The sequence below is a fragment of the Limnothrix sp. PR1529 genome, assembly GCF_002742025.1.
In the GTDB taxonomy this organism is placed as follows: domain Bacteria; phylum Cyanobacteriota; class Cyanobacteriia; order CACIAM-69d; family CACIAM-69d; genus CACIAM-69d.
The window spans coordinates 57,672-115,342 of sequence record NZ_LIRO01000064.1 but is presented as its reverse complement, the minus strand read 5'-3'; the positions used below and the strand labels follow the sequence as shown (position 1 = coordinate 115,342).

52 protein-coding genes (1 of these 52 only partly in view) are annotated in these 57,671 nt (G+C 56.3%); 29 read left to right on the top strand and 23 right to left on the bottom strand.

What is annotated here, in order from left to right:
- Positions 1-657 precede the first annotated feature (657 nt).
- Both AMR42_RS10525 and gloA read left to right on the top strand, forming a co-directional pair.
- A complete protein-coding gene (locus AMR42_RS10525; RefSeq protein ID WP_158234442.1) occupies positions 658-2,691 on the top strand; it encodes a peptidoglycan DD-metalloendopeptidase family protein in 2,034 nt (677 codons plus the stop codon).
- A 293-nt stretch (positions 2,692-2,984) separates the two neighbouring features.
- On the top strand, positions 2,985-3,413 hold the full coding sequence (gene gloA / locus AMR42_RS10520; protein WP_099533404.1) for a lactoylglutathione lyase: 429 nt from the start codon (positions 2,985-2,987) through the stop codon (positions 3,411-3,413).
- Positions 3,414-3,488: 75 nt separating this feature from the next.
- On the opposite strand, the gene AMR42_RS10515 is transcribed toward gloA, so the two are convergent.
- Positions 3,489-3,839 carry a histidine triad nucleotide-binding protein gene (locus tag AMR42_RS10515; RefSeq protein WP_099533403.1) on the bottom strand — a complete coding sequence of 117 codons (351 nt, stop codon included), beginning with the start codon at positions 3,837-3,839 and terminating at the stop codon, positions 3,489-3,491.
- Between the two features lie 728 nt (positions 3,840-4,567).
- Between AMR42_RS10515 and rpaB the strand changes: the two genes are divergently transcribed.
- From rpaB to AMR42_RS10490, 4 genes are all read left to right on the top strand, one after another.
- On the top strand, positions 4,568-5,341 hold the full coding sequence (rpaB, locus tag AMR42_RS10510; RefSeq protein WP_099533402.1) for a response regulator transcription factor RpaB: 774 nt from the start codon (positions 4,568-4,570) through the stop codon (positions 5,339-5,341).
- A 300-nt stretch (positions 5,342-5,641) separates the two neighbouring features.
- Entirely contained in the window at positions 5,642-7,015 is a 1,374-nt protein-coding gene (gene gor / locus AMR42_RS10500) for a glutathione-disulfide reductase (protein WP_099533400.1), read from the top strand.
- A gap of 398 nt (positions 7,016-7,413) precedes the next feature.
- Positions 7,414-8,070, top strand: coding sequence for a DUF3386 domain-containing protein (locus AMR42_RS10495; protein ID WP_099533399.1), 657 nt, complete (start codon positions 7,414-7,416; stop codon positions 8,068-8,070).
- Positions 8,071-8,452: 382 nt separating this feature from the next.
- On the top strand, positions 8,453-10,714 hold the full coding sequence (locus AMR42_RS10490; protein ID WP_099533398.1) for a glycoside hydrolase: 2,262 nt from the start codon (positions 8,453-8,455) through the stop codon (positions 10,712-10,714).
- Between the two features lie 301 nt (positions 10,715-11,015).
- Here AMR42_RS10490 and AMR42_RS10485 read toward each other — a convergent pair whose 3' ends face one another.
- The gene (locus AMR42_RS10485) at positions 11,016-11,315 is read right to left on the bottom strand and encodes a hypothetical protein (RefSeq protein WP_099533397.1); all 300 of its coding nucleotides are present in this window, start codon (positions 11,313-11,315) and stop codon (positions 11,016-11,018) included.
- Between the two features lie 95 nt (positions 11,316-11,410).
- Entirely contained in the window at positions 11,411-12,211 is an 801-nt protein-coding gene (hisF, locus tag AMR42_RS10480) for an imidazole glycerol phosphate synthase subunit HisF (RefSeq protein WP_099533396.1), read from the bottom strand.
- 186 nt (positions 12,212-12,397) lie between these two features.
- Here hisF and AMR42_RS10475 point away from each other — a divergent pair, with 186 nt between their 5' ends.
- The 11 genes from AMR42_RS10475 (at position 12,398) to AMR42_RS10420 (ending at position 19,818) form a co-directional block, all read left to right on the top strand.
- Complete coding sequence (locus AMR42_RS10475; protein WP_099533395.1) at positions 12,398-12,937, top strand: phosphate-starvation-inducible PsiE family protein; 540 nt, start codon at positions 12,398-12,400, stop codon at positions 12,935-12,937.
- Between the two features lie 107 nt (positions 12,938-13,044).
- Positions 13,045-13,248, top strand: a complete 204-nt coding sequence (locus tag AMR42_RS10470) for a DUF2862 domain-containing protein (RefSeq protein ID WP_099533394.1) — start codon at positions 13,045-13,047, stop codon at positions 13,246-13,248.
- 205 nt (positions 13,249-13,453) lie between these two features.
- The gene (locus tag AMR42_RS10465; protein WP_099533393.1) at positions 13,454-13,873 is read left to right on the top strand and encodes a hypothetical protein; all 420 of its coding nucleotides are present in this window, start codon (positions 13,454-13,456) and stop codon (positions 13,871-13,873) included.
- A 61-nt stretch (positions 13,874-13,934) separates the two neighbouring features.
- Complete coding sequence (locus AMR42_RS10460) at positions 13,935-15,041, top strand: ArsA family ATPase (RefSeq protein WP_099533392.1); 1,107 nt, start codon at positions 13,935-13,937, stop codon at positions 15,039-15,041.
- A gap of 78 nt (positions 15,042-15,119) precedes the next feature.
- The gene (locus AMR42_RS10455; RefSeq protein ID WP_099533391.1) at positions 15,120-15,443 is read left to right on the top strand and encodes a nucleotidyltransferase domain-containing protein; all 324 of its coding nucleotides are present in this window, start codon (positions 15,120-15,122) and stop codon (positions 15,441-15,443) included.
- Positions 15,440-15,826, top strand: coding sequence for a HEPN domain-containing protein (locus tag AMR42_RS10450; protein ID WP_099533390.1), 387 nt, complete (start codon positions 15,440-15,442; stop codon positions 15,824-15,826). The genes AMR42_RS10455 and AMR42_RS10450 overlap by 4 nt, the downstream gene beginning before the upstream one ends.
- A 45-nt stretch (positions 15,827-15,871) precedes the next feature.
- The gene (locus AMR42_RS10445; protein WP_234406940.1) at positions 15,872-16,459 is read left to right on the top strand and encodes a Uma2 family endonuclease; all 588 of its coding nucleotides are present in this window, start codon (positions 15,872-15,874) and stop codon (positions 16,457-16,459) included.
- Positions 16,460-16,984: 525 nt separating this feature from the next.
- Complete coding sequence (locus tag AMR42_RS10435) at positions 16,985-17,386, top strand: hypothetical protein (RefSeq protein ID WP_190525940.1); 402 nt, start codon at positions 16,985-16,987, stop codon at positions 17,384-17,386.
- Positions 17,387-17,690: 304 nt separating this feature from the next.
- Positions 17,691-18,692 carry a chlorophyll synthase ChlG gene (gene chlG / locus AMR42_RS10430; RefSeq protein WP_099533387.1) on the top strand — a complete coding sequence of 334 codons (1,002 nt, stop codon included), beginning with the start codon at positions 17,691-17,693 and terminating at the stop codon, positions 18,690-18,692.
- A 148-nt stretch (positions 18,693-18,840) separates the two neighbouring features.
- Positions 18,841-19,101: a chlororespiratory reduction protein 7 gene (locus AMR42_RS10425; RefSeq protein ID WP_099533386.1), complete on the top strand. Its 261-nt coding sequence runs from the start codon at positions 18,841-18,843 to the stop codon at positions 19,099-19,101.
- Positions 19,102-19,176: 75 nt separating this feature from the next.
- Positions 19,177-19,818, top strand: coding sequence for a molybdenum cofactor guanylyltransferase (locus tag AMR42_RS10420; protein ID WP_099533385.1), 642 nt, complete (start codon positions 19,177-19,179; stop codon positions 19,816-19,818).
- A 28-nt stretch (positions 19,819-19,846) separates the two neighbouring features.
- On the opposite strand, the gene AMR42_RS10415 is transcribed toward AMR42_RS10420, so the two are convergent.
- Positions 19,847-20,446 carry a LexA family transcriptional regulator gene (locus AMR42_RS10415; protein WP_099533384.1) on the bottom strand — a complete coding sequence of 200 codons (600 nt, stop codon included), beginning with the start codon at positions 20,444-20,446 and terminating at the stop codon, positions 19,847-19,849.
- Positions 20,443-20,865 carry a hypothetical protein gene (locus tag AMR42_RS19845; protein WP_158234441.1) on the bottom strand — a complete coding sequence of 141 codons (423 nt, stop codon included), beginning with the start codon at positions 20,863-20,865 and terminating at the stop codon, positions 20,443-20,445. Before AMR42_RS19845 ends, AMR42_RS10415 begins: the two co-directional genes overlap by 4 nt.
- A 45-nt stretch (positions 20,866-20,910) precedes the next feature.
- Between AMR42_RS19845 and AMR42_RS10410 the strand changes: the two genes are divergently transcribed.
- Positions 20,911-21,429, top strand: coding sequence for a DUF3122 domain-containing protein (locus AMR42_RS10410; protein ID WP_158234440.1), 519 nt, complete (start codon positions 20,911-20,913; stop codon positions 21,427-21,429).
- Positions 21,430-21,704: 275 nt separating this feature from the next.
- Here AMR42_RS10410 and raiA read toward each other — a convergent pair whose 3' ends face one another.
- Positions 21,705-22,304, bottom strand: coding sequence for a ribosome-associated translation inhibitor RaiA (gene raiA / locus AMR42_RS10405; protein WP_099533382.1), 600 nt, complete (start codon positions 22,302-22,304; stop codon positions 21,705-21,707).
- Positions 22,305-22,509: 205 nt separating this feature from the next.
- On the opposite strand from raiA, the gene lipB reads away from it, so the two are divergent.
- Entirely contained in the window at positions 22,510-23,238 is a 729-nt protein-coding gene (gene lipB, locus AMR42_RS10400; protein WP_099533381.1) for a lipoyl(octanoyl) transferase LipB, read from the top strand.
- Here lipB and hypB read toward each other — a convergent pair.
- The 9 genes from hypB to AMR42_RS10355 form a co-directional block, all read right to left on the bottom strand.
- Positions 23,235-24,248, bottom strand: a complete 1,014-nt coding sequence (gene hypB, locus AMR42_RS10395; RefSeq protein ID WP_099533380.1) for a hydrogenase nickel incorporation protein HypB — start codon at positions 24,246-24,248, stop codon at positions 23,235-23,237. The two genes, lipB and hypB, sit on opposite strands and share 4 nt — an antisense overlap.
- Complete coding sequence (locus AMR42_RS10390; protein WP_099533379.1) at positions 24,239-24,580, bottom strand: hydrogenase maturation nickel metallochaperone HypA; 342 nt, start codon at positions 24,578-24,580, stop codon at positions 24,239-24,241. Before AMR42_RS10390 ends, hypB begins: the two co-directional genes overlap by 10 nt.
- A 108-nt stretch (positions 24,581-24,688) precedes the next feature.
- On the bottom strand, positions 24,689-25,804 hold the full coding sequence (hypE, locus tag AMR42_RS10385) for a hydrogenase expression/formation protein HypE (protein ID WP_099533378.1): 1,116 nt from the start codon (positions 25,802-25,804) through the stop codon (positions 24,689-24,691).
- A gap of 47 nt (positions 25,805-25,851) precedes the next feature.
- Positions 25,852-27,030: a hydrogenase formation protein HypD gene (gene hypD / locus AMR42_RS10380; protein WP_099533377.1), complete on the bottom strand. Its 1,179-nt coding sequence runs from the start codon at positions 27,028-27,030 to the stop codon at positions 25,852-25,854.
- A 167-nt stretch (positions 27,031-27,197) separates the two neighbouring features.
- On the bottom strand, positions 27,198-27,443 hold the full coding sequence (locus tag AMR42_RS10375) for a HypC/HybG/HupF family hydrogenase formation chaperone (protein WP_099533376.1): 246 nt from the start codon (positions 27,441-27,443) through the stop codon (positions 27,198-27,200).
- 110 nt (positions 27,444-27,553) lie between these two features.
- Positions 27,554-31,204, bottom strand: a complete 3,651-nt coding sequence (hypF, locus tag AMR42_RS10370; protein WP_368670734.1) for a carbamoyltransferase HypF — start codon at positions 31,202-31,204, stop codon at positions 27,554-27,556.
- An 862-nt stretch (positions 31,205-32,066) separates the two neighbouring features.
- Entirely contained in the window at positions 32,067-33,194 is a 1,128-nt protein-coding gene (locus tag AMR42_RS10365; protein ID WP_099533374.1) for an aldo/keto reductase, read from the bottom strand.
- A 96-nt stretch (positions 33,195-33,290) separates the two neighbouring features.
- On the bottom strand, positions 33,291-33,581 hold the full coding sequence (gatC, locus tag AMR42_RS10360) for an Asp-tRNA(Asn)/Glu-tRNA(Gln) amidotransferase subunit GatC (RefSeq protein ID WP_099533373.1): 291 nt from the start codon (positions 33,579-33,581) through the stop codon (positions 33,291-33,293).
- A gap of 455 nt (positions 33,582-34,036) precedes the next feature.
- Positions 34,037-34,558, bottom strand: a complete 522-nt coding sequence (locus tag AMR42_RS10355; protein ID WP_099533372.1) for a photosystem I assembly protein Ycf3 — start codon at positions 34,556-34,558, stop codon at positions 34,037-34,039.
- 110 nt (positions 34,559-34,668) lie between these two features.
- Here AMR42_RS10355 and AMR42_RS10350 point away from each other — a divergent pair, with 110 nt between their 5' ends.
- Positions 34,669-35,916 (top strand): pentapeptide repeat-containing protein, encoded by a 1,248-nt coding sequence (locus AMR42_RS10350; protein ID WP_099533371.1) that lies wholly within the window; start codon positions 34,669-34,671, stop codon positions 35,914-35,916.
- Positions 35,917-35,988: 72 nt separating this feature from the next.
- On the opposite strand, the gene AMR42_RS19840 is transcribed toward AMR42_RS10350, so the two are convergent.
- Positions 35,989-36,342: a hypothetical protein gene (locus tag AMR42_RS19840; RefSeq protein WP_143473019.1), complete on the bottom strand. Its 354-nt coding sequence runs from the start codon at positions 36,340-36,342 to the stop codon at positions 35,989-35,991.
- Positions 36,343-37,086: 744 nt separating this feature from the next.
- Between AMR42_RS19840 and AMR42_RS10340 the strand changes: the two genes are divergently transcribed.
- Positions 37,087-39,204 carry a flavin-dependent dehydrogenase gene (locus AMR42_RS10340; protein ID WP_099533370.1) on the top strand — a complete coding sequence of 706 codons (2,118 nt, stop codon included), beginning with the start codon at positions 37,087-37,089 and terminating at the stop codon, positions 39,202-39,204.
- A 159-nt stretch (positions 39,205-39,363) separates the two neighbouring features.
- Complete coding sequence (locus tag AMR42_RS10335; protein ID WP_099533369.1) at positions 39,364-40,443, top strand: ATP-dependent 6-phosphofructokinase; 1,080 nt, start codon at positions 39,364-39,366, stop codon at positions 40,441-40,443.
- Positions 40,444-40,643: 200 nt separating this feature from the next.
- On the opposite strand, the gene AMR42_RS10330 is transcribed toward AMR42_RS10335, so the two are convergent.
- The 3 genes from AMR42_RS10330 to AMR42_RS10320 form a co-directional block, all read right to left on the bottom strand.
- The gene (locus AMR42_RS10330) at positions 40,644-40,991 is read right to left on the bottom strand and encodes a hypothetical protein (RefSeq protein WP_099533368.1); all 348 of its coding nucleotides are present in this window, start codon (positions 40,989-40,991) and stop codon (positions 40,644-40,646) included.
- 290 nt (positions 40,992-41,281) lie between these two features.
- Positions 41,282-42,919, bottom strand: coding sequence for a PQQ-binding-like beta-propeller repeat protein (locus AMR42_RS10325; RefSeq protein ID WP_099533367.1), 1,638 nt, complete (start codon positions 42,917-42,919; stop codon positions 41,282-41,284).
- Between the two features lie 110 nt (positions 42,920-43,029).
- Positions 43,030-45,621, bottom strand: a complete 2,592-nt coding sequence (locus AMR42_RS10320; protein ID WP_158234439.1) for an ATP-binding protein — start codon at positions 45,619-45,621, stop codon at positions 43,030-43,032.
- A 227-nt stretch (positions 45,622-45,848) separates the two neighbouring features.
- Between AMR42_RS10320 and AMR42_RS10315 the strand changes: the two genes are divergently transcribed.
- Positions 45,849-47,339: a folate/biopterin family MFS transporter gene (locus tag AMR42_RS10315; protein ID WP_099533365.1), complete on the top strand. Its 1,491-nt coding sequence runs from the start codon at positions 45,849-45,851 to the stop codon at positions 47,337-47,339.
- Between the two features lie 82 nt (positions 47,340-47,421).
- On the opposite strand, the gene AMR42_RS10310 is transcribed toward AMR42_RS10315, so the two are convergent.
- Together AMR42_RS10310 and AMR42_RS10305 are read right to left on the bottom strand one after the other, a co-directional pair.
- Positions 47,422-48,006, bottom strand: coding sequence for an HAD-IIIA family hydrolase (locus tag AMR42_RS10310; protein WP_099533364.1), 585 nt, complete (start codon positions 48,004-48,006; stop codon positions 47,422-47,424).
- Positions 47,999-48,958: a glycosyltransferase family 9 protein gene (locus AMR42_RS10305; RefSeq protein ID WP_099533363.1), complete on the bottom strand. Its 960-nt coding sequence runs from the start codon at positions 48,956-48,958 to the stop codon at positions 47,999-48,001. Before AMR42_RS10305 ends, AMR42_RS10310 begins: the two co-directional genes overlap by 8 nt.
- Positions 48,959-49,287: 329 nt before the next feature.
- Here AMR42_RS10305 and ispD point away from each other — a divergent pair, with 329 nt between their 5' ends.
- Positions 49,288-49,971 carry a 2-C-methyl-D-erythritol 4-phosphate cytidylyltransferase gene (ispD, locus tag AMR42_RS10300; RefSeq protein WP_099533362.1) on the top strand — a complete coding sequence of 228 codons (684 nt, stop codon included), beginning with the start codon at positions 49,288-49,290 and terminating at the stop codon, positions 49,969-49,971.
- A 124-nt stretch (positions 49,972-50,095) separates the two neighbouring features.
- Positions 50,096-50,383, top strand: a complete 288-nt coding sequence (locus tag AMR42_RS20840) for a peptidoglycan-binding protein (protein WP_199291406.1) — start codon at positions 50,096-50,098, stop codon at positions 50,381-50,383.
- Between the two features lie 220 nt (positions 50,384-50,603).
- Here AMR42_RS20840 and AMR42_RS10290 read toward each other — a convergent pair whose 3' ends face one another.
- Entirely contained in the window at positions 50,604-50,942 is a 339-nt protein-coding gene (locus AMR42_RS10290) for a P-II family nitrogen regulator (RefSeq protein ID WP_099533361.1), read from the bottom strand.
- Between the two features lie 815 nt (positions 50,943-51,757).
- Between AMR42_RS10290 and mrdA (AMR42_RS10280) the strand changes: the two genes are divergently transcribed.
- On the top strand, positions 51,758-53,557 hold the full coding sequence (gene mrdA, locus AMR42_RS10280) for a penicillin-binding protein 2 (protein WP_099533359.1): 1,800 nt from the start codon (positions 51,758-51,760) through the stop codon (positions 53,555-53,557).
- Positions 53,558-53,899: 342 nt separating this feature from the next.
- Here mrdA (AMR42_RS10280) and AMR42_RS20420 read toward each other — a convergent pair whose 3' ends face one another.
- Complete coding sequence (locus AMR42_RS20420; RefSeq protein WP_158234438.1) at positions 53,900-54,037, bottom strand: hypothetical protein; 138 nt, start codon at positions 54,035-54,037, stop codon at positions 53,900-53,902.
- 339 nt (positions 54,038-54,376) lie between these two features.
- On the opposite strand from AMR42_RS20420, the gene mrdA (AMR42_RS10275) reads away from it, so the two are divergent.
- The 3 genes from mrdA (AMR42_RS10275) to AMR42_RS10265 form a co-directional block, all read left to right on the top strand.
- Entirely contained in the window at positions 54,377-56,233 is a 1,857-nt protein-coding gene (gene mrdA, locus AMR42_RS10275; RefSeq protein ID WP_099533358.1) for a penicillin-binding protein 2, read from the top strand.
- Between the two features lie 210 nt (positions 56,234-56,443).
- Complete coding sequence (gene lipA, locus AMR42_RS10270) at positions 56,444-57,370, top strand: lipoyl synthase (RefSeq protein WP_099533357.1); 927 nt, start codon at positions 56,444-56,446, stop codon at positions 57,368-57,370.
- A gap of 73 nt (positions 57,371-57,443) precedes the next feature.
- Positions 57,444-57,671 carry the beginning of a glycerophosphodiester phosphodiesterase family protein gene (locus AMR42_RS10265; protein ID WP_099533356.1) on the top strand. 522 nt of this gene lie beyond the right edge of the window, so 228 of the gene's 750 nt are visible here — the first part of the coding sequence; it begins with the start codon at positions 57,444-57,446; the stop codon falls past the right edge of the window.

Below are 57,671 nucleotides of genomic sequence, written 5' to 3'. Positions count from 1 at the left end.
ATCGGGAGTCTGATTAATAAGAAAATCCTATCGATGAATCGTCCGAATTTTGCAGCGAATTTTACATTTTTTTTAATTCATCAGGCTCTAAAACGACATATTCCCTCCTCGGAAATCTTGACTAGGCAATCCAAGACACAGCGTAGGATTACGGTGATCCTGACCTATCGGCTAAGTCTTGAAAGGCAGGTAATCCGATACTCGTTGCCAATGGTTTGAGTGCCTGAAAGTCTTTTGAGGAAAGGACTTTGGAAAAATGATGATCAAATAAGGGGCGCAATTCTGAACAGCAAAACATCACCGAAAGGCCCAATATTCATCAAGAAAACAAATACCGAAACTGTCACAAATCAGTTGCCAATCTGGTTAAACTTGCCTAAACCACAAAAGCAGGGTAGTCTTGCCTAAGCCTTAACTCGTATTAAGACCCCGGTCTAACCGAGCTTATCGCTGGCCGCCGCGTCGCACCTGAGCGGTGATCTAGCCATCCAAGGCGCTTGGGACGGCAAGGCTGATTCAATCGCAGTCCAATGGGCAATCAACGATTGAGCACCCCACCCACGACCAGAGTCGAGGCGAGTTCTGTGGTTTACCAGCCCAAGGCTTGCTGACTGCTGAGTTGCCAGCGCCCCAATGACCAACAATCCACATCGTGCGATGACCGAACAGTACCAACAAGCTCCCACGGAGACTAGTCGGAAGACCCGCGCCTCGATCGCGACGCTAGGGTTGGCAATCTCAATGGGTGCAACAGGGTTGCTGTTGCCCCGCCAAGGCGACCACGCGATTGCGGCAGAACCCAACCAGGCTCCGTCCCTCAGTAGCCAAACCGTGGCGGCGGCCACCAGCAAGACCCATACGGTTCAAGCCAACGACACGATCGCGACCATCGCCCGCCAATACGATGTTGCGCCGGAAGCCCTAGCGGCGGCGAACCACCTGTCGATTGATGCTGTCCTGAGCGCTGGTCAACAACTCACCATTCCAGCCCGCAGCATTCCCCAACGCACCGTTGTTAGCGCGATCGAGCCAATCACCGCCGAAGTGGAAACGGCGACCTTGAGCGCGCCCACCGTCGAACCGAGTCAGACAACGGCTGAAGCGAATTCCGAGCAATTTTCCGCCTCCCTGGCCCACGGCGAAAGCGAAGCCGACAGCCAGCCCACAGCAATCACCCTTGATCGCAGTCGAATCCCAGCCCTCCCGGAAAACCAGGTTGAAGTGGCTGCGGTTGCCCCTGAAGCGGCGGTTGTGATTGATGCTTCGTCCACTGCGGCCGAGTCGCCTAGCGCCAACAGTCCTGCTGTGACGCAAGTTCCCGTCGCGGAAGCCCCCTCTTCGCCCAACACGATCGACCTCCTGGCGGATGCCGCTGCCATCCGGAGCATCGATCGCTTGCAGGCCCAGAGCGATCGACTGAGCCAAGCACTGCAATCGCTGGCGGCGAACACCGGAAACCTCCTGGGTTCGACCACCGAGGCGATCGAGCTGCTGGCCCTGGAGCCGCAACCAACCACTGAATCAGCTGAATCAGTAGAGCGTCCCACGACCGATCGCACCGAAGAAACCGTTGCACTGCAACCGGCGACTACGGCCGAGCGTGCTTCTGCAGATGCGGTGACCCCCACCACTAACGACCTGGTGGTTAGCATCCCCACCGCCGCCGATTATCGACTCACGGCCGTTGCGGTTCCCACGCAGCGCCTCGATCGCCCGGCTGTGCCCGTGAGTGCCGCAGCCGCCCGCACGGTTGCAACGGAAGAAGCCGGCGGTGGTGCTGTCAATCTTCTGAGCCATGCTGCCACTGCTCAATCGCTGGCCGGCGCTGCCGATGTGCCCACCGCCAGCAGCCGCCTCCAACAGGGGACGGCCAACAGCGACCTAGCCAGCCCGCGCTACAGCCCCTACATCGACGGTCTGCGAGCTGAAATCCAAGCCCTGCAAGCTCGCTACCAAAACCAAACCGGCGAATCGAGCCGCAGCGGTGCAATCAGTCTGTTGGCTCCGGCCGCCGCCACCGCCGTGGCCGCCAGCCAAGCCAGCACCGTGGCCAATCAGGCGGCAACCGTGGCTGTACAGCCGCCCTCTGCGCCCCTGAGCGATCGCCCGTTGGCCCTGAGCCAACCGATGCCGGAAGCGGATCCGCGCCGCAGCCAACTAATTGCAGCCGCCTCTGAACCGCTGAACGCCCGTAATCCCCGCGTGCAAACGCTGCTGAATGCCAGTGTTTCACCGCAACTACCGCCTCTGTCGGATCCTTCGGCTTACCTACCGGGCGCACAACCCCAGGCCATGCGCGGCTACATCTGGCCGAGCCAAGGCATTCTAACCTCTGGCTATGGCTGGCGCTGGGGCCGGATGCACCGAGGCATTGATATTGCAGCCCCTGTGGGTACACCGGTTGTGGCAGCGGCTGACGGTGTGGTGGCAGTTTCCGGTTGGGACAGCGGTGGCTACGGCAACAAGGTGGACATTCGCCACCCGGACGGCAGCTTCACTCGCTACGCCCACAACAGCCGTCTTTTGGTAAGGGCTGGTCAAACCGTCCGCCAAGGTCAATTGATTGCAGAAATGGGTAGCACCGGCCGCAGCACTGGTCCCCACCTGCATTTTGAAATTCGCCCATCGGGCAAAGGCGCAGTGAACCCGATGGCCTTCTTGCCGAGCGGTGGACTACGGGCGGCTCGTTAGATTAACTGACGCTCCAATCCCTGCTTAGGTTCCCCTAAACTAAACCCGTGCTGGACGCGATCGCTGCATCCGGCATGGGTTTTTTAGTTGGCATTTTTATGGGCATTTTTAGTCGCCATTAACTTTGGGTGTTTGGGGTGAGTCTTGCTGGAGGTGCTTTTGGGGAACCGGTTGAAGTTTTCGAGTTTAAACTGAAAAGCATTGTCCCTAATGGGCCATGCATCAGGCTGACCTTGCTAGTGCCTTTGCTTGTTCGTGGCTTTGTTAGATCGAACCGTTTGCGGGAGAGAACCATGCGACTACTTCACACCATGCTGCGGGTGGGCGACTTGCAGCGATCGCTCGATTTCTATTGCAATGTGTTGGGGATGAAACTCTTGCGCCAAAAGGATTATCCCGATGGCAAGTTCACGCTGGCCTTTGTGGGCTATGGGGACGAGTCGGAAACGGCCGTCATTGAGCTAACCCACAACTGGGGCGTGGAGTCCTACGAACTCGGAACGGCCTACGGTCACATTGCTCTGGGGGTAGATGATATCTATGCCACCTGCGAGGAAATCACGACGCGGGGCGGGCGAGTGACCCGCGCTCCCGGCCCCATGAAACATGGCTCGACGGTGATTGCCTTTGTGGAGGATCCAGACGGCTACAAGGTGGAACTCATTCAGCTCAAAAATCAGGATGCTGCCCCATCTCCATCCCTAGCGACGGCGGCTTCTTAAGTGTGGGTGGTGCAGACGGAGCGCGGGGCCCGTTGAAAGTACCCGGGCCCCGCGCGGCAGGCGGTTAAGAATCCATCAACCCGGCGGCCAGGCGAGCGATCGCCCACCCAGCACATGGAAATGCAGATGAAAAACCGTTTGTCCGCCATCTTCGCCGGTGTTGGCCACCACGCGATAGCCCTGATCCAGGCCTTCCTGTTGGGCAACTTTTTGGATCACAAGCATCAAATGCCCCAACAGGACTTGGTCTTCCGCCGTGGCCGCCGCCAGGTTTTCGATCGGCTTTTTAGGAATCACCAACAGGTGGACGGGGGCTTGCGGATTCACATCCCGAAAAGCCAAAGCCAAGTCGTCTTCATACACGATCGCGGCGGGAATTTCGCGGCGGATGATTTTGCCAAAGATGGTGTCGCCACCGACAGTCATGGGAATAGGCTCCTTCGGAACGCAGAAATAATGCAGAAATTGGGAACATGAAAGCGTGGGGGTGTGAGCAGCCCTGGTGCGGGAAACCGCTCGCCGGCCGGGCGATCGAGTAGACTCTAGCACTCTGCCATGGGTTCAATGACGGTTCGATCGCCCCCCCAATTGGGCTGCGTCTCAGAATGGATCGGAAAGCTGATCACGCTGGCGGCCGCCCTGAGCCGAGACGGCCAACCAAGATCATGGATCACGATCAAGGGGGTCAATTAATCAACCGTTACGGTTAATCCTCAGATTTCTTTAAGATTTGCGGCGAAAACGTTACATCTGGTAATATTCAGATGAGCGAGAATCCTTAGCCCATCAAGACCTTGGCCCATTGTTGGTCAATGCAACCAACCGGAATTGATCTCAATCAGTTGTGATCCATTCCCTAAACCGTCGGTTGCTGGTGACTTGTCAATCCATTGGGTTGAAGGGCGATTGCGTTCAGACCGCACCGTATTTGACAGACGTGCATTCACGTTTCTTAATTTTTCTTTGGCGACTGAATGACACCATTCAACCGTCGAAGCCCCTTCTCCGTTGATTGCTGAAGTGTTCATCAATCGGCTGTGATCGGCTGATTTTGCTCGAATTGTTCTGACACAATTCATGAATCAAAATAACCAGCCCAATCGGCAGCCAACGTTGATGAATAACTGCAAGCTTTTTAAATGAAATCAACAAAAATGTTGGCAGAAAATTCCTTGCAGACGATCACAGAATCAGGGCGATCGCGCGGCAAAATCCTGATTGTCGATGATGAATCGGCATTGCGGATGATCCTGACTACGCGCCTTTCGCTGGCGGGGTATGAAGTCGTGTCGGCGGCGGATGGAGAGGAGGCCCTCGAGGTATTTGACCGCGAGGATCCCGATCTGGTGGTGTTGGATGTAATGATGCCGAAAATTGACGGCTATGGCGTTTGCCAAACCCTGCGCCAAAACTCCGATGTGCCGATCATTATGTTGACGGCCTTGGGCGATGTGGGCGATCGAATCACTGGCTTACAAATGGGAGCCGATGATTATTTAGCTAAGCCTTTTTCCCCTAAAGAATTAGAGGCGCGAATTGCCTGTGTGCTGCGCCGGGTGAAGGACAAAACCACGCCGCCCCCGATCGGGAATGGCACGATTCAAATTGGTTCCCTGCGAGTCGATACCCGGAAGCGCCAGGTTTATCGCAGCGATCGGCGGATTCGTCTGACCCATACGGAATTTAGCCTGTTGGAATTGCTGTTTAGCCGCAACGGGGAAGCCGTGCCCCGGGGCGAAATTCTGCAAACTCTCTGGGGTTATGCCCCTCGGATCCAAGCGGACATGCGGGTGGTGGATGTGCATGTGGCGCGGCTGCGATCAAAACTGGAAGACGATCCGCGTAACCCGGAAATTATCTTGACGGTACGCGGCACGGGCTATGCGGCTCCTCGGATGACCGACAGTTCTGAGGCGATCGGGGCTTAAGGATTCGCCCAAAGGGATCTGCCCAAAGGGATCTGCCCAAAAGAATCTGCTCAATCCAGGGCTCATCGATGGTTAATCGGCCGAGGGCGCGGGGTCAGGGCATTTCATGATCGTGCCATTTGCATGATCGTGCTTTGATCGCCTTTTTCGATCGCCTTCTTTAATCTCCTTTCTTGATCGCCTTGCTCCTTCTGGGCTGCTAGCTCGATCGCAATCCAGTGCGCCCGTTTGCGAGGTCGGTTGCTACGATCGAAGGGCGGGGCAAGCTCGATCGCTCCGGCTGGATCAGAAGGCAACATCATGACATTTGACTACGACCTCTTCGTTATTGGTGCAGGCTCCGGCGGGTTGGCCGCTTCCAAGCGAGCCGCCAGCTACGGCGCAAAAGTGGCGATCGCAGAAAGCGACCTCGTGGGCGGCACTTGCGTGATTCGCGGTTGCGTGCCCAAAAAACTCATGGTCTATGCATCCCAGTTTGCCCACTGGTACGAGGATGCCACGGGCTACGGTTGGTCAGCAGTGGAGCCAGAGCACGACTGGTCTAAGCTGATCAACGCGGTGCAGACGGAAGTGATGCGCCTTAACAAACTACACATCAGTTTTCTAGAAAAAGCGGGCGTAGAGCTGATTTCGGGTCTGGGGCGCTTTGTGGATGAGCACCGGATTGAAATCGTTAGCCCCAGCGGCACTCGCGAAGTGACCGCCCGCTACATCCTGATTGCCGTGGGTGGCGAAGCTGTGCGCCCAGATGTGCCCGGCATTGAACATACGATCACCTCGCGGGAGATGTTCCTGCTGAAGGAGCGCCCCCAACGGTTTGTGGTCTTAGGCGGGGGCTATATCGGCGTGGAATTTGCTGGAATCCTCAAGGGCTTAGGCTCTGAGGTGACGCAGGTGTTGCGGGGCGATCGAATTCTGCGCGGCTTTGATAGCGATATTCGGGATCAAATCCAGCAAGCCATGGTCGATCGGGGCATTGCTGTCCATACCCACGCCGATATCGCCACCCTCCAAATTGAAAAAACCGATGCCGGCCTGCGAATGCAGTTCAAAACGTCCGATGGTGCGGCCCATGAATTGATGGCCGATGCCATCCTGAGCGCCACGGGCCGCAAACCCAAACCCCAAATTGAGCCGCTGAATCTGGAGCTTGCCGGGGTGGAAGTGGTGAATGGGGCGATCGCCGTGACTGCCGACCACTGCACCAACCAGCCCCACATCTACGCCGTGGGCGACTGCACCGATCGGGTCAATCTCACCCCCGTGGCGATCGCGGAAGGGCGTGCCTTTGCCGACACGGTATTTGGTCACCAGCCTCGCACCATCAGCCATCGCAACATTCCCTCTGCTGTGTTTTCGCAACCGGAAGCCGCCACCGTGGGCATGACCGAAGAAGAAGCCCGGGCCGTCTATGGCGATCGGGTGAAAATCTACCGTGCCCGCTTCCGCCCAATGATCTATAGCCTGACCGATTGCACCGAAAAGGTGTTGGTCAAACTGGTGGTAGAAGGTGAAGACGAGCGCATTTTAGGCGTGCATATGGTGGGCAAAGATGCGGCGGAAATTATCCAAGGCATGGCTATTCCTGTGGTGATGGGGGCAACGAAGGCCGACTTCGATCGCACCATTGCTATTCATCCTTCCACCGCTGAAGAGTTCGTGACTTTGCGATAGATTGCCCAGAGCGATCGCCCCATTCTTAATCAATGGATCATTGATTAATGGATCATTAACTCATGCGCAACTCATGATTGATGTGCGATGTATCGATGATCGATTCATCCATGGGTTGATCGTGCTTGATGCATTCATGAACAATCAGCAGCTTATGGCCAATTGGTTGGCAGTTGGTTGGCAGTTAATTTGCAGTTAATTTGCAATTGGTTTGCAATTCGTTCATGATCATGATCAAGATCACGATCAACGCAATCATGATCAACCCACGATCAATTCATCATCGATCGGTTAGCAACTCATTGGCGACTGATCAATGATTGGGTAATTGATTCGTGGTTGGTTTTCCCGATCGGTTCCCGATCATCACCTTCCAAACACCCTAACTCTGGATCGCTATGACCCTCGCTCAAGATCGTGCCCAAGAAACTAACGCTCGGGATTTGTTCCGGGCCGCCTACGAAAATCGCTATACCTGGGATGCTAACTTTCCGGGTTACACCGCCGATGTGGAACTGTGCCAAGGGGAAGAAAGCTATCGGGGATCCGTGGCGATCGCGGCTGATTTCAGCGTCAGCGTCACCGGCATTGATCATCCCGAAGTGTTGAAAACGTTGGAACATCAACTGCGCGATATTGTCACCCATCGTCAGCGCAGCAGCTTTGACAAAGCCCACGGCCAAAACGAATTTACCTTGGGAGCCACTGACGAAACGGGCGCGGTGGAGGTGTTGGTTTCTGGGAAATCCATGGGATCCAGCTACAAAGTGCGCGATCGGGAAATTTGCCATGTGGAGCGTCCCGTGGGCCCCATGAAATTCATCATCGACACCCAAGCAACGATGGATACCGGTGAAGGCTATTTGCCCACCTTGACCGATGCCAACTTCTATAAGCTGCCGGAAAACCAACTGGTGAAGCAGGTGCGCTATGAAGACACCCACGAGCGGGTGGGCAATTACGTTTTGATGAGTTCTCAAGCCATTCGAGTCAAGGAAGGAGACCAAGAAATCGTCACAACCATGACGTTCTCCAACTTGAAATTGCAAGGATAAGCTGGATCAAACTCTTTCTTGGCTATCCCTTGTCGATGTCTGTTGCTAGTGATTGTCTAGTTGATGACCAGTTGATTGCTAGTGAATAGTTAATTACTAGTTAATTACTGGCAATTTTCTAACTGCTTGCTAATTACTGGCTAATCACGAATTGGTCATTGGCTAATGATCGGATAGCCAGAATAACCGCTGATCAATCATTTGACCAATCATTAGTTCATGGCGCGGGTGGAATCTTTCCGCCCGCGTTTTGTTGTGCATGACATTGTGAACAACATCAAGCGTGAATCACATCAAGGATGAATCACAAGGGCCCTCAGCCATTGCTCCGGGAATTGACCTCGCGCCTAGAATGGGAGAAAGATTGGTTCGATCGCCCCCTATGCCTTACCCGCTGCACGTTGCCTTTGTTTGGCATCAACATCAGCCCCTCTACAAAAGCCGTGGCAACCTGGCCGAAACAGCCTTGGCAGACGTGCCCCAACAGTCGGAAGAAGCGCAATATCGACTGCCTTGGGTGCGGTTGCATGGCACCAAGGACTATCTCGATTTGATTTTGATGTTGGAACGGTTCCCCCGGTTGCGCCAAACCGTGAACTTGGTTCCTTCTTTGATGTTGCAAATTGAAGATTATGTGGCGGGCCGGGCGATCGACCCCTACTTGGCCTTGGCGCTCACCCCTGCTGAACAACTGCAACCGACACAAAAGCGCTTTGTGCTGGAGCATTTTTTTGATGGCAACCACCGCACCTTGGTGGATCCCCATCCTCGCTATTGCCAATTGTTTGAACAACGCAATGATTTGGGAATTCCTTGGTGTTTAGACCATTGGAAACCCGAGGATTTTGGGGATCTGTTGGCTTGGCATAACCTGGCTTGGATTGATCCGCTGTTTTGGGATGATCCAGAAATTGCCCGTTGGTTAGAACGGGGCAAGGATTTTTCGCTCACCGATCGCCAGGAAATTTGGGCCAAGCAACGGGAAATTTTGGCGCGAATTATTCCCAAACACCGATCGATGCAGGAGTCGGGCCAGTTGGAAGTGACCACCACGCCCTACACCCATCCCATTTTGCCCCTGCTGGCCGACACGGACGCGGGCCGGGTGGCCATTCCCCAAATGCAACTGCCCGCGAGCCGGTTCCAGTGGGCGGAAGATATTCCCCGGCATCTGGAACGGGCCAAAACCATGTACCAAGAGCGGTTTGGCTGCTTGCCTCGGGGGCTGTGGCCTTCGGAGCAGTCCGTGAGTCCGGCAATGTTGCCCGATGTGGCGGCGGCCGGTTTCCAATGGTTAATTTCCGATGAGGCGGTGTTGGGCTGGACGATCGAGCATTTCTTCCACCGCGACGGCTCTGGCAACGTTCTGGAGCCACAGTACCTTTACCAGCCCTATCGCCTAGCCACGGATCAGGGAGATTTGGCGATCGTCTTCCGTGACCACCGCCTTTCGGATCTGATTGGCTTTAGCTATGCGGGCATGGAACCCCAAAACGCTGCCCAAGACTTGATTGGCCATTTGGAAGCGATTACTCGGCAACTGAAACAACGCCAAGGGGACGATCGCACCAGCCTAGAGCAGCCTTGGTTGGTGACCATTGCCCTGGATGGGGAAAACTGCTGGGAATATTACGATCGCGACGGGCTGCCGTTTTTGGATGCGCTCTATAGCCGCCTCAGCCAGCATCCTGAAATTGAGCTGGTAACCGTGGGCGATTATCTCGATCGATTCCCACCCCGCGAAACCCTGCCGGTCGATCGCCTGCACAGTGGCTCTTGGGTGGATGGCTCCTTTTCCACCTGGATTGGCGACCCGGCCAAAAACCGCGCCTGGGATTTGCTGACGGCGGCCCGCGAAACCCTGGCTCGCCATCCGGAAGCCACCGAAACCACCAATCCGGCCGCTTGGGAAGCGCTTTATGCGGCGGAGGGTTCCGATTGGTTTTGGTGGTTTGGGTTTGGCCACTCGTCGAATCAAGATGCCATTTTCGATCGCCTGTTTCGGGAGCACCTGTGCGCCATTTACCAAGCCCTGAACGAATCCATTCCCCCGGAATTGTTGGAGCCGGTGGAAGTCCATGAAGCCACGGGCGATCGCACTCCCCAAAACTTCATTCACCCAATCATTGACGGTTGTGGCGACGATCAAGACTGGAACCAAGCGGGCCGAATTGCGGTGGGTGGCTCCCGGGGCACGATGCACCAATCCAGCCCGATCCAAACCATTTGGTACGGGGTGGATCACCATCACTTCTATATCCGGCTAGATTTCCAAACCGGCAAACAGCCCGATGAAATTCACCTGTGCTGGTTCTATCCCGATCGCCCCGCCCACAACAGTCCCGTGCCCCTGGAGCAATTGCCCGATTTGGCCCCGGCCAACTATCATTACCGGCATCACATTGGCCTGAAGTTGCCCACCAAAACCCTCTGGTTCTCGGAAGCGGCGGAATTTAACACCTGGCGGGCCCGACCCAGCCGCGCCCGCTTCGCTGTGGATAGCTGCTTGGAGTTGGCGGTTCCTTGGGATGATTTGCCCGTGGAGCCTGATTGGGGGCTGCGCCTAGCCCTGTTTGTGGCCCATCGGGGTGAATTTAGCGAAGTGTTACCCGGCGAGGACTTAATTCAAATGGGCGTGCCTTAGGAATATCACCTGGGGCGATTGGGGCGATCGCCTGGTCAGCGCCCCAAATCCGCAAGCAACGGGACTGAAGCTCCACCTCGGGAAGTGCAAAGCCCAAAAAAACCAAAACCCAAAAAACTCGAAACCCAAAAAACAAAACAAAACCGGCTAGACCGGTTGTATTGCCTCAGGTCTAGCCGATTTCGTTTATTTGACTGCAACTGAATTGCGGGTCAGTTTTGATGATCAGTCTTGGATGATCAATCTTGGATGATCAATCACTTTGGGTGCGAAAAAACAGGGAACCGGCAGAACCATCCTGCTATTGCAGAGGCTCCACCAACCGATCCCAATCGGCGAGGATGGCGGATTGGCGCATCCCGGCTAGAGGATCGCTAGCGGTGACGGGCACGTTATAGGTGGCATAGGCATTGCGATCGACCGAGAGCAAGTAGCGCAGCGAACTGTTGCCCAGGAAGTAGACCACCACCAGGGCTGCCGCTGCTGAAGCAACGAGGGTTCCGGCCAGCATCAGCGAAAACTCCTTGTTGCTGAGGGCCTGTTGCATCAGGTGCAATGACCAAGCTACTAGGGCGATCGCCAGCAGCAGAACGACAACCATGGACAGAGTGCAGATCAAGATTTATGAGTGTGTTTTTACGTATTGTAAAGGAAATCTTGACAATCTGCCAGCAATTTATCGTTTCCTAAGGTTTTCTACAGAGTTGCGATCGCCCCAGTGTGACGCACTGGCAAGCCCGCTTGCTGCAAATCGGTCTTAATCTCGTCAATGCTGAGTTGACCGTAATGTAACAAGGAAGCGAGCAGGGCGGCTTCGGCCTTGCCTTCGGTCAGGGCTTCGCGGATATGTTGGCAGTTGCCCGCGCCCCCGGAGGCAATTACCGGCACAGCCACGCGATCGGCGATCGTCCGGGTTAGCTCCAGGTCATAGCCCGCCTGGGTTCCGTCTGCGTCCATGCTGGTTACTAGCAATTCCCCCGCGCCGCGCCGCACCACTTCTTCGGCCCAGGCGATCGCATCCAAGCCCGTGTTTTCCCGGCCGCCGCGCACATAGACATCCCAGGCGCTGGGCACACCATTTTCGCCGGTTCCAGGACGGCGGCGGGCATCGATCGCCACCACAATGCATTGATTGCCAAACCGGGCACTGGCGCGATCAATCAAGTCCGGATCCCGCACCGCCGAAGAGTTGATGCTAATTTTGTCGGCTCCGGCTCGTAACAGTTTTTTAATCGTTTCTAAGTCACTGATCCCGCCGCCCACGGTCAGGGGAATGAACACCTGCTCGGCGGTTTCATAGACCACATCAAAAATAATCCCGCGATCTTCGTGGGTGGCCGTGATGTCCAAAAACACCAGCTCATCGGCCCCGGCGCGATCGTAGGCCCTGGCCAGCTCCACCGGATCGCCCGCGTCTTGCAGATTCACAAAGTTCACGCCCTTAACGACGCGACCAGCTTTGACATCGAGGCAGGGAACGATCCGTTTGGCGAGCATAGGGCGGAGGAGGGAAGGTGGACAGCCGTGAATAGCCACAGATCAAACTACGCGATCGCGATGAACCTTGGCCCCGGTGGTCTGAGCAGATGCGTCAATATAAATAATACAAATAAATCGGAGGTTGATTTATAAGATTCTCATAATCAAAATAAGAACAGCCCGCAGCAAGCTGGAGAAATCGCCATGAACCTGTCCTCAGCCCCCTCCCGTCGATTGCCCCCCGTCCAGTTGTTGACCGCCAGCGATCGGCCCACGGAAACCGGCGGATTTCGATCGCGCTTGGTCTGGATGTTGGAACGGGTGCAAGATGCGATCGCCGTGTCCCTTTGCCTGGGGCTATTTGGCGTGATGGTGGTGCAACTGCGCGTCATTTTCATCTCCCTGCTGGAACCCCCAAACTTTCACCTGATTACGGCAGATATCCTATCGGTGCTGATTTTGGTGGAAATGTTCCGGCTGCTGATCATTTACTTGCAAGAACAGCGCGTGTCGATCGGGGTGGCCGTGGAAGTGGCGATCGTTTCCGTGCTCCGGGAGTCGATCGTGCGGGGGGTGTTGGAAGTGCCCTGGCAGCAACTCTTGGCCACGGGCGTATTTCTGTTGGTTTTGACCCTGATTCTGTTGGCCCGGGTTTGGTTGCCGCCCACCTTTGAGGGCATTGACCCCGAAAAGCGGATCATGGAGCGCTATCGCCATGTCGCCAATGGGGATCTGGTGGATTAGGCCAAAAGCCCCTAACTCGCGATCTCGCCACCCCATCGATCGCGGCGATCGGGTCAAAATGCAGTAGTCTTATTAGCTGTGGATTCAGTTTACTAGAGACGGTTCCAGTGGTGATTGAGCTAGGTCAGCGCGTCAAAGTGCGCCGGATTCGCGATCGCATGTCCACCGCGATGGTTGAAAAAATTAAACAAAATCCGGTCGGTACGGTTAAGGAATACAAAATGGTTGACGGCAGCGGCATCGGCGTTGTCGTTGAGTTTACGGGTGGTTTGGCAACTTGGTTTTTTGAAGACGAACTCGAAGCGGTCTAAGCAACGAGTGAATAAATTACGCCAGTGGGAGTTGTTCCGCTGGCGTTTTTATTTGGGACAAATTATTGGCCCCAAAATGATTGGGTTAACAATTCTGCATTGAAGCCCCTTGGAGCGCGATTGCCAGGCCTGGAGAGCGATCGACCTCGCACCACCCCACAGGAACTTGCTAGGCTGTGGGTAGCGACCTCACCCCGATCGCCCCATGACCACCGAAACTCGCCTCAACACTCTCGAAGCCCAGCTCCAGCAACTGACGATCAACGTCACCACCCTGGCCAGCGTCACCACGCAACAGTCCTTTGATTGGAATCAGCGGTTTAGCCACCTCGCCGAACTGACGGCCGCGAATACGCAGGCGATCGGGGAATTGCGCTTGGCGATCAACGGTCTGCAACAGGCCATGGAAGGGTTAAATAACCGGATCACCCAATTGGAGCAGATCGTAGACGATCGCACCGATACATTTCTGGGCTTATTTGACCAAACCTTTGCCCGCATGGATCAGATGCAAAGTGACATCACCTCCCTAAAAGCAGATGTCACGGGCCTGAAAACAGATGTCACCGGCCTAAAAACAGAAATTCAGCGGGTGATCGAAATTTTGGGCGAGATGCGCCAGTAAATACACGCCGGTCGGCAATCGTTGGCACAATGGGGGGCGACAACGCTAGAGGAGTGCGATCGTGGCTTTCACGCTGACGCTGTTGGGAAAAGGGGGATCGGGGCGATCGACCCTGGCGATCGCGGCGGCGATGGCCCTGGCCAACCAAGGCAAGCGGGTGCTGCTGTTTGGGCAAGATGCGGGGCCCACCCTGGGCATGATGTTGGGAACGGGGGCGATCGGCTCGGATCCCCAGGCGATCGGCTCCAATCTTTGGGCCGTGCAACCGGCCGCCACCACCCTGCTGGAACGGGGCTGGGATGAAATTAAGCGCCTAGAGTCGGAATATTTGCGCCAACCCTTTTTCCGCAATGTCTACGGTGAAGAACTAGCCGTGTTGCCGGGGATGGATCGGGCGCTGACGTTGAACACCCTGCGGCAATACGAAGCGTCGGGCAATTACGACGCGATCGTCTATGACGGCAACAGCGATCGGGTAACCCTGTTAACCATCGGCGCACCGGAGGTTTTGTCCTGGTACGTGCGCCGCTTCCAAAAGGTGGTGGCCGAGTCGGACTTTGCCAAGGCGATTTCGCCCTTTGTGCAGCCGATTTCCATGGCGGTGTTGAGCAGTGGCGGCATGTCTAGCACGCCGTGGGAAGGCCCCTTGGGTGAGTTTCAGGACTTGCTCGATCGGGGACGAAACTTGCTGGCCGATCCGCGTCGTGTGGCGGGCTGGCTGGTGGCCAATGGCGATCCGGTTTCGCAGGCCTTGGCTCAATACCTGTGGGGCAGTGCGCAACAGGCGGGCTTAACCGTAGGCGGGTTGTTTTTGAATCGATCGAGCGATCCAGGGGCGATCGGCTCGGCATTCAATCCCCTGAGTGTGACGGCGATTCCCGAGCAAACCACCACCCCGAGTTGGGATGCGCTGATCCCATTGATGCCGGATTTTGCCACTTTGGCCCAGCAGGCTCCCCGCCCGATCGAAATCGACTTAGCCACCCAACAGGTGAAGCTGTTCCTGCCAGGATTTACCAAGGAGCAAATCCACCTGACCCAATCGGGGCCAGAGGTGACGATCGAAGCGGGCGAACAACGCCGCAATATCTTCTTGCCGCCAGCCCTGGCCGGGCGATCGGTCAAGGGCGCAAAATTCAGCGATCGCTACTTGATCATTTCCTTCTAAGCCACGAGGCGATCGTTAAAAACACCAGCCACAAGGGGCTTCGGCTCCTTGTGCAACTGATCGCATCAATATCACACTATGGAAAAGCAACAACTTGAACCGATTTTACAAGTCCTGAAGCAAGGGCTGATTGAGCGATATCAAGACTTACTCTCATCGATCGTTTTGTATGGTTCCCAAGCGCGTGGAGAAGCTACAGAAAACTCTGATATTGATATCTTGGTAATCTTAAAATCCTTAGTCCATCCCTGTGATGAAATAGATAAAACACTCGACTTTATCACCCAAATTTGCCTGGATTATGATGTGGTCATTTCCTGGCAATTTGTCTCTCTCGAAAAATTTGAGTCCCAGAATTCCCCATTTCTCGCCAACGTCAAGCGAGAAGGGGTTCTGCTATGAAACCCAAGTCTCAACAATTACTAGACAAAGCGCGGGCTAGCTATCAGGCATCACAGCTTTTGGCCCAACAGGGATTCTATGACTTTGCGGGCGCACGAGCATACTACACAATGTTTTATATTGCCGAAGCATTTCTTTGGGAAAAAGACCTTAGCTTTTCAAGTCATGCAGCCGTGATTTCGGCATTTGGGCGAGAGATTGCAAAGCCTGGAATCGTGCCCATCGAGTTTCATCGGTTCTTGATTAATGCCCAAAATAAACGGGCTAATGCAGATTATGAAGTGGACGATGAGCTACAGTTGCGAGCGGCTGATGTTGAGGTTTTGTTAGAGCACAGTTGGCTATTTTTACAATACGCCGAAGAGAATTTGCCTCGTAGCTAGATCGCGTCGATCATGAAGTAGTTGTCATTCCACCCTGGAGGCAATGTGGCCATAACGCTGCCAACCATCACCCCTACGTTGACCCTGGCGGACTTTTTGCGGCGGCCGGAAATTGACGAATCGCCCGCTTGGGAATTTCACGATCGCCTAGCCCACCAAAAACCTATGCCCGGAGTTCAACATAGTCGGCTGCAAATTCGGTTGGCGGTGGCGATTAATGCGATCGCCTCCGGTTGGGAAGCGTTGCCGGAGTTGCGTTGTACCTTTGGCGATCGGTCGATCGTGCCTGATTTGTCGGTGTTGAAAACCGCTGAGTTGCCGATCGACTCCCAAGGAATGGTGATTGCTGAAGGGATTGAGTTTGCCCCGGCTTGGGCAATCGAGATTTTGTCGCCGGCCCAGGGCGAAACCCGTGTGATTCGGAATCTCACCCATTGTCTAGCCCATGGCAGCCAGTTGGGATGGTTGGTGTTGCCGCGCGATCGGGTGGTGGTGGTGTTTTTGCCCGATCGCGCTCCGGTGGAACTGGCCGGGGGCGATCGGTTGCCGGTGTTGCCAGACTTGGATCTCAATTTGACGGGCGATCGGCTCTTTGGCTGGCTGGCCGGTGCTGCGTCAACGGAGCGGGTCTAACCCACTAGAGACGGGCATTGAGTGGGTTGCTTATACTAGCGGTATCCCCTTTCCCTTACGAAACGCCCGTAGGTGCATGGGAGAACGCTTGGCAGGCCATAACAATCCCCATTCATCTCCCATGCACCGCCACCCGTCACGCTTGCAACGACGATTCCCGATCGGTTGGGTGGCGATCGATTTTCGGTGCATGGGAGAACAAATGCAGCGTTTCGTGACCATTGGGCCTTGCTCCCATGCACCCTACGATTTTTCTGCGATAAAGAAGCCGCCGACAAATCGATTGGCTTTTTTAAAGCCATATCCCAAATTCTTCCCAGCCTATCGAGTGCGATCAACGGCTTGCTGGGTCAAATTACGGCTCTGTTGGGCTGAAATGCCCCCGATCGCTCAGCCAACAAACAGCAGCGAAACGGACAAACCCGATCGATTCCCGTAGGGGCGAATCGCCATGCGCCCTCCGATACGCGAGATCTACGAGAGACCCTGGCGGAGGGCGTACCGCCGTACGCCCCTACTTGTTTGTTGTTTTTGCAAGAAAACAGCATGGTGATCTCGAAGGGTGATCAGCGCATGAAAAAGATGACCCGCAAACAACGTGATAGGAACATCCAAAAGCTCTTTCCGCCAATTGCCGACATTAAGCCGATGATGCTGCCGGACACGAGCATAATTGTGAGCAAACTGCTGCCGGTTGTTGCACCGCCAACAACGCCCAAGGTAATGGCTAAAAGCGGCCCAAAGAGCGCCCCTGCTAAAAAGCGCACCAAAAACATGACCCATGGAGCGGTTGGTTTCTGCTCTGGTGGGGGAGCTGCAATACCAGCGGGAGAGGCTGTCGCTTTCGGGGGCGATCGCGTCGGTGACAGGTGCTTAGGCTGGGTCTGTGCTGCCATGCTGTCAGCAAGGGATGGCAGTTCACGGTGAGTTGACAAGGGATTAGAGGAGTCATTGGGTGATGACTCTGAAGAAGATGGTGGGGGAGGTTCGGCCATAGGGCGATCGATCTCATCCAATCCAAATCGCGTGAAGAATTACGTCCGATTACAACACCAAATCAGGCGCTCCTCCGTTCTAGCGCAATTAGTATTAATAAGAATTGGGCGCAGTTTGTGTGGCAACAATCGGCAGTCTTGCTCTTTAATTCCACGCTGACGGCGGGTTGAGTGGGAGAGCAGACGCGATACCATGGCTCCCAACGACAAGCAAGATCCAACCCATCGATCGAACCATGACCACCGAACCCAACACCGAGGCGATCGAAACGCCCACCCCCGCCGAAGATAGCGGCTCCAAGGCCCGGCAAATGCTGGGGATGAAGGGAGCTGCCAGCGGCGAAACCAATATTTGGAAAATTCGCCTGCAATTGATGAAGCCGATCACCTGGATTCCCCTAATTTGGGGCGTGGTCTGCGGGGCGGCTTCCTCGGGGCACTATGAATGGACGCTGGAGAACTTCCTGAAATCGGCGCTCTGTATGTTGATGTCGGGGCCGTTGCTGACGGGCTACACCCAAACAATCAACGACTACTATGATCGGGAAATTGACGCGATCAACGAACCCTATCGCCCGATTCCCTCCGGCGCAATTTCGATTCCGCAGGTGGTGACGCAAATTTTGGTGTTGCTGTTTGGGGGCATCGGCGTGGCCTACATCCTCGATCGCTGGTCGGGTCACGAATTCCCGATCATCACGGCCTTAGCGATCGGCGGTTCGATCGTCTCCTATATCTATTCCGCACCGCCCCTAAAGCTGAAGCAAAACGGCTGGCTGGGTAACTATGCCCTCGGCGCAAGCTATATTGCCCTGCCTTGGTGGGCGGGCCAAGCGCTGTTTGGCACGCTCACGCCGACGGTGGCGGTGGTGACGCTGATCTATAGTTTGGCGGGCTTGGGCATTGCGATCGTTAATGACTTCAAGAGCGTGGAGGGCGATCGCACCTTGGGTCTGAAATCCCTGCCTGTGATGTTCGGCATTGGCACGGCCGCTTGGATTTGTGTGGCCATGATCGACACCTTCCAAATCGGTATTGCGGGCTATTTGGTCAGCCTGCATGAGAATTTGTACGCCTCGATTTTGGGTCTGTTGATCATTCCGCAAATCGTGTTCCAGGATATGTATTTCCTACGCGATCCGCTGAAGAATGATGTGAAATATCAAGCCAGCGCCCAGCCCTTTTTGGTATTGGGAATGTTGGTGGCTGGCCTAGCCATGGGTCACGCTGGAATTTAGATCAGATCACCAATCCAATCCAGCACCAGACAAGGGGCTTAAGCCCCTTGCCCCAAGAGTTTTGGGATGATTGGTAGGGGCGCACCGCCGTGCGCCCTTTGCATTTTGGGACGGTAAAAACGGTTTTTTCGAGCAGGAGAAGCGATCGATGGCTGATGCAATGTTGTATCAAGAAAATGAATATTTTGTCGTGCTCGAAACCAATCAGCCCGAGGTGATTTTGTCCGTGGAGGAGTTGCGCGAAAAACTGACCGGCGTGGTGGAATCCTTGGGCGATCGCCTGCCGCGTGACTTGCAACGGTTGACCACCACGGAAGCGCGGGTGCGATCGCTCATTGAAGAAGCCTGCGAGCTGGACTTGGGCCCCGATCGATTCTTGCAGTGGTATGCCGTCCGCCTGGCAAAGTAAATTGGAGACTCAGGGATGGCCCGGGAGCATTGTGCTCATCACTGAGAACCATGGCCCGCAGGTGGATAAGCACTCATGATTCAGGCAGCAATCTTGGCAGGTGGTCAAAGTCGCCGAATGGGGCGCGACAAGGTGTTGCTGCCTTGGAACGGACAGCCCATGCTCCATCGGGTTTGTGAGGTGGCCATTTCGGTGACGGAACGCCGACCAATTATTTTTTCGCCCTGGCCGGAACGCTACCAAACCCATCCCGCCACGGCTGCCTTGCCGGTGGATTGGTGGCGGGAGTCGGCGGCCGATCGGGGGCCGCTGTTGGCTTTTTCAGAGTTGCTCGATCGCGCGGCCCGAGACCTAACCGACATTAACTGGGTGTGGTTGCTGGCTTGCGATTTGCCCTGTTTGGATGGGCCCGTTTGTCGTTCCTGGCTCGATCGCCGCCACGCCCTCAGTTCCAAGCAAGTGGCGCTGGTTCCACGCACCGATCGCGGTTGGGAGCCCCTGTGTGGGCTATATCGACCCGCGATCGCGCCCCAACTGCGGACTTTTATTGATCAAGGCGGGCGATCGTTTCAGGCCTGGTTAGACCAACTGGCGACGGAACAGCGAGCCATTTATCTACCGCTGACAACGCTGGAGGCGGCTACCTTGCGCAACTGCAACAGCCCTCAGGATCTGCAAGATTTTTTGCGTCACCGGGCCCCGGTCTCAGAAGACTAGGCTCAGATTGCTCTGGGTTAATCAACAATTAGCGGAATTGGTGAATGGCGCTGGCCACAATCCCCAAAATCTTAAACACCATTCCTTCGGTGATTTGCAAAGGGGCATAGATCGGATTTTCGGAATGCAGGAAAATGCGACCATCCAGCACTTGCAGCCGCTTGACCGTTACCTTGTCATCCACCAACGCCAGTACGATTTGTCCCGTCTGGGCGTTGTCTGCCTCAGAGGCATCAATCACCAGCATGTCATCGGGATAGATGCCAATGCCGATCATGGAGTCCCCCGTGACCCGCACCAAAAAAGACTCGCTGGGATGCCGACTGAGATAGGTGTTCAGGTCGATCGCGTCGGGTTCCGTGTCCTCTTGGGGCGCAAAGGCATGTAACCCAGCGGCCGCCGGCATTTCATAGAGGCGCAGGGGTGGCGTGGGGTGGTCTTCAATGCGTTGGAGCCGGCCATCGGCGATGGCTTCCGTTTCCAATTGATCAAGCTGCCATTGGGCCAGGAGTTCCGGCAGGCGATCGACAAAACTGATCGGCAGTCGAACCGCTTTGGTGGGTTCGCCATATTTACCTGTGCCTTTGGGACGACCCGCGCCCGGACGGCGACCGCCTCGACCGGTCATAGTGACTCCTTGGATTGAATATGCTGAATTTTGAAGATGATCGGTAAGCTAAGAAAGCAGCGGTGGGCCATGGGTTTGTTGGCGGTTTTGCCGCCCCAATCGGGTTCAGCACCAGGGCCAAAACTTGCCCGAACATTTACCAGATGGTTTGGCGTTTGCTGATTTGGCGTTTGCTGACTTGACGCTGCTGATTTTAGGTTGCTGAAATCTTGGCTTGGGTTTTCTGGCTTGAATTTCCTGGCTTGGATTTCTTGACCTGGATTTCTTTGCTGGGGTTGCTGAATTGCTATCAACGCATTGATTGCAGTACACGAATTTAGACTAGCACGATCGCCCGAAAGAGTTACTCCACAGAATTGAGAAGAATTATGAGAATTTGGGAAAGCATTATGAATTGCCAAAAGAGTCAAAATATCCAAACAAGCAAGGGAAGCGTTCGATCGCCCCAATTGCCCGAGTGGTGGATGGGTTGGCCTGCGTTAGGCAAGGCCTTGGGGTTGTTGTTGGCGGTTGTGCTTTGGGGTTGGGGGCTAATGCCGGAACCCGCGATGGCAAGCCTGCATCCCTATCCCCTTCCGGGCGATCGGGTCTTGTGTCGATCGTTGCAATCCCTGCGAGATCAGCGCGATCGTAGTTGGCAATTGGTGTTGTTTGGCGAAGCGGCCAACGGACAACCACCCACAACAGGATTTCGGTTGCGGGTGGTTGGGTTTCCCAGTTTGCGGGTCAATCGCGATCGGTCTTTAATCGTCACCAATTCCACAGGGGCCGTTGCCCAGCTTGCGGATCAGTTCCCGATCGATTCATTAGCCCTCAACACCGGAGAATATGAATTTGATTCCGTGGCAGGTCGGTTAAATCAATTAGGTATTTTGCGATTAACCATCCCCGTCGGTGATGCTGATCAGGCAGAAATTCCCGTACCGCCTTTTGTTTTACAAGAGTGGAAAATGCTTCAAAAATCAGGATGTCCCAAGGCTTGAGGCAGTCAAAATTGTGGTGGCATAGGATACTCAACAGACCCTAATCGCAAGTCTGAATTGTCCAAGGATTGTTCAACAAATTGCTGCTGAATCAATTACCCATGAAGGAGTAATCTTCAGTTGGCTAATTCAGCCTCAGCGGGTGTTTAAAAAGCTAGATTTGGTAGGCAGCTTGCTCGATCTACAACAACAAGGGGCTTAAGCCCCTTGTCCCTAAGGGCTATGGTATTTAGCAGATATTTAGCAAGCGCTTCCAGATGCTTTTCAAGCAACCTCTAAGCGGCGGAAGAGTTCTCGGCAAAGCGTTGGGCCTTGCGGGGTTGAATCACGCCGTAACCGCCATGGTTCCGTTCATAAATCACGTTGATTTCACCCGTTTCTGAGTTGCAGAACATGAAGAAATCGTGATCAACCAGCTCCAGTTGCTCCAGGGCCTCCGCGATCGTCATCGGGGCCATTTCAAAGTATTTCGTCCGCACCACATCCGCCGGCAACTCGGGTTCTCGGGGCGGAATAATGGTTCCGACTGGCATTTCGCCCAGCACTTCTGCGGTCTTCACCGGCTCGCGGCGACGTTCTTGATGTTTTTCCTTATACTTGCGAAGTTGACGGGCAATCTTGTCAGCAACCATGTCAATGCTGGCATACAGGTTCTCGCTGCTTTCTTCAGCTCGAACAACTGTGCGGTTCGCGTAAATGGTCACCTCAGCCGTTTGGTTAGAATCAATCCGGGGGTTGCGAGCTACCGACAGGTGCACATCCACTTCAAGAGTTAAGTGTTGAAAATGGCTGACGGCCTTTTCAATTTTTTGCTGAACATAGTCACGCAGTGCATCGGTAATCTCGATGTTTTTACCCTGGATGACAAGCTTCATAGAGCTTCCTCCCCTTCGAGATGGGTGATACTTTCAACGTAGCACTTTGGGATCGGGGGAAGAATTTCCTTTAAAATCTTTTGCATCTGTTGATGATTCTTGACCTTTTCTTCAGTGATTCCCCACAAACCATCACCAAACTCCCCTTGGCAATTCTCAATCTTTATGGTTAGGGCCTTATGGTTAGGGCATTCGGCTAGAGTTTATGGTTTGTGATGCTGCTACTGAAACCAATGGGGAAGGTGCCGGGCCGATCGCCCCCTGTTGGCAACTGAATTTGCAAACCACAGCTTACGAAGTGGCTTGGGGTTGGCAGCGCCAGTGGCAGGCCGATCGAATCGCGGATCCGACGCTGCCCGATGGGTTAATGCTGTTGGAACATCCGCCGGTTTATACCCTGGGGCGTGGGGCCGATCGCGCCTTTGTGCGGTTTGACCCCGCAACCCATCCCGTGCCGTTAGTGCCCATTGAGCGCGGGGGCGAGGTGACCCACCATTGCCCTGGGCAGTTGGTCGGCTATCCGATTTTGAATTTGCGCCGCCACCAACCGGATCTCCATTGGTATCTGCGCCAGTTGGAAGAGGTGTTGATTCGGGCGATCGGGACTTGGGGCTTGGGTGCGGAACGGCTGCCGGGCCTGACGGGGGTGTGGCTAGAGGGGTGCAAGGTAGCGGCGATCGGGATTCAGGTCAGCCGTTGGGTGACCCTGCACGGCTTTGCTCTGAATGTGGATTGTGAGCTGGCGGGCTTTCGGGAGATCGTGCCCTGTGGAATTGCCGATCGCCCCGTGGGCCGCTTGGCGGATTTTGTCCCTGGATTGACGGTGGCCCAGGTGCGATCGGTGGTGGCAGAACAGTTTGCGGCGGTGTTTGGCCTGCGCTTGGAACCCTGCCCCCCAAACCACCGACCGGCGGGCGCATTGATGTTGCCCTAGGGAACCAAATCGGCGGCGGCCACAGGACAGGCTCGATCGCGCTGAGCCAAAAGCCAGTCGTACCAGTCGGCCAACCCTTCGCCGGTCAGAGACGAGAGGGGCAAAATTCGCGCCTTGGGGTTCACCTGCTTCACGGCGGCGATCGCCCGGTCTAGGTCAAAGGGCAAGTAGGGCAGCAAATCGATTTTGCTCAGCAGCACCAAATCGCAGGCCCGAAACAAGTGTGGGTATTTCAGGGGTTTATCTTCACCTTCTGTGACCGAAAAAATCCCGACCCGGGACGCTTCTCCCAAGTCAAACAGCGCAGGACAAACCAGGTTGCCCACATTCTCGATCGCCAAAATGCTGCCCGGTGGCGGTTGCAGTTGCTGGCAGCCTCCTTGCACCATGGCCGCGTCCAGATGGCAACCCGTGCCCGTGTTGACCTGAACCACGGGGCAACCGGTGGCCCGCACCCGCTCCGCATCATTCAAGGTGGCCTGATCCCCCTCAATGACGGCGAAGGAGACCCGATCGGCCAAATCCGTCAGGGTTTTCACCAGCAGCGTTGTTTTGCCGGCCCCGGGCCCGCTCATCAGGTTCAGGGCCCAAATGCCCTGGGTTTGGAACCATTGGCGGTTGGCGGCGGCCAGTTGGCTGTTTTTGTCTAGCAGCCGCGCTTCGAGGTGCAGGGTTTGGGTGACCGGATCCGTTGCCGTCAGAGAGGGGCGATCGGCTAGGTGATGATCCAAACCGGCCTGGGAATGGTCGTGATGGTGAGGATGGGAATGGTGGTGATGGTCATGGTTGGGGCTGGGTGCTGCGGGCCCGTGGCGATGCACCACCACTGAACCATCGGGATGTTGGTGACTGTGCCAATCGGAGCCGATTGGGGAGTGGCCCAAGGCGGGGTCGATCGCTTCGGATCGGGTCAGCTTATTTTGGGGCAGGTTACTTTGGGGCCGCTCACTGTGGGATAGGTTGGTGATCGTGACCGATGCTCCCTCATCACAACCGCAGGTTACGCACATGGGATGATCTCCAAGGTTTTTAAAATCAAGTCTTGGCCCGCCTCGATCGCCCAATCCAAGCTGTTGCAATGGGGGCAAATCCCCACCACATCATCGAGGGGGAAATCCCGGCCGCAATGGTGGCAGCGGGCCCGGCCAGGCACGATTGTGATGTCCAACTCCGCCCCCTCCAGGGCTGTGCCCATGGCGCAGGGGCCAAAACAAAAGGCGATCGCCTCCGTGGAAATGCCCGACAGGGCCCCCACGGCCAAACCCAGTCGGCGGATGGGGGCCCCTTGGGCCTGGGCCAGCGCCAACCGCACCAGTTCCTGAGTAATGCCTAGTTCGTGCATTGCCTTTCTCCTGTGTTCGATCGGCCCGAACCGATTAGCCCCGATTAGCTCAAACCAATTAGCCCAAATCCATCGGCCCTCGCAAAATCGCCCCTAGCAAATTCGGCCCTAGCAAATCCGAGGCAAGGGATCGCCCATCGGCCACTCAATAATTCGTTCAGAACCAAAGCGCGTTTGCAAAATCACCACTGGTGGATCCGCCTTGGTCACATGGCCCACCAAACAGGCCTCCCGCCCTTCCGGCAGCATTTGCATGGCCATCAGGGCCCGAGCTGCAAATTCCCCCGGAACTACCGCCACCAACAGACCTTCGTTGGCCATGTGCAAAGGATCGAGACCCAACACTTCGCAGGCGGCGGCCACGGGCGGCCGCACGGGCAACGCCGCCTCTTCGAGCACCATGCTGACGCGGCTGGTTTGGGCAAATTCATTTAGCACGGCCGCCACACCGCCCCGAGTGGCATCGCGCATGGCCCGCACGGTGGGACAAGCTTCACAGAGGGCCGCTGCCAGATCATGCAGGGGCTGGCAATCGCTGGTGATGTCCGCTTCGAGGGCCAAGTCTCCTCGGGCTAACAAAATAGCCGTGCCATGGTCGCCCATGGGGCCACTGAGCAGAATGGCATCACCCGGTTGTAGGTAGCGCGGCCCGGGCACTTGGTTCGATCGCGCCACACCCACCCCGGCGGTATTGATATAAATTTGGTCACCTTTGCCCCGAGGTACAACCTTTGTGTCGCCGGCCACCACCTTGACGCGGGCCGTGTCGGCGGCCAGTTTCATGCTCTGGGCAATGCGGCGTAGCAGGGCGATCGGGGTGCCCTCTTCAATGATGAACCCACAGGAGAGATAGAGCGGCTGGGCCCCGGTCACGGCCAAATCATTCACCGTGCCATTGATGGCCAGGCTGCCGATGTCGCCGCCGGGAAAAAACAGCGGATCCACCACGAAGGAATCGGTGGTGAAGGCCAACCGATCGCCCCGGGCCATGAACAGGGCTAAGTCTAGCCGCGCACTGTCATCCAGCGCATTGAGGGCATCGCTGTGAAAGGTTTCTAGGAAAATGTCAGTGATCAGGTTATGGGTGGCCCGGCCGCCGCTGCCGTGGGCCAGGGTGATGTAGCCTTCGTCGCTCGATCGGGTGCGGTGCTGGGGCTGTTGAAACTCGAGCACGTTAGATGGGGGGGTGGCGAGGGAATCGGACGGATGATTAGAAGAAGCCATGGCATCAGGAGGTGAGGGCGGAAATCACGGCGATCGGGCCAATGCAGCTATCGGGCCAATTCTGATTGCAGCGGGGGGCGGGCGGACGCTTCGGCAAATCTGCGGGGTGCAGCCATGGGCGATCGGGGGCCCCCGTGACCGTATTTGTAATAGGCAGCGCATGCCCCTTCGGAGGAAACCATGCAAGCGCCTAGGGGATGGTCAGGGGTGCAACCGCGCCCAAAGGCACTACATTCCCAGGGTTTGAGCTTGCCCTGCAAAATGAGGCCGCATTGGCAAACGGGTGAATCCTCACTGGCTTGGCTGGGTAGGCAATAGCGCTGTTCTGCATCAAAGGCCGCAAAGGCCGGAGCGATCGCCAAACCCGATCGGGGCAAGGATCCCAAACCGCGCCACTCAAATTGCTCTCGCACCGTGAACACCTGGGCCAGGGCGGCCAGGGCTGGACTATTGCCCTCGGGCTTCACCAGCCGGTGATATTGGTTTTCCACGGCACAGCGCCCTTCAACCAACTGCAACAGCAACATCCAAATCGATTGGAGCAGGTCGATCGGTTCAAAGCCTCCCACCACCACCGGTTTCTGATAGCGATCGACCACCGCTTGATAGGGATCAGTGCCAATCACGGCGCTCACATGGCCGGGGCCAATGAACCCATCCAAACGCAAGCCGCTGGCCTGGAGTAGAAATTCCAGAGCCGGGACAACGAGCACATGGTTGCAAAAGACGCTGAAGTTGGCTTGCTGGGCGCGGGCGGCCGCCAGGATGGTCATGGCCACGGCGGGAGCGGTGGTTTCAAAGCCCAACCCAAAAAAGACCACGGGCCGATCGGGATGGGTTTGGGCTAAGGTCAGCGCATCGAGGGGCGAATAGACCACGCGCACATCGGCCCCCCGGGCCTTGGCCTGCATCAGGCTGCCCCGCGCCCCGGGCACTCGCAGGGCATCGCCAAAGGTGGCAAAGATCATGCCCGGTTGTTCTGCTAGGGCGATCGCATCGTCAATTCGGCCCCGAGGCATGATGCACACGGGACAACCGGGCCCATGGATCAGCTCCACGGTTTCCGGCAGCAGGGCTTCGAGGCCATGTTTAAAGATGGTGTGGGTCTGGCCGCCGCAGACTTCCATCAGGGCCACGGGGCGATCGAGCCGTTGCGCTAAATGGGCAATTTCCCGCACCCACCCCGCCACCGACGCGGGATCACGAAATTCCGTCACAAACTTCATCGCAAACTCCTGAAACGGCTCTTCAAACGGCTTTTGGGTAATGACTGCTTCAGCAAATGACTTCTTGAAATGACTTCTCGAAATGACTTCTTAAGGCACAGTTTCTGGAACAGGGTTTGAGACAGGCAGACTGGATCGCGCGGGAACTGAATCACGCGGGAACTAAATCACGCGGGCGTTATCAGACGATCGATCCAAGTCAGGGTTTCCGTGGCTGCGGCCACATCTAACTCTTCCAAGGCAAAACCCGCGTGAACCACCACCCAGCGCCCCACCCACTGCTCGATCGGGCGATCGGGCGTGACCAAACAGGCCAAGCTGACCGATCGCCGAACACCGCTCAAATCAACCGTGGCTAGCTGTTGATCTCCACTGACAATGGCCACCACTTGGCCCGGAACCGCTAAACACATCCTGAAACCTCTCAATAACTCCTAAGGGCTGGCGTTGAATGGCTTGTGATTTGAATGGCTCGTGATTCCCGGTGATTCCCATTGGCGACCAGCACGGGATTACCGAGACCCTAAACATGGCCCAACTGGAGCCAAGCGGCGGCGATCGCCGTTTGCCCCAACGCCAAGCCCCCGTCGTTTACGGGAACCTGTTGCGGCAACAGCAACGGATCGTGCAGATTGCTGGCCATCAGGGCGGCTTCCAAACATTGCAACAACAGCCGATTTTGGAAGACTCCACCACCACAGGCGATCGCCCCAAAGTGCAATCCCTGCTGTTTCAAGGTCTGGGCCGCTTGCACCAAAGCCTGGGCCAAGCCGCGATGGAACCGCAGGGCCATCACCGCCTCGGGCAGCCCCAGGGCCCGATCCAAAATCAGGGCTTCCCAAAGGGGTTGGGGATGCAGCCACAGCAGCGATTCCGATCGCAGCTCGATCGGGTAGGCTTGCTGATCTTGATCCCAAGCTTGGCGGGCTAGGTTTTCGAGGGCGATCGCCGCTTGCCCTTCGTAGCTCAAGCAGTCGGGCGCACAGCCCAAAAAGGCCGCCACTGCATCAAACAGCCGTCCGCAGGATGAAGACCAAGGGCTGTTGAAACCCGTTTGGGCCATGCCCGTCAGCAGATTCAGCGGCTTTTGAGCAAACCACTTTTCGGAGTCCACCCGATCGAGCAGGCCCGTGGCGTGGAACTGGGCGTATAGATTGCGCCAAGGCTCCTGAGCAGCGCGGTTGCCCCCCAGTAACCGTGCCGGCCACAGGGCCCCGACTCGGTGATATTGCTCGTAGGTTGTCCACAGCAGCTCGCCGCCCCAAACCGTGCCATCGCTGCCCCAACCGAATCCATCCAGGGCAATGCCCAACACGGGCGGGCGATCGAATCCCCATTGGTTGTCGGCCAAGCAGGCGGCAATGTGGGCATGGTGGTGCTGAATGCGCAACAACGGCACTTCCAAGGCCTTGGCCAAGGATTCACCCACCTTCACGGCTTGGCCATCCGGGTGCAAGTCCACGGCGATCGCGCTGGGGCGGTGGTCAAACAAGTTGCGCAAGTCCGCGATCGCGGTGCTGTAGGCCTGCAGGCAGGCGGGCGAGTCCAAATCTCCAAGGTGAGGCGAGAGGATCGCTTGTCCGTCCCGCGAGAGGCAAATGGTGTTTTTCAGATCGCTGCCCAGGGCCAAGATCGGCGGGCTGTTGGTGAGGCCCGGCGGCAGGTTAATGGAACTGGGAGCGTAGCCGCGCGATCGGCGAATCACCTGCACCGAAGTGGGCAACACCCGCACCACCGAATCATCCACCCGATTCAGGATCGATCGGTTGTGGAGCAAAAAAGCATCGGCGATCGACTGCAACTGCAGATGGGCTTCATGGTTGTCAATGCATTGGGGATTGCCGGCCCGGTTGCCGCTGGTCAGCACAATGGGCCGATCCACCGCGCTCATCAGGAGATGGTGCAGGGGGGAGTAGGGCAACATCACCCCCGCCTCCGTCATGTCAGGAGCCACCGACGGGGCCAAATAATGGGAATCGCGGATCGTGAGCAACACGATCGGGGCAGCCCCCCCTAAGAGGAGCGATCGCTCGTGATCACTGACTACGCAAAACTGCCGCACGGACTCCAAATTGCGGGCCATCACCGCCAAAGGCTTGTGGGGGCGATGTTTGCGGACCCGCAGCCGCTGCACCACGGCTTCCTGGGTGGCATCGCAGGCTAAGTGGATGCCGCCCAAGCCTTTGATGGCCACGATCGCTCCCTGGCGAATGGCTTCTGCCGCCTGGGCAATCGCCTGCTCATCCTTCACAATCGGCCGTTGCTGGCTGGGTCGCTCAAACCAAATGCGCGGCCCGCATTCCGGGCAGGCCGTGGGCTGGGCATGGAAGCGACGATCGCCCGGATTATCGTAATCGCGCTGGCAGTCGGGACAGAGCTGAAACCCGACCATGCTGGTGCGCACCCGATCGTAGGGCAGGGAGCGAATGACCGTCAGCCGCGGCCCGCAATGGGTGCAGTTCACGAAGGGGTAGTGATAGTACCGACTGTCGGGATCGTGCAAATCCCGCAGACAGGCGGCACAGGTAGCCGTGTCCGGCGCAATTTGGGTGCGCACCGGGCCCGACTGGCTCTCCAAAATCCGAAAAGACAAGGGCGATCGCCCCAGGAGTTCCGCCGAGGACAAATCCAGGGCTTGGCTGCGATGGGAAACCGGCAAGGGAGCCGATCGAGACACGATCGGGGTTGGGGGTTGCAGCGGCGTATATAACGCTGGCCCCGGATCCGCATCATCCACCACCACCGGCACGATCGGCCCCAGGGGAGTTGTGGGCGGTTCCGTCGGTTCCAAGGGCCGCAACCGATCGATGGCCGGCTCCAAGAGTTCCGCCAGCTCCTCCGCCAAGGAGTTGGAAAGTTCTGGATCCAGGGTCTGATGTAAGTCTTGAGCTAAATCTTGGCCTAGACCGTGATCCAACCGATTGGCATCTAACTTGGGATCCGACGGGCCATGGTTCAAATCTTGATCGCTGGGCCCCACCCGATCGCCCGATCGCCGATCTGAGATGCCAGGACGGACATCAGGACGGATGCCAGAACGCGCCCCCCAATCGCCCGATGGTTCGCTGGGAGCAGCCGTGGGTGAGCTATCAAACAACTGATCCAAGCGCGATCGAGACAGGGAATCGCTGGCGGGGGCTGCGGCTCCGTTGCCATCAACGGCCGAGCGGGGATCATCCCAATTGCCCCGATCGCCTAAATCCGTCTGATCCGCGCCGGAATGCCCATTCAACTCAGTCCGCACCGGATCGACCTGATCCAACCGCCCAGCGCTCTCAGATTCCGCGCCATGCTCAGGGTCGATCGGGGACGGCCGCTCACCTTCGGGGCCCCTGTCTAACCAGCGCGATCGGCCATGGTTGCCCGCTTCCCCTTGCCCCACGCTTGATCCTTCCCGAGGATCCATCGCCATCACTTCTCCGTAGGTTTTCCCAGCCTGTCGCTCGATCGTGCCGTCATCGGCAACCGCCACGGCACTCCATGGGGCTGGCTGCGCGGTTTCCGCCGTCACCACCGACCCCTCCGCCAGCGACTCCGCCACTGGATCATCGGTATAGCTGGAGCGATGTTCTGGTCGCAAATGCAAAGGGCAGCGGGGGCCCTGGAGTTGGTTCTCGGTTGATTGCCCTTGCTGATTGTGGACCCGGGTGGCCTGGCGATTGCGCTGAATCTGCATCGCCGTTTGTTGCCCCAAGGCGATCGAATGTTCATCCCAAGTGAGATCGTCGGATCCAGACTCAAAGGTCGCTGTGAACCTGGATGGCCCGGTGGGCAAGCTTGTTAGCCGCTCTGTCGCGGATTCGGTTGCTGATTCTGCGGGTAATTGCTCAGGTAATTGCTCAGGGGCTGCCAGCTTGCCCAATGCACCAGATTCCGACGGAGAAACAGCAGGCAGGTTGTCACTCGACGATGGCAGTCCTGGCTCCATCAATTCCGATAGGGCGATCGGGGTTCGGATCAGCGTATCAATGCGGGAAAGGGGCGGTTTTTCCTGATAAAGCCGTTGTAAAAAAACATCAATTTGATCCGGATATCCCGCAATCCGAATCACCACGCCAACTCCATCATTCGCCACCGATCCCATCAGTCCACATTCGATCGCTAGTCGATAAACCGTGGGACGAAAGCCGACTCCTTGGACAACGCCAACGACCCGAATTTCTTCGGCTCTCATCGTCAACGATTGCTCGTCTTGAGTGCTGGCCATGGCATATTCTCCCAAAGGAGCGGCATCAAACATACAGGTTTACTTAGGTTGGTTTCCTTAGCAGGGACTAGGAACCAGGTTCAAAGGCTCAAAATTCCCTATGTCAGATGTAGCGCGTTTGCCATGAAAATAGAGGAATCTTTTTGTTTTTTTAGCTTTTACTATCAGCAATCTTTAGAAACCTCTGTGTTTTTTAAAGATCATCAACAATGGTTCTTGAATCCGGATTCGACCAAAAGCTCACAACAATACTCAGATCCTTTGAATTCTTAAAGAAAAATTTAATGTTTGAATTGATTTTGAAATAGCTACCAAGCCTGGTCTCAGTAGATTTCAAGTGTATTTTCAGTATATTTCAGATCTTTTGTCTATGTATCACAAAGATGATTGTAAAGATGATAAAGAGTGCCTTGTAGATAATTTAGAATAAAATTAAAGATGCTTTAGGAATGATTTGAAAAATGTTTAGAAAAGATCTAAAAAATTTACCTCTTGAATCAATTTAAATCGCAATTTGTTGGAAGGTGATGTGAAAAAATTAGAAAATTGTCTAATTTGCTTCCTGACAGGTTTTACGAGAACATCGAAAAAAGAGAAGTGCCTGCGAGATGATGATTTTCGGAAACTGATTGCTGACACCACAGGACTTTCACTGGTTCATTTATTACTAGGATTACGGCACTACCCGAAAAGAGTTGTACCTCAATCTAAACCTTGACTAGGCAACGAAATCCAAAAAATTGTAGGACTATCTAAAGTTTGATTATGGAGATTACTTTCCACTCCCAGATCTTTCCTAAAAACCTTCATGATGCCAATATATAGTTTCCTAGTCCCAAAGGCGACGACCCCAACGGCCGCTGAGTCGATCGTGGGTGTCTTGCAACAGGTCAGGAATGTTTAATTGCTCGGGGCAACGGGGCAAGCAATCCCCACATTCTGTGCAGCGATCGCCCCGTTGTCCTGGAAACCAATGTCCAGCATTTTCAAACATGCCGTAGCGGTAGCGCCCAAAGTCCACCATTTTGAAAGCCACCGCCAGATTACGCAGCCGCAACACCTCTGGAATTTGAATTTCCTCGGGGCAGGGCAAGCAGGCATAGCATTGGGCACAACGATCGGTTTCGAGGGCCGCAATTTGGTGTCGATCGAGCCGATTAAAAATTGCCTGCTCTTCCGCGCTGAGGGGTTCGGTGCGCTCAATCCAGGGTTCGATCGCCCCCAACTCTTCCACCTTGGCGGGGCCAACGCTCAGGGTGGTGATCCTCGGTTGGGCCAGCAGCCAACGGTAACCGGCTCCCAAGGGCGACAGGGGCGCACAGAGTTGGCTCAAGGTAGGCGGCGGGGTGTAGAGCTGTCCCCCTTTGTCGGCGGGGGAAATGATGAAAATGCCCAAATCCCGATTGAGGGCCGCTTGAACAGCGGGGGCATTGCGTTGAAAAAAGTAGTTGAAATGTAAATTGACAAACTCAAATTGATCGGTGGCAATGGTCTGCAAAATCAAAGCCAAGGGCCCATGGGTGGAAAATCCCAAATGACGAATTCGACCATCGGCCAGGGCCCGATGCAATGCGGCCATTCCCGATTGTTGGTCTTGAATCCAATCCAAATGTTCTGGCAGATTCACCCCATGAATGGCTAGGCAATCTAAATAGGGCGTTTGCAGGCGTTCCAGGGATTCGGTCAGTTGCTGATCGATCTCTTCTGGGCTGCCGGTGGGTAATAGTTTGCTGGTGAGAATGACTCGATCGCGCGGCACAATTCCTTGGGCGATCGCCTGACCGACAAAAACTTCGCTGGCTCCATAACCCCGAGCGGTTTCAAAATGGTTAATTCCCAGCTCGATCGCCCGAGCAAATACTTCGGCCGCCTGCTCAGCGGAATCCAAACACCGCATTGTCCCCAAGGAAAAGACGGATAGTTGAAGATTGGTTTTGCCAAATCGTCGATATTGCATGAGCCAGCTTGCGTGAGCCATAAAAATGGGCGGAATTGAATCCGCCCACCCCGTGTAATTTTTGGATGGGTCAGAGTTCCTAACCCGATCGCCCGTTTAGCTGTTCAAGATCTTGGGCACTTTGAAGAAATCTTCATCGCGATCGGGCGCACATCCTAACAGACCTTCCCGATCGGTGTAGCGATCGAGTTGATCAGGGCGCATCACGTTATTCACATCGATCGCCCGGGTGGTGGGTTCCACATCGGTCACGTCCAACTCGCTCAACTGTTCCACATAGGTCAGGATGTTGTTGAGTTGGGCGGCGAATTTTTCCTCCTCTTCAGCAGTCAGTTGAATTCGCGCCAAATGGGCAACCTTGCGAACTTCGTCCAAACTGAGGCTCATAGCAGCTCTAATTGCGATGGTTTGTTTGTTGAAAGGTCAATTTCCAGGATCTCAACAGATCAAGCAATTGAATCCTAAGTGGCAATACTAGGCGATCGCCCTAGGGCCTGTCGTCATTACCTGGGATTCAAAGAATTTGCCCAGATCATGAGACCTCTTTTCCGAAAATTCCTCTGCTCAAGATCGGCTGATCAACAATCATCTTGTAGGTTGGGTTGAGGTACGAAACCCAACAACAGCAGGGTTCGTAGTAATCGAGTTGGGTTTCCCAAAGCTCAATCCAACCTACCGGAGAACCAAGCATTTGAGCGCTTTGTCAGTCAATCAGCAATCTGGGAGAGGAATTTAGGATTAGGATCCTGATTGATACAAGAGGTCTATTGACTCAGGAATCAATCTAGATCTCAACTTGGAAATGAGCATCCAATCGATTGAAAAACGATGGAGAAATCAATCTAGAAGAAGACATCCATGTTCGATCGACCGGTGGTTTTTAACCAGTTTTGGGCCTCGATGTAGTTGTTGGGTGCTAAGCGAATGGCCCGCTTCCAATATTCTGCCGCCTTGTCGAACCAACGCTCGGCTGCTTCATCTTCGCCGCTGGCTTGGGCTTGCTCGCCGTTGTAGTGATAAATCACGGCGATGTTATTCAAGGCCTGGGGCATTCGCGGATTCTGATCAAGGGCTTGGTGATAGTAATCAACGGCTTTGTCCCGTTCGCCATTGCTGGCAAAAATCAAGGCCATGTTATACAGGATGAAGCTGCGATCGTAGGGATCTTCTTCTAGGTTCAGGGCTTCTTCGTAGTTTTGCAAGGCTTCTGCATATTCACCTTCGCCTTGGGCAGACATGCCATCTCGGTAATAAACAAAAGCTTCTTTCGCTTTTTTGTTGGTGGGCAGCACTTTCAGAATCAAGTCCGCCATCACCGTAAAGGTTTTGTCAATAAAATTGTCGTTTTTTTGAGTTCGAGGCATGGGTCAAGCTGCTTTTGAAGCCAAAATAGGGAACGATTGCTGATGGAGTCTGCTCCATAGCTTAACGCCATGGGTTGCCGCATTGCGCGGTAGGGGGATGATTCGTTGCCATGGAGTTGTCGGAGTTTCAATTGGCGCTCGATCGGGGACGGCGCGACTTTCCTTGGGTGAGTCTGGAAGGGCAATGTTTGCGAAAGCTGTCGTTGGTGGGGCTGTCCCTGCGCCAAGCCAAGCTCGATCGGGCTGATTTGAGCGAAACGGATTGCAGCGGGGCCACGTTGCTGAAGGTGTCGGCCACGGAAAGCCAATGGCGTGCGGCCCGGCTCGATCGCGTCAATGCCCAGAAGGCGAATTTTAGCGGAGCCAGCTTTGTCAATGCCCAACTGTCGGCAGCCCAACTGCAAGGGGCCGATTTGTCGGCGGCTGACTTTCGGCAGGCGAATTTGCGGGGGGCAAACCTAACCGGCGCAACTTTGACTGGGGCTTGTTTTGCGGCCGCGGACTTGACCGACGCGATCTTCGACTGGGACTCGGAACCGATCGCCCAAGGGGATTTCACCGCCGCCACCATGCCCGATGGACAACCCTTCAGCGCCGATTGGCAACCGGGCCCCGTCGATCCCTTGCCCCCAGCCCCACCAACCACCGATCGGGCGATCGATGTAGGGCGATCAAATCCTGTCGATCGCGCCGTGACCGAGGCGATCGAACCCACCGATGCAACAACAAACGCACCCCCACCCGATCGGCCCCATCGCTATTTGTTGAGCAATCCCAACTTTGCCGTTCCCAATGCCGGCCCGCCGCCGCCGCCGCCCAAACCCGCGAACCTTTGGGAAGCCGGCCAGCGCCTACCGTTGCCATTGTTAACCCTCTGGCTTTTGGGTTATGCGCTCTGGGGCAGCAGCCTCGCCGTTTTGGATCCACCGCCCCACAGTTGGTTGCTGCTGGCCTGTAGTTCCTTGGCGGGGATGGCCGGGTTGCAATGGGGTTTTTTGGCCCTAACTGGCGGGGCCATGGCGATCGTTCTGGCGGTTCCGCTGCCTCAGCAGGTATTGAGCATTCTGTTGGGTGGGGCCACCGGGTTAACCGTTGGCCTGCTCACCAAATTTCTGATGCATGTTTCCTGGAGCGGGGCCCTGCGCAATGCGCTGTTGGCCTTGGCTTCCGCTGTCACGGTCATTAATTTGGCATTGGGGGTTGTCTGGCTGGGCATGGTGGGAGCCTTGGCCTTCACCTTTTCCGCCATGCCCCTTTGGACAATCATGGTTGAGCAAAATTTGTCCCAAACCCAACGCCTGTTGGTGATGGCGGGAGTGGCCACCTTGGGCGTGGCGATCGGGCGCTGGGTTGCCTAGGGGCGACTCTCTAGCCGCGATTGCGTAGTTTGATCGCCTAGTGTGATCGTTTGATCGCCTAGTTACGGTCGCCTAGTGCAGTTGTTCCCAGGTGCGAGCCACCACATCACTCAGCCAGCGCCGGGACTCGCCATCCAGCAAGTTATCATCCGCCAGCACTTCCGCCGTCAGATCTTCCAAGGATTGGCCCTTGGCCCGGGCCGCCGCGATCGCCACGGTGATGGCATCCGCGATCGAATCGATCAACCCTTCACCTGAGGGGATTAATTCCGCCCGTCGGGGGCGCGGCTGGCCATAAGTTGGATTAAACGCATTCACAACCGAAACTCCGAATCGAAAAGGTGTGTTGAGCGGGGAGCGATCGGGAAGTTTATTTCCCAAGGACAGCAAGCGAAACTGCAACGGGCAACGAGCACTGGGTCCCACAGATTTGTCCGGTTTTGGGTTGGCAAGGGCAGGCGCGATCGGGAAGAGATAACCCAATTTCGGGTAGCCATCTCATGTAGCAATCTCGCTGAAACCCCCATCCAACCCCAGTCAAAACCCAATTCAATTGGGCATCCTGGGGACAGGCGAGGTCGGCCATTCGGTGGCGCAGTGGGGCAACCCATCAACCATCCGGCTTGATCAAGCTCGCCTGTCCCCAGACCGCTTGCAGATCCAGGGAACCCGCAAGGTGTTCACAGACAGGTCAATACAGAACAGGTCAATACGGGCGGGGCAATTCCGAATCTTCAGGGAGCGATCCCGATGCGATCGGCCCTGCCAAGTCAGCCCTGTTAAGTCAGCTTAGGCAATTACTCTCGATATTTGTAAACTTCTGTAAAGTTTATTAATTATTTTGAGTAAACGGAAGGATAGCGCATTTCTTTCATCTGTCAAGGATATTTCCAGGATTGCTTAAGATCACAGGTGAAACCATCTCGCCTCCGGGGTTCGTGGCCGCTAAGCAGGGATCCGCCGCTTGGCTAGGGCCTCGGAAACACGCGATGATGGAAACGATCGCCAAAGCCTGAGATGCTTTTCAGGCGAGCTTTGCAGCGTCCACAGCACCCCAAGGGCTGAAAAACTTCACCCTAAAAAAGGAAACACTCCCGCTTTGGTTGCAAGTTTGTTGCAAAACGCTTCTTTTTACGCCCGTTTACGATTTGAGTAATCAGAACCCAATCCATGAAAGAACTGCTTTATCTGGAAGTGCCGACTCCGGAAGCCGCAACGGTGCTGAACTGGTTGCAGCAAGAGTTTATGGTTCCCAGCGGGGTGAAGGTAGCGGCTCCCACGGGGTTTCGCTGGCAACCGGCGGGTGATCGGGATGGGGAAACTGTGGCGGGTTGCGTTTGGTCTTTGCAGCGCACCACCTATCTGAAGCTGTTTCGGTGGAGCGATCGCCCGATCGCGGGGGAAGGGGCCTTGGTGCGGGCCCTGCGGCAACAGGTGGCCGAAAAATTCCCCACCACCTACCCGGAGCTTCCTGAGATTGACTTAACAAAGAGCAATATTTTCGAGGCCCTTGCGCCCAAATATCCACAAACCGCTAAGTATTTTCAACGGATGCCCAATGGTGAACGGGATTTGCTGCGGGCCTATTGGTGGGAAAAGCGCTGGCGGGAAGCGGTGCGGAATCCTCAGCAACATAAGCAGGTGATTTTTCAGGGCCAGACTTCTCAGGGCGCGACTTCTCAGGGCCAAGCTTCTCAGGGCGCGACTTCTCAGGGGCAAAACCCCGACCCATTGCCGGCCATTACCTATGACTTGATCTATGTGGGCGGGGCCTTGGGGGTAATTCATGCGGCGATGATGGCGCGGTTGGGCTATCGGGTGTTGTTGCTGGAGCGGTTGCCCTTTGGCCGCATGAATCGGGAGTGGAATATTTCCCGGGAAGAGTTGCAAGTGCCGATCGACCTGGGCCTCTTCACGCCCGCTGAGGTGGAAGGATTGATCGCCACGGAATATCGCGATGGGTTTCACAAGTTTTTTGATGCCAACAATCCACCGCAAGCGCGGGCCAATGTGCTGCACACGCCGACGGTGCTGAATGTGGCGATCGCGGCCGATCGCATCATTCAGCTCTGTGGCCAAAAGCTGCGGGACGCGGGCGGCGACATTTGGGACGAAACGGAATTTGAACGGGCGGACGTGATGGGCGATCGAATCACCATCACCGCCAAACACTTGCCCACGGGGGAAACTCGCCAAGTGGCCGGTCGGTTGCTGATTGATGCCATGGGCACGGCTTCCCCGATCGCCTGGCAACTGAACGGAACCCGCGCTTTCGATAGCGTTTGTCCCACGGTGGGGGCCGTGATTGCCAATGGAATTGATTGGCCGGTCTGGGATTTGGACTATGGCGACGTGCTGTTCAGCCATGGGGACATTTCCCGTGGCCGGCAACTGATTTGGGAGCTGTTCCCCATTGGCGGCAAGGCCGTGACCGTTTATCTGTTCCACTACCACCAAGTTCACCCCGAAAATCCCGGTTCCCTGCTGGAAATGTATGAGGACTTTTTCAGCATCCTGCCGGAATATCGCCGCTGCGATTTGGACAAGCTGACCTGGGGCAAGGCCACCTTTGGTTATATTCCCGGTCACTTCAGCCAAAGCGAGGGCGAGCGGCGCGTCTCGTTCGATCGCCTTTTGGCCTTGGGGGATGCCGCTTCATTGCAATCTCCCCTGGTGTTCACCGGTTTTGGTTCCATGATTCGCAACTTGGGCCGGCTCACAGACCTGCTGGATACGGCCTTGAAACATGACTTGCTGACGGAACAGGACTTGGGTTCAATCCGGGCCTACCAAAGCAACGTGGCGGTTACTTGGATGTTCTCGAAGGGGATGATGGTTCCCACGGGTCGCACGCTGCCACCCCAGCGGGTGAATTCCATGCTGAACACCTTCTTTGGCCTGCTGGCCGATGCCGAGGAGGATGTGGCCGATCGCTTCATTAAGGATCGGTTTGACTGGTGGTTGTTCAATCGCCTGGCCCTGAAGGCGGCGGTGCAAAATCCAATGCTGCTGTGGTGGATTTGGGATTCGGCGGGCCCTTGGGATCTGTGGCGCTGGATGGGCAGCTATCTTACCTTTACCCTGTCGAGCTTGGTGGCTTGGCTGCTGGGATGGCTACCGGCGATCGCCCGCCGAATTCAGCCCTGGTTGGAGCAGCGCGCGCCGGGTCTGTGGTTGCGGGTGCTGGCCCGGTGCTATGCGATCGACCTCACTTGGGGGCAGCGGGCCCGCGTGGCTCGCACGGTTCCCCGATCGCCCACGGAAGCGGTTTCCAGCAGCACGGTCTAGGCCAGGAGTCGCCGGGCGATCGAAATAGGGTGATCATCCCATCTCGATCGCCCCATCTCGATCGCCCAATCCCATTGCAGTTATTAACACAGGCTTGCCCCACCGTTGGGATCGCGTACGATCGCCCATGAGCAGCGTTTGCATAAGAGATGCAATCCTATGGGTGAGATAAAACGAATCGGAGTGCTGACCAGCGGCGGAGATTGCGCAGGGCTAAATGCTGCCATTCGGGGTGTGGTGATGCGGGCTGCCAGCTACGGCTGGGAAGTAATGGGCATTCGCCACGGTACGGAAGGGCTAACTCGGCAGCCCACCGAAGCCCTGCTGCTGACACCGGACAAGGTTGAGCGGTGGTTAACCTTGGGGGGAACCCTGCTCGGAACCATTAACCGGGGCCAACCCTTTCAGGTGACCTTGCCCGATGGCACGATGCACGATCGCACCTTGGACTTTGCCAAGGGCTGTCGGGAGTTGGAGCTATCGGCCATTGTTGGCATTGGCGGCGATGGCAGCCTGAAAATTCTTCATGATTTGATGACGAAAGTGGGCGTGCCCTTTGTGGGGATTCCCAAAACGATCGATAACGACGTGGCCGCCACAGAACAATCGATCGGGTTTGACACAGCCGTGAACATTGCCACGGAAGCCCTCGATCGGCTCCACTTCACCGCCGCCAGCCACGATCGGGTGATGATCCTGGAAGTGATGGGGCGCGACGCGGGCCACATCGCCCTCCACGCCGGCATTGCGGGCGGGGCTCAGGTGATTTTGATTCCCGAAATTCCTTACAAGCTGGAAGTGGTGTCCCAGGCCATTCGCGATCGCCAGGCCGCTGGCAAGGCCTTTTCCGTGGTGATCGTGTCCGAAGCGGTCTGCACCAGCGGCGGTGACGTGGTGACGCAAACCCAGGCCTTTGGGGAATGTCGTCTGGGGGGCATTGGGCAATATTTGGCCCAGGAGCTAGCCCAAAGCACTGGCGCTGAAACCCGCGTCACGGTGCTGGGCCATGTGCAGCGCGGTGGCGTGCCCTCGCCGCTCGATCGACTGATTGCCTCGGCCTTTGGCGTGGAGGCGGTGGATCTGATTGCTCGGGGCGAGTTCGATCGGGTGGTGACTTGGCAACAGCGCCAGGTGGTGAGCGTGCCCGTACTGGAGGCCATTTCCCACTGCCGCATTGTTGACCCCAATGATACGCTGCTGAAAACCGCGCGGGGCCTGGGAATTTGCCTCGGGGATTAGTAGGCAAGCCAGGACAAGAGGCGACATAGCAAAGGATTAACCAAAAGACCAACCAAAAGACGGAGGACACCCTAAAAAGACAAGGGGCTTCAGCCCCTTGCCCCCATCATCAATGGCACTGAGTCGGGATTGGAAAACTGAATCAAGAGGCTTTCAGAACCAGCCTCAAAACCAGTCTAAAAACCAGTCTTGAATTGACCTCAAAACCACAGACAATCTGACCAGGAAGGGGTGAATTGTACTGTTCCGGTCGTGACTCCATTGCTAGGCTGATCCAAGCGCGTAATGCGCTGCAAAATTTCTAAGTTGGTGGGATCTCGGAAAGTTGCAATTCCAATAAAAATTAGCCCCATCACCCAAAGCTGGCTGTTGTCCTTCGGTGGTGGCGCGGCATCTTTTAAGGTGCAGACTTTGACCTTCCCTTTTTTGGCCTTGGCGATCGCGGCGGCCTCGTCTTTGTCGGTAAAGTGGACTGCTTTGCAAGCGTCGGGCACTGAACCGTTGGGGACATAATAGGAGCCATCGGGCAATTCGACAACGTAACACATGCTCAATTCCCTGATCGATGATCCTGAAAGGATGGAAATTTTAGACAGCACAAATCCGCACAGCTTTTGGTGAAGAAGGCTGCTTTTGGTTGACCCTCAAGGTCAAGTCAATTCAGTGCAAAATAGAGGACGAGAAATGACGAAGACGGCGCATAACCATCCGTCTCGTTTTACGTCTTGTTTTGCATTCAAAAATTTGTACTAGTCATCTATCGAGAAAGCTTCAAAAAATTATGCAAACCTGACCCGATCGGGATCATCCGTTGGGTTTTGGGCCTCGCCAAGATCAACTAGCCGAGGGCATAGAGCCAGCCATCGCGCCCACTCAGATAGACCGTTCCATCCCAGACGATCGGGGTGGCCTCAAAGGAAGATCCCGGGGCAAAGTGCGCCAACAGATTGACCTCCAAGCGAAACCACTGGCCCCGACCATTGGGCAAAGCGGCCGGGTCTTGGGACTGGGTGGGCAAAAAGCGCAACTGAAACAGCCGCACCCCGTCGTAGCTGGCGGCCACGAGGCGATCGCCCTCGGTGAAAATCGGGGTGGAAATGGTGGGGCCAATTCGGGTTTGAAAGGCCACGTAGGGCGAGTTGTGTGGCCCATCCCGCTGTGGCCCCCAATGGGCCAGGCCGGTGGTGCGTAACTGGGAGCCAATGTAGAGAATTCCATCGATCGCCCCCGTGGCAAACAGGGGCGGCTGTCCCCGATCGCGATAGTCATCATTCAGGGCCGCTGAGCCGATAATTCCACCCTGCCAATCTTGGTAGCGCAAGGAGCCGGTGGGCAAAAACCATTCCACGGCCTCGGCGGGCGGCCTGGCCGGATTCAGTTTAAAAAGACCGCCGGGCCCGGATGTATATTGCCGCTCGATCGCACAAAAGAGCTTGCCATCGCGGGAAACCACCGCCGTTCCGTCAATATCTGTGCCGGTGAAGAAATCCCAGTCAATTTGCCGACTGTTCAGGTCAACGCCATAAACGTGACCGGAGCCAGCCGCCACAAACAACCGATCGCCCAGTCGCGACGGGGAAGATTCCGCCACCAGGTTGCCGCCATGGCGGGCCCCATCGCCCGGGGCATAGAACAGCAATTCCCCCGCGACCGCCGGTTGGGTGATGCCGTCCCGTTGGGTGACTGTGTTCAGCGCGGCCCCCAAAAAGGAACCAATCCCGTTTTCGCCCACATTAAACAGCAGCCCATTACGCAAATCGAGGGGGCTGCTGTCGTTGTCGCGGCTGTAGCTGGCGGTTTGGCGCACGTTCCACCGCCACAACTCTTGGCCCGTGCGAAAGGAAATGGCCCGCAAACTGGGAACCACCCGCGCCGTAAAGGGCACATTCACCCCCTGGCGACTGCCCTGAAGCACAATCACTTGATCGAGCGGTGGTGCGGTGCGATCGATGTAGATCGTGGCTGTTCCCTTCAGCACGTCGTCAAATCGATAGCGCCAAACCTCTTGCCAAGTTTGCAGGTCAATTTTGCGCAGGTGGTGGTCAAACGCGCCAATCAGCAAATAGTCTCGTCCCCGATCGCGCACGAGGGTGCATTGCCCCGTCCAGCCCGCACCGCTCCAAACCTCCAATCGCCGCCCAATCCTTGTTGGGCCGGATCCCAAAAAGAACTTGCGCTGCACCCCCAATTCCTGGGGAATGCCTCGGCCATAGAACCGGCGGGCTTGGTTACCCAAAAAGCTGGGAATCAGCAGTTCCACTTCGGCGCGGGGATCTTGGGCGGCGGCCAACTGTTCTTGGGCCAAGCGATCGGCCATCCGCAGGCGATCGGCCCAGGCGGCGGGTTGTCCAGGAATTAACGGCGCGGCCTCGGCCTGTTGCCGCAGCTCGCTGGCCCGCTGGCCCATGGCGGCTCCCATGGATCCCAACAATCCCCCTTGGGCAATCCAGCGGGTGACGGTACGACGCGAGGGCACGATCGACTCCTGAAGCGAGGCCTAAAAATCAGCCCCATCATCGCAAGATTTCCAGGGTTTTTCAGCCTGCTGTGGAGAAATGGCCGATCGGGGAGGGCGATCGAACCGGGCTACACCGTCGCTGTGGATCGGGGCCCCGGGTGAATTGTGTTTTGGGGCTTGCTGGATCCGCGAATCGGCAGCTCAATGTAAAACTCCGTGCCCCAATCGGGACTGGACTGGCAAGTCAGCGCCCCGCCGTGCTGTTCCACAATCACTTGATAGCTAATGGACAGGCCCAAGCCCGTGCCTTTGCCCGTGGGTTTGGTGGTGAAAAACGGCTCAAAAATTTGATCGCGTACCTCCGGTGGCATTCCTGGGCCATTGTCTCGAAACCGAACAATCACCAATTGCTGATTCAACGTGGCCGTGGTGATTTCAATGCGGCTGGGATTTTGGCGCATGTCCGCAAGGGTTCGACCCGCATCCCGCAGGTCGATCGCATCGATCGCATTCACCAACAAATTCATAAACACCTGATTCAGATGTCCCCCGTAGCATTCCACCAACGGCAATGGGCCATATTGCTTAATCACCTCAATGGCCAAGCGATCGGAGCGACCCTTCAGCCGGTTTTGCAAAATAATTAATGTGCTATCAATGCCCTCATGTAAGTCAAACGTTTGCAACTCTGCTCGATCGATTCGAGAGAAAGTCCGCAACGATTGCACAATGTCCTGCACGCGCCGCGCACCCAACTGCATCGATTGAAAAGTTTTTGGCAAATCCTCAACCAAGAAATCCAGCTCCAACTCCTCTAAAGCTTCGCGTAAGGTTGGCTCTGGGTCTGGATAGAACGTGTCAAACAAACTCATCGCCTTCAGCAGGCTTTGAACATATTCTTCGGCGTGGGTTAAGTTGCCCGCAATGAAGTTAATAGGATTGTTGATTTCGTGGGCTACCCCTGCCACCAATCCTCCCAGGCTTGACATTTTTTCCGTTTGAACGAGCTGGGTTTGGGTCTGTTTCAGTTGACTGAGGGTTGCTTCCAAGTCCTCCGTGCGCTCTGCCACCCGCTGCTCCAATTGCTCATTTGCCTGGTGAATTTCCAGAAATCTTTCCCGCAAACTTTCGGCCATTAACTGCCCATTGGTTGACAGTTGATCAAACTCCTGAACTGGGCTTTGTGGCCAATCCACATCTTGTTGATCATTCACGCGATCGGGCAGGTCTGTGGTGATTTTTGCCAAAATTTGCAAGGGCTTAACCAAGGCCTTGCTCACCCAATAGGCCGCCAGCATACTGCCATAGACCACCAGCATCACAATCCCAAATCGTTGGTTATAGGCCACCTGCAAATCATCCATGTGGGGTTGTGCGGGGAATGAAATCCACAAATGCCAACCCAAATCGCCCGGCAGGACACTGGCAAACCAATAGGTGGACTGGCGAGCACGCACCATGGGCGGCCGAGCGGGATCGTTGGTCAAAACCTGATAAAACTCAGCGCTTCTGGTTCCCAGTTGCCTGACCCAAGTTTTCGGCTGACTCAGATTAAAACCATCCTGCGGTTCATAGGCCGGATTCACACTGCCCATCACTTGCTGGTTTTCATTCACCAACACCGCGCCCACCGCCTGATCGTAAATTTTCACCGGACTCGTGAGCGCATCAATGAATCGATCGAACCGCAGATGGGCAATTAAAAATCCTGTGGACTCCAACCCCTGGGTTAGGGGTCGCACCAACCAAAGCTGATGCTCATCGCCAGTTTTGTCCTTCGGAATTGCCACAATTCGCCAGGATTGGAGCTGATTGGGTTGACTTTCACGTAGCTCCAACTGCGATAGGGACTGAAGGCTGAGAGACACATCAGGATTATTGGTTGCCTGGGTCAGAAAACGTAGTTTGGAATCCAGCACCCAAAGACCATCAATCAGCACATTCTGTTCCAGGGCCGTGATTAATTGAGCTTCGGTCAAGGACTCCGCTTTGAGTTGGGAAAAGTCCGTGGCCGTTTCCCAAATTTGTCGCTGCCAATTGCGAATTTGCTCAATGATTGGCGCACTTGCTAGTTGTAAATCTGTCCTGACCGATCGCTCCAAATCCACCAACATTCGGTTGGCATCCAGGGTGAAGAGCAACATAATCGGCAGCAACACAAAAGCCACCAAAATATCGTTTAAAACATCCCGCAATGGCCAGCGAACTGATTGAAATTTTTGTGGAAATCGCTGTCCTAAAAAAGAAAAAATCCCAAGGATGCCGCTGGCAATTAGAGCATTACAGACCCCATTCAGGGCTTGTTTCAGCAAAATGAGCTGCACCTGTAAAACGCCCACCTGCAACAGGGCCCCATAAAACAGAGCCACCAACAACGATCCCACCACCAGCCAATACAGACCATCCAGCAACAGCAAACTTTGGCGATGGCGCTGGCGAACCCACCCCACCAGGGCCGCTTCCACCGTGAAAATAATCATGGCGTAGGGGTGGCTCCAAAGCACCCAGGTATAGCTCCCGATCGCTGCCCCGGCAATGCCACCCCAAAGGGGCCCATAGAATCGTGCTGCCAGTAGAGCGGCCACACTCCCAAAGATAAAATCAACGCCTAAAAATAACTTTGCTCGGTAGTAGTTACCGAGTAAGCCCAAAATAATTAGCCCAATAAAGCAAACAATTTTGAGTCCTTGGGGATGAACCCCCTTTTTCGAAACTGTCATTTTGCCCATTGCTTGAGGAAAAATCTTATTGATCTACAGATATAGACTCAACCGGCACAGATTCCACAGATACAGACCCAATATGAATTTAATTTCATGGAACTGAGTTTGGGTCTCTTGGCGCGACGGACGAGACCGATCGCCCGCTGGGTTGCCGATCGGGTCGGGGAAGCCCGCTATGATGGAGAGGCTTAGAATTATGAAGTTTTTTTGCTAGAAACTTATCAATGGCCATTGCACCGAACCAAAACATCAGTTCCGGCTCCGACGCGATCGCACCCCAGGATCCGCCAACGGGGCGATCGTCTGGTCTGCGCTCGGTGATCGTAGAAAAGCTTTTCTTTGGCAACGAGCCAACCCCGGAACTGATTGCCATTTTGCTGGTGTATCTGGTGCAGGGCATTTTGGGGCTGGCTCGTTTGGCCGTCAGTTTTTTCCTGAAGGATGAGTTGCACCTGAGTCCGGCGGAAGTGGCGGCCCTGATGGGGGTTGTGGCCATTCCCTGGATGGTGAAACCGCTGTTTGGGTTCATGTCTGACGGGTTGCCTATTTTTGGCTACCGGCGGCGACCCTACCTCATTCTGTCGGGCATTGGTGGGGCCTTGGCTTGGGTGGCGATGGCCACGGTGGTGCATACGGGCTGGGCGGCCATGCTGGCGATCGCCCTTTCTTCCCTGGCCGTGGCCGTCAGTGACGTGATTGCCGATTCCTTGGTGGTGGAACGGGCCCGCAACGAGTCCACGGGCACGGCCGGATCCCTGCAATCCCTTTGTTGGGGGGTTTCGGCGCTGGGGGGCCTGTTGACGGCCTATCTCAGCGGCGTGTTGTTGGAGCAGTTCAGCGCCCAAACGGTGTTTTGGATGACCTCCATGTTTCCGCTGTTGGTTTGTTTTGGGGCCTTTGCGATCCACGAAACCCCCTTAACCGCCCGTCCAGACCTGAGCGTGGTTCAACAGCAGGCGCGAGATCTATGGCAGGCGGTTTCCCAAAAGGCGATTTGGCTGCCCACGTTGTTTCTGTTCCTTTGGCAGGCCACGCCCTCATCGGATACGGCGTTTTTCTACTTCACCACCAATGAGTTGCAGTTTCCGCCGGAGTTTTTGGGGCGGGTGCGGCTGGTGACTAGTGTGGCGGCCTTGATTGGGGTTTGGGCATTTCAGCGGTTCTTCAAAACCGTGCCTTTCCGCAAAATTTTCCTTTGGAGCACGCTGGTTTCCACGGCGCTGGGGATGACAACGCTGTTGTTGGTGACCCATGCCAACCGGGCTTTGGGCATTGATGACCGCTGGTTTAGCTTGGGCGATAGCCTGATTTTGACCGTGGCGGGACAAATTACCTTCATGCCGGTGTTGGTGCTGTCGGCGCGGCTTTGTCCGCCGGGGGTCGAGGCAACGCTGTTTGCGCTGTTGATGTCGGTTTATAACCTGGCGGGGGCGGTGTCCAGTGAGTTTGGGGCCCTGCTGACCCATTGGTTGGGGGTGGATGAAACCCACTTCGATCGCCTGTGGTTGTTGGTGACGATCGCCAACTTGTCAACCCTGTTGCCGCTGCCGTTGGTGGGTTGGTTGCCACAGGATGATGCAACCGATGGCGATGCCCAGCTATCGGAGTTGCCGCCGGAGGTGACAGCCGTGAAACATCGGGAGCCAAACCTAGTGCCAACCTTTATGCCGGAGATGTCTCCGCAGCCCGATCGGCGCGATCGCTCCAAAACTTAGGGTTCAGGCGGGCGATCGGCTCCCCGATCGCCCGCCTGGGATTGAATTAGCAAAGCCGTTCAAAGCCGTTGAGCAATTGGGACTATCGGGGCGATCGCAAAATCCACCGCACCGCTTCTAGCAAATTAGCCGCCACAAAGTCCGGCTGCGTCGCGTGTTGATAGTTGCCCGCCAACACCTGCTCCCCAAACCCCGTCGTCACCAAAATGCCCGTACAACCGGCATTCTTGGCTAGGTCAATATCCGTCGCCTTGTCACCCACCATCACACTGCGCGACAAATCGAGATCCCAATCCCAGGCGGCCGCCACCAGCATTCCGGTGTTGGGTTTGCGCCAAGTGCTGTAGCGGGTGAATTCAGGATCCTTGCCGCCTTCGGGGCCGCTCAGGTACGGGCAGTAATAGAGCGCATCCAGCTTGGCCCCCGCTTCTTGATTAAGCAGGTGACAGAGCCGATCGTGCAGCGCGTCCACGTGGGCTTGGGGATAGTAGCCCCGGGCTGGGCCGGCTTGGTTGGAAGCCAAACAGCAAAACCAGCCCGCCTCGTTTAGTTGGCGCACCGCTTGGGCTGTGCCGGGGATTAGGTGCAGGTCTTCGAGGCGGTGAATGTAGCCCGCCTCTTGGTTTAATACGCCGTCGCGATCGAGAAATACCGCCGGTCTAGACACCCAACTTCTCCAGAATGGCGCTGGGGGGAATGTCACTCATTCGATCGGTCGGGGACTTGATGGCCACGAAGCGATCGTCACCGGGCGGCAGCAGCTTGGCGGGATCGGTGGGGCCAAACAGGGCGATCGTGTAAGTGCCCAGGGCCACGGAAATATGCATCGGGCCGCTGTCGCCACAGAGCATCACATTCGCCCCTGCCGTCATCGCTGCGAGTTGACCAATGTTGTTGGGAGTCACCAGCTTCAGGGTCGGACAAGCGGCCTGCAACGTAGCCACAAAATCCGTATCGTCAGGCCCCTTCACCAGCACGATCGGCAGTTCCGGCTTGGCCTGTTGCACCTTGGTCAACACCGCCTTCCAGGATTCCACCGGATAGACCTTATCAAAGCCCTTCAACTTAGCCATGGCACTGGAGCCGCCATGCACCAGCAAATAGCCCTGTCCCTTGATCCCCAAGCGGGCTTGCTCTGCTTCAGCCCAGGCCAGTTCCTTTTGGGGCACTTGCAGCGACAGGGCCGGCCGGGGAGCCGTGATTCCAAAGCCGCGCACCAGGTCGTGGTACAGATCGCCCGCGTATTGCTCCAAATTCAGGGGCACGGGATCGGTCAAAAACATCTTGCCGCCGGCCGCGTAGCCCACGCGCTTGGGAATCCCCGTCAGCCACAGCAGCAGCCCCACGGCCCACCGCCGCCCCAGCGACAGCACCGCGTCATATTCCCGATCGCGGATGGTGCCCAGCAGGTTGCCCCAGTCGGCGGGACTGTTGCGATCCTTGAAGTCAAAGGCGATCGTGTCGCGCACCGAAGCACAGACCTGGTAGGCCGCAACCGATCGCGGCTCCACCACCACGTCAATCTGCGCCTTCGGGTAGGTCTGCTTCAGTTGGGTCAGGGCGGGGAAAAATAAGATCTGGTCGCCAATGCCACCAGGTACGAGGGCGAGGATCTGCATCATAAAACTCGCGGGGTTGCCAAGTAGCGGCGGTAAAACAATATCGAAATCCGTGAAATGAAGCCTGAAAAACCGATAGCCAGCAATGGTGTTTCGACCCGCGAGGACTTCGCAGGCGAATCCAAATCGCTACGGTCAGGAATCGCTCTCAATTTTAGAAGGATCTGCCCTAGGGTCAACTCGATCGCCCAAATCAACTCCAGGGTTTAGGGCAGCCCGTCCACAGCCTTGCGAATTCCCGAGAAAGTCGATTGAATCTTGATCGGGCGATCTGCCCAATCCCATTGGGTTCAGTCACAACATCCACAACATTATTTAGGAAACCGATTTTGTATCTCCTAATTCCGGCGGCCGGCTCCGGCAAGCGCATGGGCGCGGATCGCAACAAACTCCTGATCGACCTAGCGGGCGAAACAATCTTCGCTTGGACGCTGAAGGCCGCCCAGGCCAGCCCGTCGATCGCCTGGATTGGGATCATGTGTCAGCCGATCGACCGGCCGGATTTCGAGGCGATCGCCCAGAACCTGCACCTGACCAAGCCCGTTGTGTTTATCCAGGGCGGCGACACCCGCCAAGCCTCGGTCTACAATGGCCTGCAAGCCCTGCCCCCCGAAGCCGATCGCGTCTTGATCCACGACGGGGCCCGCTGCTTGGCCACCCCAGACCTGTTCGATCGCTGCACCGCCGAGCTGGCCACCTGTCCGGGATTGATCGCCGCGATTCCCGTCAAGGACACGATTAAGCAAGTGGATGCGAATCAAATTGTTAGCAACACGCCCGATCGCGCCACCCTCTGGGCCGCCCAAACGCCCCAAGGCTTTGAAGTGGCCACCCTCAAGGCCTGCCACGATCGGGGCTTGGCTGAAAACTGGGAAGTCACCGACGATGCCGCCCTGTTTGAGCGGTGCGGCTTGCCCGTGAAAATCGTGATGGGCGAAGAAACCAACCTGAAAGTCACCACCCCCCAAGACTTGGCGATCGCCGAGTTCATCCTCCGCCAGCGCCAACCCTAGCCGTTCCCCAACAACCCAACAGCCCAACACCGCAATCGCCAAAGCGAGCGCTACCATAGCGATCGCAGCCCCTACGATCGTCTTCAAGACCATTGTGGGAGTGGCTTTCAGTTGATTCGGAGTGGTGAATATCTTGTCTAGCAATAACCCACCGGCTAAATCCGAACGCTCCGGCGTGCCGGCCAGCGACCAAGTGGTCAGTGATATTTTGCGACTGGGCGATCGGGGTAACCTTGTGCAGGTCGTCCAGCATGAATTAAACATGCGCGGTTTTGATGCGGGACAACCGGACGGTATGTTTGGCCCCCAAACCGAAATCGCCGTCAAACAGGCCCAATCCGCCTATGGTCTCACGCCCGATGGCATCGTTGGGGCAGACACCTGGGAGCGTTTGGGCTTCACGTTCCGCTAGATTGCCGCGAGCACGTTCCACCCCAAAACCCATCAACCAAAAACCGACGCGGGGCCCAGCAGCCCCCCATCGGTCAACTCAAAACGGCACTACAGTCCGCTGTTGGTAATTCAGACGCAAAATCTGATCATTACCCGCAATTGATCATCCAAAATTCATCACCTGTAATTGATCACCAGGGAGGAGCTAGAGTGCCCCTCTCTGGTGCGGTGACGTTGCCCTAGACCGCCTCTAGGTTCTTCTCACCGGTCCGAATCCGGATGATTTGTTCCACGGGCGAGATGAAGATCTTACCGTCGCCAATTTCGCCGGTGCGGGCCGCGGTGATGATGCACTCAACGACCATATCCACGTCCTTGTCGTCCACCACCACTTCGATCTTCAGTTTTTGCAGGAACTCAACGGTGTACTCCGATCCCCGGTAGCGCTCCGTTTGTCCCTTTTGGCGGCCAAAACCGCGCACTTCGGAAACGGTCATCCCGACAATGCCGGCGTTGACGAGGGCAATTTTTACATCGTCCAATTTAAAAGGACGCACGATCGCTTCAATCTTTTTCAAGGCTAGTCTCTCCCTTTGAGCATTCGTTATAGGTCTTGGTGATCACTGGGCCATTGTGGCTTTCCCCTTGGCACACCTCAAAATCCTCAGGTTGGGATCGGGTTTGCATCGGAGTTGTTGCACACAGAATCTCAGCGATCGCCCGGTTCTAGCCTGGGTGTTGCAGCCCCATCACCACCCCAGGGATCTGGCTCCTTGGGAGTTGGCAACCCAGTTTGGTAACCAAGCTTGGCAACCCAGTTTGGCAACCCAGTTTGGCAACCCAGTTGGGGTCAACCAACACCCAAGCATAGAAGGGTTGGCCGTGGCCTGCACAACAAACCGATATCTCTGACGAAATCGGCATTCTATTAACCCGGTTATCAACCTGGTTATCAACCCGGCTAACGGGGCAACCGCCAGGCGGCTGAGCTAGATCAGAGATGAACAACGCCGTGGGGCGTTATCCACAGGCTGACCCTTGCAGGCTGGAAAGTGCTGAGCTTGACCCCTGAGTTCGGCCACCGGACGAGGTTGCACCTTGGCGCAAGTGCCTGTACAGGCCACGCTAAAGCCTGGAACTGCCCACCTGCAAGAGCCAGAGAACAGTGGTTGGCATTTTTAAGGCTAGCCTATCAAAAGCCGGGGGCGCTCAGGCTAGTGGGCTGTATATCCCTGGTTGCGTTGGGTTAACAGTTAGCACTGGATCTCATCAGGGTTTTGTAATGTTCGTTACCGGTTGTTGAGCAAGACCTATCCCGAGGGGGGAGGGTTGGGTGCGGATCAGACAAGCAATGGCCCTTTGTCGTCGGTAGCCCTGCTGGCTTGCACTTGCTATGGGATTGGTATCTATTCGTAGGGGCGGCTTTGCTCCGTCATCGGTCGCGCCCGATCGCACCCAAACCTTCCGTGCCCTGGTCTTGATGACTTTGGTAACGGCGCTGATCGGATCCTTGGCGTTTCGCCTCAGTCGCTTGCAACTGGTGGAGGGGGCTGTGCAGCGCCAGGCCGCAGAGCGGAATCGATTGCGGGGGTTGCCCTTGGTTCCCGATCGGGGGGCCCTGTTCGATCGTAAGGGCCAGGTGCTCGCTCGGAGTCGCTTAATCCGCAGCGTGTATCTGTCGCCCCAGCGCCACAGCCCAGCCGAGTGGCAGCGGATTCTGAAGCCGATGGAAAGTATTTTCGATCGCCCCGTTGCGGCCATTGCCCAACAGATTGCCACTCAGCGTCAGCAGGGCCGGGGTGATATGCCCATTCGGGTGGCCCGGGATCTGACCCCTGAAGGATTTGTCCGGCTGGCAGAACTGGATCCGGGAGCAGGCATCCTTGCCGTGCGCGTGGAAGCTGAGCGGGACTATCCCCACGGTTCCACTGCCGCCCACGTGATTGGCTATTTGGGGGAAGCCAACCCCGAAGATATTAAAAACAACCCCGACTTGCCCATGGGAGCTACCGTGGGCAAGGCAGGCATCGAACGATTGGCAGAATCGACCCTGCGGGGCACTTGGGGCTACGACTGGATTGAGGCCGATGCCAAGGGCCGTCTCCTGCGGCCGGCGGGCCAACGGCCCCCGAAGCCGGGCCAGCCCCTTCAGTTAACGCTGGATTTGGCCGTGCAACAGGCGGCGGAACGGGGACTTCAGGGACGGCGCGGCGCAGTGGTGGCCATGGATCCCCGCACGGGGGCGATTTTGGCCATGGCCAGCAGCCCCACATTCGATTCCAATTGGTTTACCCAGCGCATTACCAAAAACCAGTGGGCCCAACTCCAAGACCCCAGCCGCCCCCTGTTGAATCGGGCCCTTCAGGGCTATCCCCCGGCCAGCACGTTCAAGATTGTGACTTCGGTGGCGGCGATCGAGTCGGGAGCCTATAGCCCGAATGCCACGGTGGGCACTGCCGGGGCCCTGTCCCTGGGGGGGACGGTGTTTCGGGAACATGGGGGCGGTGGCTACGGCACGATCGGCTTTGCCAGGGCCCTCGAGGTCAGCAGCAATACCTTCTATTACCAGGTGGGAATGAAGACCGGCCCCGAGGCGATCGCCCAATGGGGCCAGGCCCTGGGCATTGGTCAGCCGCTGAAGTTGGGGCTGTTGGGCAGTCGGGGCATGTTGCCCACGCCGGCCACCAAACAAACTCTGTACCGTCAACCCTGGTACTTGGGCGATACGGTCAGTATGTCGATCGGGCAAGGATTGGTCTTAACCACGCCTTTGGAATTGGCCACGGTCGTTTCCGCGATCGCCAATGGAGGAAAGCGTGTGGTTCCCCACCTGTTGGCTAACCAAACCAGCCAATCGGACTTTCAACCCCAGTTGATCGGCCTGAAACCCGAAACCCTGAACGTGGTGCGCCAAGGACTCAATGCGGTGGTGCGCCAGGGAACCGCCAAAGTGCTCAACGATCCCAGTCTGCCCCCCAGCGCTGGCAAAACGGGAACCGCCGAAGTGCCCAGCGGCCCCAATAACGCAATGTATGTGGGCTATGCCCCGGTGGATCAACCGCAAATTGCCCTAGCGGTGGCTGTGGAAAATGCTGGCTATGGGGGAGCTGTGGCGGCCCCGATCGCGAAGGAAGTGTTCAAGGCTTACTTTGGCCCAAAACCGCCCGCCTCTAATCCGCCCGCGAATCCGTAGCAGATTCACCAAGGAGCAGATTCGCAAAAATCCACGAAACTCCTGCCAAAAGCCTGCCCAAGACCCATCAAGATCACTCCAGCGAGCGGATCCTTCAAGGCTAACCTTCTGTAGTCCCTGGATCTCGGAACAGTTAAGGGCAGGTCAGTCTCAGCAACTCAGCAACGATTTAGGGGCGATCGCACTAGCCGATCGCCCCTAAATTTATTGATTTGCATCCATTCATGAGGCTCATGAGGCTCAATTCAGGCAATTGCTCAAGATTTTGAGCCTGATGTCATCAAATCATCAGAATCCCAGGTTCAAAATTTCGAGCCTAATGTCATCAAATCATCAGAATCCCTAATCAGCCCTGCGCCCCAAGCCACAAAACAGCGTGCCATCAGGTCTTTGCGGAACCCGATCGCGCCAAATGCCCAAAACTGGTTTGGTCACCCTCAGAATTTCCGGTAAAGTATTGGGCGACGGCCGATTGGGCATGGGTGACAAACAGAAACCCTCATCAATGGGTCACTTAAGCGCCCGCCGCCCATCAGCAAACCCCCGATCGAATCCCCAAAAGCCTAATTTTTGGGATTCCAAGGGTTGCCTTGTTCCTGGTTTTGTTTTTCCCGTTCCGTTGCTTCTTCCCTGTGCGATCGCCCCGAGCCATTGACCCCGAGCCATTGACCCCGAGCCTATGCGTTGATGCTCAGAGCTAGACCAGTTGGCCCATGACCTGCACCTGTTGGTTCGATCGCTAACTGCTCTTGCGCTTGCTGATTGTTGTCCGCTTGGGATTTTTCCCCTTGCTCCCTCTTTCCATCGGCCGATCATCCTATGACGCTGTTACAACCGCTGTACGATCGCCTCAACACCGATGGCCGCACCATCGGGCGATCAAACCAAGGTTGGATTTTGATGGGTGTGGTTTCCCTGTTGATCTTTGGGGGACTGGCTCAGCGCCTAGTGCATCTCCAGCTCATGGAAGGTGAGGCCCTGCGGGCCCGGGCCGAGCGCAACCGCATTCAAACCATCCCCAAAATTCCTAGCCGGGGCAACCTGCTCGATCGCAACGGCAACCTGCTCGCGGGTAATCAGCTCACCCACTCCGTTTCCGTTTGGCGCACAGCGGTTAACCGGCCCAACTGGCCCCGACTGCGGAATGTTCTGGCCACCACCCTCAATATTTCAGAAGACGATCTCCAGGCCCGGGCCGATCATCTAGATTTTGAATCTCGCTTTCTGATTCCTGTTCAGCACAACGTGAAACCCGAAGAGGTCGTGCGGTTGCGGGAATATGGCGTGGATCTGCAAGGGGTGCAAATTGAACGGGAAACCAGCCGCTCCTATCCCTACGGTGAAACGGCCGCCCACGTCTTGGGCTACATCGGCGAAATCAGCAAGGAAGAACTGGAAGGCAACCGATTTCGGGCCCAAAAATCCGCCAAAGGCTATCGCTATGGCGACATTGTGGGCAAAATGGGCCTTGAAAAATCCCTGGAATTTACCCTGCGGGGCCAGCCCGGTAGCGGTCGGGTAGAAATTGACGGCAAGGGCAACCTGATCAACATTCTGGACGATCGCCCCGCTCGACCCGGTGAAGATATCCACCTCAGCTTAGATGTGGACTTGCAGCGGGCTTCGGAATCGGCCTTGGGGGGACGCAACGGGGCCGTGGTGGTCATGAACCCCAAAACCGGCGAAGTGTTGGCCCTGGCCAGCGAACCCCGATTTGACCCCAATATCTTCACCCGCAAGATTGACCAACGCACTTGGCAAGCCCTGCAAAAGCGTCGCCATCCCTTCGTGAACCGAGCTTTGCAGGCCTATCCCCCCGCCAGTACCTTCAAGGTGGTGACCACCGTGGCGGCGGTGGAGTCGGGCAAGCTCCCGCCCGATGCTGTTCTGCCCACCTATGCCTATTTGCCCGTGGATGGTACTCGGGTTTGGGATTGGAACAAATCCGGCTTTGGCCCCATGAGCTTCATCAGTGCCATGGCCATGAGCAGCAACACCTTCTTTGGGCAAGCGGGCCTGCGGGCGGGCGAAAAAAACCTGGTCACTTGGGCCCGAAAGCTGGGTTTTAGCTCACCAACGGGCATTGAACTGCGATTTGAGGAAGCCAGGGGACTGATTCCCAGTGATGAATGGAAGCGGAAAAATGACTTGGGACGTTGGCATCGGGTAGATACGGTCAATGCCTCGATCGGGCAAGGCTACGTGCAAGCTTCCCCCCTGCAAGTGGCGGTCATGTTTTCAGCCGTGGCCAATGGGGGCTATCGGGTGCAGCCCCGGTTGGTGCAGTCCACGCCGATGCAGCGGGAGTCTTTGGGTTTGAAACCCAGCACCTTGGAACTGTTGCGGAAATCCCTGCGCAGTGTGGTGACGGCGGGTACGGGCAAAGCCCTGAATGGCACGGTGTCGGTGGCAGGCAAGAGCGGCACGGCGGAAGATCCGCCCCGGGAAACCCATGCTTGGTTTGGGGCCTATGCGCCCTATGAAAAACCGGAGATCGTGGTGGTGGCGTTTTTGGAAAATGGTGGCGGTGGCGGCAAGGTGGCCGGCCCCGTTGCCCGATCGGTGATTGATGCCTATTTTGCCAAGGCTCGCCAACCCCAAAAGGGCAAATCCAACACCGCTCAAGCCTCAACGGCCAACCAGCCCACCGGCAACAATCGCCAATCTCAGGATTAGCCATTGGGAATCCAAGGCCGATCGGCTAAGAAACCGGTTGAGGCAGTCCCGCCCACGGGGTTGTGCCGTTCCCTTGGGCGCGGAAGCGATGTGAATTTGTGAATTAGCCCTAACTGATTAGCTCTAATTGATTAGCCCTAATTGATTAGTGTTAATTAATCAATAATGAATCAGTGCCCCAAAACTGGGTGAAACCCAACCGGACTACTCGTGAACCCAAACTCCAACCCGATCGCCCAAAAACCTGAATGGCTCCGCGTCAAGGCTCCTCAGTGGGAGCGCGTGGGCAATGTCAAAGATATTTTGCGGGACTTGGCCCTGAACACGGTCTGCGAAGAAGCCTCCTGCCCCAACATTGGCGAGTGCTTCAATGCCGGAACGGCCACGTTTCTAATCATGGGGCCCGCCTGCACCCGCGCTTGTCCCTATTGCGACATTGACTTTGAGAAGAAGCCCAAGACCCTGGATCCCACGGAACCAACGCGGCTGGCGGAAGCGGTGCGCCGGATGCGGCTGAACCATGTGGTGATTACATCGGTGAATCGGGATGATTTGCCCGACGGCGGGGCGGATCAGTTTCGCCAATGCATTGCGGCCGTGCGATCGGCCTCGCCGGGAACCACGATCGAGGTGTTGATTCCGGATCTCTGCGGTAACTGGGCGGCGCTGGATATTATCCTGTCGGCGGGGCCGGAGGTGCTGAACCACAACACGGAAACGATCGCCCGTCTTTATCGCCGGGTGCGCCCCCAAGGGGACTATCAACGCACCTTGGAACTGTTGCAACGCGCCAAAACCCTTGCCCCTTGGCTGTATACCAAATCTGGAATCATGGTTGGGCTGGGGGAAACGGCGGCGGAAGTGGAACAAGCCATGGCCGACCTGCGATCGGTGGATTGCGATATTTTGACCCTCGGGCAATATCTCCAGCCTTCGCCTAAGCATTTGCCGGTGCAGTCTTTTGTGACTCCGGAGCAGTTTGAAGCTTGGCGGGTGGCCGGGGAAGCCATGGGCTTTTTGCAGGTGGTTTCTTCGCCGCTGACCCGCAGTTCCTACCATGCGGAACAGGTGCGATCGCTGATGGAGCGCTATCCCCGATCGCGCCCCCAGTCTGCTGAGGCGCTTTCCGTCGGCTAGGCAACGGTTAACGGATTCCTCAAATTGAATCCTCAAATTGAATCCTTAACTTGAATCCTTTCGCTCCAGAACCATGGCGCAGCTCATTGCCCATCGGGGCAGTTCCGCGATCGCTCCCGAAAATACCTTGGTGGCGATCGAACAGGCGATCGCTGACCGGGTTGATGTGATCGAGCTGGATGTGCAGGAGCTGGCGGACGGCACGTTGGCGGTGCTCCATGACATAAACCTGCGGCGGTTAGCCGGGGTCGATCGCCCCAGCCATCAACTGACCGCTGCGGACTTAGCCCAATTGGAGGTG

Coding starts and splice junctions, on each gene's coding strand:
- AMR42_RS10340 (WP_099533370.1), top strand. CDS start 37,087: ATGAAAGAACTGCTTTATCTGGAAGTGCCGACTCCGGAAGCCGCAACG.
- mrdA (WP_099533358.1), top strand. CDS start 54,377: ATGACGCTGTTACAACCGCTGTACGATCGCCTCAACACCGATGGCCGC.
- AMR42_RS10465 (WP_099533393.1), top strand. CDS start 13,454: ATGACCACCGAAACTCGCCTCAACACTCTCGAAGCCCAGCTCCAGCAA.
- AMR42_RS10420 (WP_099533385.1), top strand. CDS start 19,177: ATGATTCAGGCAGCAATCTTGGCAGGTGGTCAAAGTCGCCGAATGGGG.
- AMR42_RS10390 (WP_099533379.1), bottom strand. CDS start 24,580: ATGCACGAACTAGGCATTACTCAGGAACTGGTGCGGTTGGCGCTGGCC.
- AMR42_RS10525 (WP_158234442.1), top strand. CDS start 658: ATGACCGAACAGTACCAACAAGCTCCCACGGAGACTAGTCGGAAGACC.
- AMR42_RS10305 (WP_099533363.1), bottom strand. CDS start 48,958: ATGCAGATCCTCGCCCTCGTACCTGGTGGCATTGGCGACCAGATCTTA.
- AMR42_RS10495 (WP_099533399.1), top strand. CDS start 7,414: ATGACCCTCGCTCAAGATCGTGCCCAAGAAACTAACGCTCGGGATTTG.
- AMR42_RS10335 (WP_099533369.1), top strand. CDS start 39,364: ATGGGTGAGATAAAACGAATCGGAGTGCTGACCAGCGGCGGAGATTGC.
- AMR42_RS20420 (WP_158234438.1), bottom strand. CDS start 54,037: ATGCCCAATCGGCCGTCGCCCAATACTTTACCGGAAATTCTGAGGGTG.
- AMR42_RS10315 (WP_099533365.1), top strand. CDS start 45,849: ATGGCCATTGCACCGAACCAAAACATCAGTTCCGGCTCCGACGCGATC.
- lipB (WP_099533381.1), top strand. CDS start 22,510: ATGGTTTGTGATGCTGCTACTGAAACCAATGGGGAAGGTGCCGGGCCG.
- AMR42_RS10515 (WP_099533403.1), bottom strand. CDS start 3,839: ATGACTGTCGGTGGCGACACCATCTTTGGCAAAATCATCCGCCGCGAA.
- gloA (WP_099533404.1), top strand. CDS start 2,985: ATGCGACTACTTCACACCATGCTGCGGGTGGGCGACTTGCAGCGATCG.
- mrdA (WP_099533359.1), top strand. CDS start 51,758: ATGGGATTGGTATCTATTCGTAGGGGCGGCTTTGCTCCGTCATCGGTC.
- AMR42_RS10475 (WP_099533395.1), top strand. CDS start 12,398: ATGAACCTGTCCTCAGCCCCCTCCCGTCGATTGCCCCCCGTCCAGTTG.
- chlG (WP_099533387.1), top strand. CDS start 17,691: ATGACCACCGAACCCAACACCGAGGCGATCGAAACGCCCACCCCCGCC.
- gatC (WP_099533373.1), bottom strand. CDS start 33,581: ATGAGCCTCAGTTTGGACGAAGTTCGCAAGGTTGCCCATTTGGCGCGA.
- AMR42_RS10410 (WP_158234440.1), top strand. CDS start 20,911: ATGGGTTGGCCTGCGTTAGGCAAGGCCTTGGGGTTGTTGTTGGCGGTT.
- AMR42_RS10425 (WP_099533386.1), top strand. CDS start 18,841: ATGGCTGATGCAATGTTGTATCAAGAAAATGAATATTTTGTCGTGCTC.
- AMR42_RS10365 (WP_099533374.1), bottom strand. CDS start 33,194: ATGCAATATCGACGATTTGGCAAAACCAATCTTCAACTATCCGTCTTT.
- hypE (WP_099533378.1), bottom strand. CDS start 25,804: ATGGCTTCTTCTAATCATCCGTCCGATTCCCTCGCCACCCCCCCATCT.
- hypB (WP_099533380.1), bottom strand. CDS start 24,248: ATGTGCGTAACCTGCGGTTGTGATGAGGGAGCATCGGTCACGATCACC.
- hypF (WP_368670734.1), bottom strand. CDS start 31,204: ATGAGAGCCGAAGAAATTCGGGTCGTTGGCGTTGTCCAAGGAGTCGGC.
- raiA (WP_099533382.1), bottom strand. CDS start 22,304: ATGAAGCTTGTCATCCAGGGTAAAAACATCGAGATTACCGATGCACTG.
- hisF (WP_099533396.1), bottom strand. CDS start 12,211: ATGCTCGCCAAACGGATCGTTCCCTGCCTCGATGTCAAAGCTGGTCGC.
- AMR42_RS10350 (WP_099533371.1), top strand. CDS start 34,669: ATGGAGTTGTCGGAGTTTCAATTGGCGCTCGATCGGGGACGGCGCGAC.
- AMR42_RS10330 (WP_099533368.1), bottom strand. CDS start 40,991: ATGTGTTACGTTGTCGAATTGCCCGATGGCTCCTATTATGTCCCCAAC.
- gor (WP_099533400.1), top strand. CDS start 5,642: ATGACATTTGACTACGACCTCTTCGTTATTGGTGCAGGCTCCGGCGGG.
- AMR42_RS10375 (WP_099533376.1), bottom strand. CDS start 27,443: ATGTGTTTAGCGGTTCCGGGCCAAGTGGTGGCCATTGTCAGTGGAGAT.
- AMR42_RS10320 (WP_158234439.1), bottom strand. CDS start 45,621: ATGACAGTTTCGAAAAAGGGGGTTCATCCCCAAGGACTCAAAATTGTT.
- AMR42_RS10355 (WP_099533372.1), bottom strand. CDS start 34,558: ATGCCTCGAACTCAAAAAAACGACAATTTTATTGACAAAACCTTTACG.
- AMR42_RS10455 (WP_099533391.1), top strand. CDS start 15,120: ATGGAAAAGCAACAACTTGAACCGATTTTACAAGTCCTGAAGCAAGGG.
- AMR42_RS10450 (WP_099533390.1), top strand. CDS start 15,440: ATGAAACCCAAGTCTCAACAATTACTAGACAAAGCGCGGGCTAGCTAT.
- AMR42_RS10415 (WP_099533384.1), bottom strand. CDS start 20,446: ATGACCGGTCGAGGCGGTCGCCGTCCGGGCGCGGGTCGTCCCAAAGGC.
- hypD (WP_099533377.1), bottom strand. CDS start 27,030: ATGAAGTTTGTGACGGAATTTCGTGATCCCGCGTCGGTGGCGGGGTGG.
- AMR42_RS10485 (WP_099533397.1), bottom strand. CDS start 11,315: ATGGTTGTCGTTCTGCTGCTGGCGATCGCCCTAGTAGCTTGGTCATTG.
- AMR42_RS10490 (WP_099533398.1), top strand. CDS start 8,453: ATGCCTTACCCGCTGCACGTTGCCTTTGTTTGGCATCAACATCAGCCC.
- rpaB (WP_099533402.1), top strand. CDS start 4,568: ATGTTGGCAGAAAATTCCTTGCAGACGATCACAGAATCAGGGCGATCG.